Raw genomic sequence first — 54,557 nt, 5'->3', positions numbered from 1 at the left:
TTCAACCCGGCCGTCACCGTAGGCTTGGCCGCCGGCGGACGCTTCCCCGGCAGGGATGTGATCCCCTACATCCTGGCCCAGGTCATCGGGGCCATCGTGGCGGCCTTCGTGCTTTCCTTGATCGCCCGCGGACAGCCAGGCTTCGATCTGGTGGCCAGCGGCTTTGCCGCCAACGGCTACGGCGACCACTCGCCCGGCAAATACGCCATGGGCGCGGCCCTGGCGAGCGAAATCGTGCTGACAGCGGGCTTTCTCTTCGTGATCATGGGCGCGACCAGCGCGCGGGCCCCGGCCGGCTTCGCGCCCATCGCCATCGGCCTGGCGCTCACCCTCATCCACCTGATCAGCATTCCGGTCACCAACACCTCGGTCAATCCGGCGCGCTCCACCGGCCCCGCCCTTTTTGTCGGCGGCTGGGCCTTGCAGCAGCTATGGCTGTTCTGGGTGGCGCCGCTGATAGGCGGCGTGGTCGGCGCCCTGCTCTACCGCGCCGTGGACACGGAACGCTAGGTGCGCGCCAGCCAGGCCGGGTCCGGAGCGCCTGCATGCCGGCGCTCCCGGAGGCCGCGGCCTCCACCATGAGCGCGAACTTTCTTCTCTATGACGGCGATTGCCCTTTCTGCGCGAACTACGCGCGGATGCTGCGCTTGCGCAAGGCCGTGGGCCCCATCGAGATGCGCAACGCCCGCGAACATCCCGGTCTCGCCGCCCGGTGCCTGCAACGCGGCTACGATCTCGACCAGGGCATGCTGCTCCACCTGGACGGCCGGGACTACTGGGGCGCCGACTGCATCCATCGACTGGCGCTGCTGAGCTCGGACAACGATTGCTTCAACCGGCTCAATGCCCGCCTGTTTCGCCACCGGACGCTATCCCGCGTCCTCTATCCCTTGCTGCGCGCCGGGCGCAATCTCAGCCTGAAGCTGCGCGACCGCCCCAACATCCACGGCTGACACGCGCCGCCCCAAACAAAAACGCGCCGGCTCCGGGGCGGCCTGACAAGGCCGCGCCAGGACGGCGCGATGCTGTGGGATTACCGTCAGGCCACCGCGGCGGCCGACACCCCGGACCGTGCTTGGGAAGACAAACCCAAGCCCTTGATCCATAGAAAATATAGTGGTGCGAAGGGCGGGACTCGAACCCGCACACCTGTTACGGCGTCAGGACCTAAACCTGGTGCGTCTACCAATTTCGCCACCTTCGCAAAGCCAAGCCCGCTATTGTAGCTTGCTTGTTAAAATCTTGCTCTATGAATCCCAGACTCGATGCCCTGCATCCCTATCCCTTCGAGAAACTGCGCGCCTTGCTGGCCGAAGCCGGCACGCCGCCCGAGGGGCTGACCCCCATCAACCTGTCCATCGGCGAGCCCAAGCATGCCGCGCCCGCGCGAGTGGGCGAGGCGCTATGCGCCAATCTGCAGGGCTTGTCGGTCTATCCGGCCACCAAGGGCGAGCCGGCCTTGCGCCAGGCGATCGCGCAATGGCTGGCGCAGCGCTACAGCATCCCGGCGCCGGACGCCGATCGGGAGGTGCTGCCGGTGCTGGGTTCGCGCGAAGCGCTATTCGCCTTTGCGCAGGCCGTGGTGGACCCGGACGCCGGCGCGCTGGTGATCTGCCCCAATCCTTTCTATCAGATCTACGAAGGCGCGACCCTGCTGGCGGGCGCCACGCCCTATTACGTCAATGCCGACCCGGCGCGCAACTTCGCTTGCGACTGGGCGGCGGTGCCCGAGGCTGTCTGGCAGCGCGCGCAGCTGGTTTTCGTGTGCTCGCCGGGCAATCCGGCCGGCAATGTGATGTCGCTGGAAGACTGGCGCGCGCTGTTCGAGCTTTCGGACCGCCATGGTTTCGTGATCGCTTCCGACGAGTGCTATTCGGAGATCTATTTCGACCAGCCGCCGCTGGGCAGCCTGCAGGCGGCCCGCCGCCTGGGCCGCAACGATTACCGCAATGTGGTGGCCTTCTCCAGCCTGTCCAAGCGCTCGAACGTGCCGGGCATGCGCTCGGGCTTCGTGGCCGGCGATGCCCGCCTGATCGGCCGCTTCCTGCTGTATCGCACGTATCATGGCAGCGCCATGAGCCCGGTGATCGCCGCGGCCAGCGTGGCGGCCTGGACGGATGAGGCCCATGTGGCCGAGAACCGCCGCGAGTATCGCGCGAAGTTCGAGGCGGTAGTGCCTATACTTCAGCGCGTGATGGATGTGCGCATGCCCGATGCGGCCTTTTACCTGTGGGCGCCCACGCCAGGCTCGGACACCGCGTTTGCGCGCGATCTGTATGGCCGCACGGGCGTGACCGTGCTGCCAGGCAGCTTTCTGGCCCGCGAGGCGCATGGCGTCAATCCGGGCGCCGGCCGCGTGCGTATCGCGCTGGTGGCGCCCCTGGCGCAATGCGTGGAGGCGGCCGAGCGCATCGCCCATTTCATCAAGACTTCCGTTTGACCAACCCTTGAAAAGTAAAGCGTCATGACTCTCGATCTGCAAACCACTATCGAAAAAGCCTGGGACGACCGGGCCAACCTGTCGCCTTCCGATGCGAGCGCCGAAGTGCGTGAAGCGGTCGAGCACACCATCGACGCCCTGGACCACGGCCGCCTGCGCGTGGCCGACAAGTCCAGCGGCGAGTGGGTGGTGCATCAATGGATCAAGAAGGCGGTGCTGCTGTCTTTCCGCCTGCAGGACAATGAAGTCATGGGCCAGGCGCCCCTGACCTTCTACGACAAGGTGCCGACCAAGTTCGCCGAATACGGCGCCTCGGCCTTCAAGTCGGGCGGCTACCGCGTGGTACCGCCGGCCGTGGCCCGCCGCGGCTCTTTCATCGCCAAGAACGTGGTGCTGATGCCTTCCTATGTCAACATCGGCGCCTATGTCGATGAGGGCACGATGGTCGACACCTGGGCCACGGTCGGTTCCTGCGCCCAGATCGGCAAGAACGTCCATCTCTCGGGCGGCGTGGGCATCGGCGGCGTGCTCGAACCCTTGCAGGCCAATCCCACCATCATCGAGGACAACTGCTTCATCGGCGCGCGTTCCGAGGTGGTCGAAGGCGTGGTGGTCGAAGAGAACTCCGTGCTGGCCATGGGCGTGTTCCTGTCGCAAAGCACCAAGATCTACGATCGCGCCACGGGCAAGATCACCTATGGCCGCATCCCCTCTGGCTCGGTGGTGGTGCCGGGTTCCCTGCCCTCGGCCGACGGCTCGCACAGCCTGGCCTGCGCCGTGATCGTCAAGCGCGTGGACGCGCAGACGCGCGCCAAGACCAGCATCAATGATTTGCTGAGGGCTTGATGAGCACCGTACTGGATCTGGTTAAAGACCTGATCGCCCGTCCGTCGGTCACGCCGGACGACAAGGACTGCCAGCAGCTGCTGGCAGCCCGCCTGGCGCGCATCGGTTTTGAATGCGAGACCATTGCGCGCGGCGGCGTGACCAATCTGTGGGCCCGCCGCGGCACGCAGGCGCCGCTGGTGGTCTTTGCCGGGCACACCGATGTGGTGCCGCCCGGCCCGCGCGAAAAATGGGACAGCGATCCTTTCGTGCCCACGGAGCGCGATGGTTTCTTGTATGGCCGCGGCGCGGCCGACATGAAAAGCTCCATCGCCGCCTTTGTGGTGGCGGTGGAGGAATTCGTCGCGGCCCAACCCGCGCATGAGGGCTCCATCGCCTTTTTGCTGACCTCCGACGAAGAAGGCCCGGCCGTGGACGGCACCGTCATCGTCTGCGAGGCCCTGAAGGCACGCGGCGAGACGCCGGACTTCTGCATCGTGGGCGAGCCGACCTCGACCACCGATGTGGGCGATGTCTGCAAGAATGGCAGGCGCGGCTCCCTGTCGGGCGAATTGACCATCAAGGGCATCCAAGGGCATGTGGCCTATCCGCATCTGGCGCGCAACCCGGTGCACCAGGCCGCGCCGGCCTTGGCGGACCTGGTCGCCATCGAATGGGACCGGGGCAATGAGTACTTCCCGCCCACGACCTTCCAGATTTCCAATATGAAGGCCGGCACCGGCGCCACCAATGTGGTCCCGGGCGAGGCGGTCGTGTCCTTCAACTTCCGCTTCTCCACGGCCAGCACGCCCGAATCGCTGAAGGCGCGCGTGCACGAAGTCCTGGATCGCCACGGCCTGGAATACGACCTGGCGTGGGAGCTGGGCGGCGAGCCCTTTCTGACGGCCCGCGGTCCGCTGACCGATGCGCTGTCGGCGGCCATCCTGGCCGAGACCGGGCGCAGCACCGAACTGTCGACCACGGGCGGCACCTCGGATGGCCGGTTCATCGCCAAGATCTGTCCGCAGGTGATCGAGTTCGGCCCCTGCAACGCCACGATCCACAAGATCAACGAGCGTATCGCGCTGGACAGCCTGGTCCCCTTGAAGAACATCTACCGGCGCACGTTGGAAAACCTGCTGCCGGCACATTGAGGCGTTATGCCGTCTACCGACCGCCAAGAATTGCAGACCCTGCGCGACCTGATCCGCTACGCGGTGTCGCGCTTCCATGCCTGCCATGTCGCCCTGGGCCATGGCTCCGACAATGCCTGGGACGAGGCCGTCTACCTGGTGCTGCATGGCCTGCACCTGCCGCCCGACACGCTGGATCCTTTCCTGGACGCGCGCGTGCTGGGCAAGGAGCGCGAGCGCGTGCTGGACCTGATCGACCGGCGCGTGAACGAGCGCCTGCCGGCCGCCTACCTGACGCATGAGGCCTGGCTGCGCGGCCACCGCTTCTATGTCGACCAGCGGGTGATCGTGCCGCGCTCGCCCATCGCCGAGCTGCTGGACCATGGCCTGGCGCCCTGGGTGCGGGATCCGGCATCGGTGGCGCGCGCGCTGGACATGTGCACGGGTTCGGGCTGCCTGGCCATCCTGGCCGCCCTGGCGTTTCCCGAAGCCCAGGTCGACGCGGTCGATATTTCGCCGGACGCCCTGGAAGTGGCCCGCCGCAATGTGGACGACTACGGCCTGCAAGACCGCCTCTCGCTGCACCAGGGCAATCTCTTTGATGATCTGCCCGAGGCGGCCTACGACGTGATCGTCTGCAACCCCCCCTACGTCAACAGCCAGTCCATGGACGAACTGCCGGCCGAATACCGCGCGGAGCCGTCCCTGGCCCTGGCCGGCGGCACCGACGGCATGGACCTCGTGCGCCGCATCCTGCAAGCCGCGCCGCGCTACCTGGCGCCGCAGGGCGTGCTGGTGCTGGAGATCGGCCATGAGCGCGATCACTTCGAGGCCGCCTTCCCCGATCTCGAACCCATGTGGCTGGATACCGAGCAGGCTTCGGACCAGATTCTGCTGTTGACCCGCGAGCAGTTGTGATACGCGCTTCTGGATTGACCTTGCGCCGTGGCACCAAGGTGCTGCTGGATGGCGCGGAATTCGTTGTAAACCCCGGCGAGCGTGTCGGTTTCGTGGGCAAGAACGGCGCGGGCAAGTCCTCGCTGTTCGCGCTGCTGACCGGCGCGCTGGACCAGGATGCCGGCTCGCTGGACGTGCCGGCGGGCTGGCGCATCGCCAGCGTGCAACAGGAAATCGCCGCCGACGACAAGCCGGCGCGCGAGTTCGTCATCGACGGCGACACGCATCTGCGCGCCCTGCAGGCCGAACGCGCCGGCCTGGGCGATGATCAAGGCACGCGCATCGCCGAACTGGAAGCCGCGCTGGCCGAGGCCGGCGTCTGGAGCGCCAACTCGCGCGCCGAACAGTTGCTGGCGGGCCTGGGATTCGCTCCGGACGAATGGATGAAGCCGGTGGCCAGTTTCTCGGGCGGCTGGCGCATGCGCCTGGCCCTGGCGCGCGCCCTGATGGCGCCTTCCGAACTGCTGCTGCTGGACGAACCCACCAACCACCTGGACCTGGATGCCATGCTATGGCTGGAGAAGTGGCTGGCGGCCTATCCGGGCACGGTGCTGCTGATCTCCCACGACACGGAATTTCTCGACGCGGTGGCGCGCGTCATCCTGCATTTCGACCACGGCAAGCTGATTCGCTACCGGGGCGGCTACGAGGATTTCCTGACCCAGCGCGCCGAGAGGCTGCGCCAGGCCAGCATCGCCCACGAACGCCAAGCCCGGGAAACCACGCGCCTGCAAGGCTTCATCGACCGTTTCAAGGCCAAGGCCTCCAAGGCCAAGCAGGCGCAGAGCCGGGTCAAGGCCCTGGCACGCATGCAGACGCTGGCGCCCTTGCATGCCGAGGCGGGCATCGACATCCGCATCCCCTCGCCCGAGCACACGCCGGACCCGCTGCTGGTCCTGGACAAAATGGCGGCCGGCTATACCGATGCCAGCGGCCAGCCTGTCTCCATCCTGCGCAATGTGACTCTCATGGTCCGGGCGGGCGCACGGGTGGGCGTGCTGGGCGCCAACGGGGCGGGCAAAAGCACGCTCATCAAGACGCTGGCCGAGGAACTGCCCTTGCAGTCGGGCGAACGCCGTGCCTCGCGCGGGCTGGCGATCGGCTACTTCCACCAGCATCAGCTGGACATGCTGGACCTGGACGCCACGCCGCTGCAGCACCTGGCGCGCCTGGCGCCCGATACGCGCGAGCAAGAGCTGCGCAACTACCTGGGCGGTTTCGGTTTTTCGGGCGACACCGTCAACGGCAAGGTGGGCCCCATGTCCGGCGGAGAGAAGGCGCGCCTTGCCCTCTCCCTCATCGTCTGGCAGAAACCGAATCTGCTGCTGCTGGATGAACCGAGCAACCACCTCGATGTCGAGACCCGCGAGGCGCTGGCCGCCGCGCTGGCCGAGTTTTCGGGCAGCATGCTGCTGGTCTCGCACGACCGCCACCTGCTGCGCACCACGGTCGACAGTTTCTGGATCGTGTCGGACGGCCAGGTCAGGGAGTTCGATGGCGACCTGGAGGACTATCGCGACTGGCTCAATGCCCGCAATGCCGAAGCGCGCGCCGAAGCCGCGCCCCGGGACAGCGAGGGCGTCGACCGCAAGGCGCAGCGCCGCCAGGAGGCCGAGCAGCGCCAGAAACTGGCCGCCTTGCGCAAACCCCTGCAGGCCCGCTTGGGCAAGGTCGAAAGCGAGATGGACAAGCTGCGCGCGCGGCTACAGGCGCTCGACGCCCTGGTGGCCGACGCCGAGCTGTATTCCGATGCGCGCCGCGCCGAGCGCCAACAGGTCATGGCCGAACATGGCGAACTGGGCAAGCGCCTCAATACGCTCGAAGAAGAATGGTTGGAGATCCAGACCTCGCTCGAAGACATCGAGCACGGCGCGGGCAGCTAGGCGACCGGGCCGGGGCGGCTGGCGTCCCTCCCTGGCTCGATGGATTTCGCCGCCCCGCCGTATCGCGGCCCTGACGCCGCGCCTACGCTCACGGCCGCGCGCCCGGGCAACGATATCGCCGAACGCCGCTCTCGCACCGAATGCGGGATATGGCTGCGGCAGAGGGTTTGCCGGTATTGGGCGCCGCGCTCAGGCGATGATGTCCAATTTGGCGATGCCCAGCGCCAGGGTCTTGGTGCCCACGTCCCGGAACTGGATCTGCGCCTGGGCATCCTGGCCGCCTCCGCTCAGGCCGATGATGGTGCCTTCGCCAAAGCGCGCGTGCCGCACCCCCTGGCCCACCCGGTACTGGACCTCGCCCACGGTCACGCCGCTGGTGCCGGTGCGCGGCGCGCGCGGCGCGACGGTGCCGGTCTGGCGCCGGCCGTAGGCGTCGCCGCGCTCGGTCCAGGCGATGCCGCCGCCCGAGAAACCATTGCCCGAGCCCGCCCGCGGCGTGAGCCACTTGAGATGCGCCTCGGGGATTTCTTCCAGAAAGCGCGAACGCATGGCGTAGCGTGTCTGGCCATGCAGCATGCGGCTTTGCGCCAGCGTCAGGTAGAGCCGCTCGCGCGCGCGCGTGATGGCCACATACATGAGACGGCGTTCTTCTTCGAGCCCCGCGGGCTCGAGGATGCTGTTCTCGTGCGGGAACAGGCCTTCTTCCAGGCCTGTGATGAAGACCGCGTCAAACTCCAGGCCCTTGGCCGCATGCACTGTCATGAGCTGCACCGCGTCCTGGCCGGCTTGCGCCTGGTTGTCGCCCGCCTCGAGCGCCGCGTGCGACAGGAAGGCCGCCAGCGGCGTCATGCCCTGGGCGGCCACGGGCGCATCGATCACGTCCAGCCCGGCATCGCCCGGCGGCACCACCCCCGCGGGCAAGCCGTCGAAGTTCTCTTCAGCGGCGAAAACGGCCGCGGCGGTGATCAGTTCGTTGAGGTTCTCCAGGCGTTCGGCGCCTTCGCGCTCGGCCTGGTAATGCGCCTTCAGGCCGCTTTCTTCGAGCAGATGCTCGACCATCTCGGGCAAGGGCAAATCCCGCGTCTCGGCGGCCAGGCGGCCGATCAACTGGGCGAAACTGGCCAGATTGGCGCCGCCCTTGCCGGGCACGCGGGCCACGGCGCCGAACAGGCTGGTCTGGCCGCTCAGGGCGGCATCGGCCAGTTGTTCCAGGGTACGCGCGCCGATGCCGCGCGTCGGGAAATTGACGACCCGCATGAAGGAGGTATCGTCATCCGGATTGGCGATCAGCCGCAGATAGGCCAGCGCGTGCTTGACTTCCTGGCGTTCGAAAAAGCGCAGGCCGCCATAGACTTTGTAGGCCACGCCCGCGGAAAAGAGCGCATGCTCGAGCACGCGCGATTGCGCATTGCTGCGATAGAGCACGGCAATCTCGCTGCGCGAACGGCCCTCGTGGATAAGCGAGCGGATCTCATCGACCACCCACTGGGCCTCCATGCCATCCGAGGGTTGCTCGATCACACGTATCGGCTCCCCCTCGCCCTGGTCGGTCCAGAGGTTTTTGCCCAGGCGGCCCTGGTTGTGGCCGATCAGGGCATTGGCGGCATCCAGAATATGGCCGAAGGAGCGATAGTTCTGCTCCAGCCGGATGACCCGCCCATGGGCGTAATCGCGCTCGAAATCGGCCATATTGCCGACATTGGCGCCCCGGAAGGCGTAGATGGACTGGTCGTCGTCGCCCACGGCGAAGATGGCCGCGCCGCCGCCGGCCAGCAGCCTGAGCCATTTGTACTGCAGCGTATTGGTGTCCTGGAACTCATCGACCAGGATGTGGCGGAAACGCCGCTGGTAGTGCTCGCGCACGGGCGCGTTGCGCGACAAGAGCTCATAGGCGCGCAGCAGCAGTTCGGCGAAATCAACCACGCCTTCGCGCTGGCATTGCTCTTCGTAGAGCTGGTAGATCTCGATCAGCTTGCGGCGATGGGCGTCCCAGGCCTCGACCTCGGCGGGCCGCTGGCCCTCTTCCTTGGCCCCGGAGATAAAGCGCTGCACATCGCGCGGCGGATATTTCTCGTCGTCGATACCCTGGGCCTTGAGCAGACGCTTGATGGCGGCGAGCTGGTCGGCGGTATCGAGGATCTGGAAAGTCTGCGGCAGGCCGGCGTCACGATGGTGAGCGCGCAGCATGCGGTTGCACAGGCCGTGAAACGTCCCGATCCAAAGACCGCGGGTGTCGATAGGCAATATCGCCGCCATGCGAGTCAACATCTCGCGGGCGGCTTTATTGGTGAAGGTGACGGCCAGAATGCCAAAAGGACTGGCCTGGCCGGTTTGGATCAGCCAGGCCATGCGGGTCGTGAGGACCCGGGTCTTGCCGCTACCCGCCCCGGCCAGGACCAGGGCGTGTTGCGGTTCGAGGGTGACGGCGGCGCGTTGTTCGGGATTGAGCTTGTCGAGCATCATGCCGCGTAGCGGCGCAGATGGAGGGCAAACTGCTCGAGCCCGGCGATGCCGCTTTGCTGGGCGCGTTGGCACCAGGCCTGCAAGTCATGGAGCAATTGCTCGCTGCTGGCGCTGGAACTTTCCCACAGGCGACCCAGTTCGCGGCGCATCTGCACCAGCGTGGACAGGGAAGCATTCTTGGCGATGACCTGGTCCACTTCGGCCAGCTGGGCCGGCTGCAGGACGTCTTCGTTGCGGGTCAGCGTGCGGCGGGCGCGCTTGAGGACGGTCCAGCTGCAATCGGCGCTGCCCTTGCGGCGCGAGGACTTCAGCTTGGCGAGTTCTTCGCCAGCGGCCTTTTTGATCACGTCGGCGTAGCGGGCCATGACTTCGTAGCGGTGCGTGATCACGCCCTGCAGCGTGCGCAGGTCGATGTTCTTGGCGTCCGGATCCAGGGTCAGCTTGGGAGCGACCTTCTTGACCTTGGCCAGGCCCAGCCAGCGCAGGACAGTGATGTAGCCCCAGCCGATATCCAGCTCGTACCACTTGGCCGAGAACTTGGCCGACGTGCCATGGGCGTGGTGGTTGTTGTGCAGCTCTTCGCCGCCGATCACGATGCCCCAGGGGAACACATTGGTGCTGGTGTCCGGGCTGTTGTAGTTGCGGTAGCCCCAGTAGTGGCCGATGCCGTTGACCACGCCGGCGGCCCAGAACGGGATCCAGGCCATCTGCACGGCCCAGACCGTCAGGCCCATGGCGCCGAACAGGGCGATATCGATGGCCAGCATCGTGAGCACGCCCCAGAGGCTGTGCTTGGCATAGACGTTGCGCTCGAGCCAGTCATCGGGCGTGCCATGGCCGAACTTGGCCATGGTTTCCTTGTTGGCGGACTCCTGGCGATACAGTTCGGCGCCGCGGAACAGGACTTTCCAGATGCCGAACAGCATGGGCGAATGCGGATCGCCCTCTTTTTCGCACTTGGCGTGGTGCTTGCGGTGAATGGCGACCCATTCCTTGGTGACCATGCCGGTGGTCATCCACAGCCAGAAGCGGAAGAAATGCATGACCGCGGGATGCAGGTCGAGGCCCCGGTGAGCCTGGCTGCGGTGCAGGAAAATCGTCACCGACACGATCGTGACGTGCGTCATGATCAGGGTGTAGGCAAGAATCTGCCACCAGCTGGCCTGGGTCAAACCACCGGATACGAAAGAAAGGATGTAATCCATAAAACCGTTTTCTGAGCCTCATAGAAAGAGTGGGTGAAGTGTAGCCCACCTGAATTTCTTATGACAGCGCAGTTTCAAAATAGTTTTTGAGAGAAATCAAGCACTAAGCCCGAGTTGGCATGCCCGCGAGGGTCCATGCGCAAGCCTCGGCGAAAGCGCCTGCCCGGCTCTGTTATGGGGATGGCATGGCCGCATAACAGGGCACGCCTACATTTTGCTACAAGGAGACTGGCACAATATATTGTGTCTTACCCCAAGCCGGCCCCAAGCGGCCCCATCACCATGTTACGCCTTTTCGCCGCCCCGCTGCTCGCCCTGGCCGCCGTGCCAGTTTGGTCCGCCCCCATTTCTTTGAAACCGGGACAGACGGTTGTGCTGGCCAGCTACTACGAATTGCGCGGCTGCCAGGCGCTGGCCGCCCCGCGCCTGCGGCTTACACAGGACGCCAGCCTGGGCAAGGCCACGGTCGTCGGCGGCCAGGGCAATACCAGCGGCAGCGGCGGCTGCGGCTACCTGGCCGCGCCGGTCTCCCAGGTGATTTACCGCGCCGACAAGACCGGCCGCGACACCGTCAGCTGGGAGGTCCGCTACCAGGCACGCGACCGCGCTCCCGAAACCGGCAGCGTGGACATCGTGATCCTGCCCTGACCGGAGGCCTCAGTCGCTGGCGCCCGTGGCCTTGAGCATCTCTTCGGCCGGCGCCGCGGCCTCCTCGGCGGTTTCTTCAGCGGCGGCCTGGATCACGGCCTGGGCCTGCGCCTTGGCCTGGGCGGCGCGATCCGCCTTCCTGCGCTCGAAGACGGCGGCAAAAAAACCGTCGGTGCCGTGCAAATCGGGACGCAACTGGACATAGGGACCATCCAGCACCAGATTTTCGCAGCGGTTATGCAACAGCGCGGCCGCATCCAGGCGCTCGAAATCGGGGTGTTCGGCCAGGAAGCGGTCAGCCTGGTCGGCGTTTTCCTCGGGCAGCAGGCTGCAGGTGGCGTAGACCAGGCGGCCGCCCGGCGCCACGCAGCGGGCCGCGCTCTTGAGAATGCGGTATTGCAGCTCGCAGAGCTCGCCCAGCGCCTGCGGCTGCTGGCGCCATTTGAGGTCGGGATTGCGGCGCAGCGTGCCGATCCCGGTGCAGGGCGCATCGACCAGCACGCGCTGCGCCTTGCCCGCCAGGCGCTTGACCCGGGCGTCATTCTCGCTGTCGATGACGACCGGCACCACGTTGGACAGGCCGCTGCGCGCAAAGCGCGGCTTGGCCTTGGCCAGGCGGGCGGCCGAGACGTCAAACGCATACAGCCGGCCGGTCGAACGCATCAGCGCGCCCAACAGCAGCGACTTGCCGCCAGCACCGGCGCAGAAGTCGATGATCATTTCGCCACGGCGCGGGCCCACCAGCAAGGCCAGCAGCTGGCTGCCCTCGTCCTGCACCTCGACCAAGCCGCCCTCGAATTCCGGCCAGCGATTGATGGGCGGGTGGCCCTTGAAGCGGATGCCCCAGGGCGAATACGGCATGGGCTGCGGGTCGTAGCGCCCGGCCGGACCCTCGCGCAGCTTGGCCAGCAAGGCATCGCGCTCGATTTTCAGGGGATTGGAGCGGACATCCAGCTGGGCCGGCTGCTGCAGGGCCTCCATCAGCGCATCAGGCCCGGGCAGGCTGCCCAGGCGCTCTTCCAGCCAGTCCGGCAGGCTGAAGCGCACCGCGCGCGGCAAGGAGGCGGGATCGACATGATCGACCCGCGCCAGCCAATCGGCCTCGCCCGGATCCAGGGCGTCCTTCAGCCACTCCAGGCCGCGCGTGGCGGCCAGTCCCAGGATGGCGAGACGGCGGTTCGCGTTTCCGACCCCGCTTTCGGCCAGTTGGCGGTAGCGGCGCAGATTGCGCACCACATCGTAGACGCCCTCGGCCAGTTCGGCCCGGTCGCGGCCGCCCAGCGCGGGATTGGCGCGCAGCCAATGCGACAGCACGGCATCGGCGGGGCTGGCCCACTGAAGCACCTCGCCCAGCACGCGCTGGACTTGTTCGATGCGGAAAGCCGCCAGCGAGCGGCGCGGACGGCCGTCGCCGCGCTCGGCCGGCCGCGCCTGCGCCGGTCGCGCCTGGGCCTGTCGTTCCGGCCTGGTGTTGGTGGGCCGCGAGCTTGGGTTCTTCTTGTTCATCATGATTCCTGGGGACACTCCCCGATTGGACCGCCGCGCCTCACTGGGCGGCCGGCGGCCAGGTAAACAGTCGTGCCGGATCGCCTTCGACCTCGACACGGTGATCGGCGGTCAGGCTGACGCGCCGCTCGGCCAGCCAGCGCGCCGCGGCCGGATACGCCACATGCTCGACCTCGAGCACGCGCCCGGCCAGCGCCTCGGGCGTGTCGCCGGCCAGCACCGGCACACAGCCCTGGGCGATGATCGGCCCGTGGTCCAGCACGGGGGTGACGAAATGCACGGTGCAGCCGTGGACCCGCACCCCGGTGGCCAGGGCCTGCGCATGGGTATGCAGGCCCGGAAAGGCCGGCAGCAGCGAAGGATGGATATTGACCAGGCGGCCGGCATAATGATTCACGAAACCGGGCGTGAGCACGCGCATGAAGCCGGCCAGCAGCACATAATCGGGCTCGAACCGGTCGATGACCTCGGCCAGCGCGGCGTCGAAGGCCTCGCGGCTGGCAAAATCCTTGTGGAACAAGGCTGCCGTCGGGATGCCCCGGCCGGCCGCCCATTGCAGGCCGGCGGCGTCCGGGCGGCTGGCGATGACGGCGGCAACCTGTGCCGGCCAGCCCTGGTCTTCGCAGCTCTGCACCAGCGATTGCATATTGCTGCCCCGCCCTGAAATCAGGATGACGAAGCGGCACGGAGTCGATTGGGATTGAGGCAAGATAAGAAATTCCAAGGCGAGCCAACCCAAAATTGTAAACTCTTGCCCGTGAAACCATCGCTGCGCATCTACCACCACCTGCCGCCCGCCGGGCAGCGCTCCCCCTGTGCCCTGACCATCGGCAATTTCGATGGCGTGCACCGGGGCCATCAAGCCATCCTTGCCCGGGTGCGCGAAACCGCGCAAACGCGCGGGCTGACGCCCTCGGTCATGACGTTCGAGCCGCATCCGCGCGAATACTTCGCCCAGCTGCACCAGCGCCCCGAACTGGCCCCCACCCGCATCAGCGGCCTGCGCGACAAGGTCGCCTCGCTGGCCCGCGCCGGCATGGAGCAGGTCCTGATCGAGCCTTTCGATGCCCGCCTGGCCGAAATGTCGGCCAATGCCTTCATCGAAGACCTGCTGGTCACCGGGCTGCAGACCCGCTGGCTGCTGGTGGGCGAGGACTTCCGTTTCGGGCATAAACGCAGCGGCGATATCGACCTGTTGCGCGAGGCCGGCCTGGCCCATGGCTTCGAGGTCGCCACGCTGGCCGACGTCACCGACCGCCAGGGCCACCGGATATCCAGCTCCGAGGTGCGCACCGCCCTGGCCGTGGGCGACCTGGCCCGGGCCGAGCACCTCCTCGGGCGCCCCTTCCATCTCAGCGGCCATGTCGTCCATGGGCGCAAGCTGGGCCGGGAACTGGGCTTCCCGACCATGAACCTGCGCGTGGCGCCCCGCTGCGCGGCGCGCTCGGGCATTTATGTGGTGCGCGTCCAGGGTCTGGGCCCGCGGCCGATGGCCGGCGTGGCCAGCCTGGGCGTGCGGCCCAGCGTCGAGGACGCAGGCCGGGTCCTGCTGGAAGTCCACCTGCTCGACGAGAGCCTCGACGCTTACGGTAAACTCGTGTGCGTCGAATTCCTGCACAAACTGCGGGACGAAGAAAAGTTTCCCGATCTCCCTTCCCTGACTGCCGCCATCGCCGAAGACGCGCGAAACGCGCGCGCCTATTTTGCCGTTCATGGACTATAAAAAGACCCTCAACCTGCCCGATACCTCTTTCCCCATGCGGGGCGACCTTGCCAAGCGCGAGCCTGGCTGGGTGCAGCAGTGGGAGGAAACCCGCGTCTACCAGGCCGTGCGCGCCGCCAGCAAGGGCCGGCCGCGCTTCATCCTGCACGACGGCCCGCCGTATGCCAACGGCGACATCCACATCGGGCACGCGGTCAACAAGATCCTGAAGGACATCATCGTCAAAAGCCGCAACATGGCCGGCTTTGACGCGCCCTACGTGCCGGGCTGGGACTGCCACGGCATGCCGATCGAGATCCAGATCGAGAAAAAATACGGCAAGAACCTGCCCGTGACCGAAGTCCAGTCCAAGGCCCGCGCCTACGCGCTGGAGCAACTGGACCGGCAGCGCAAGGATTTCAAGCGCCTGGGCGTGCTCGGCGATTGGGACAACCCCTATCTCACGATGAACTTCAGCAATGAAGCCGATGAGATCCGGGTGTTGGCGCGCATCCTCGAAAAAGGCTATGTCTTCCGGGGCCTGAAACCCGTGAACTGGTGTTTCGACTGCGGCTCGGCGCTGGCCGAGGCCGAGGTCGAGTACGCCGACCGGGTGGATCCGGCCGTGGACGTGGCCTTTCCCTTCATCGACAAGCCGGGCCTGGCGCGCGCGTTCGGGCTGGACAGCGTCGAAGACGGCGCCATCGTGATCTGGACCACCACGCCCTGGACCATCCCGTCCAACCAGGCGCTCAACGTCCATCCCGAGATCGAATATGCGCTGGTGCACGTCTCGCCCACGCCGGTGCATGGGCCGCTCGTCCTGATCGCCAGGGAACGGGTCGAGGCCTGCCTGCAGAGCTGGAGCCTTGAAGGCGAAGTCATCGCCACGACCCAGGGCGAGGCGCTGTCCGGCCTGCGCTTCGCGCATCCGCTGGCCAAGGCGGCCGAAGGCTATGACCGCAGCTCGCCCATCTACCTGGGCGACTACGTCACCCTGGATGCCGGCACCGGCGTGGTGCACTCGGCGCCCGCCTACGGCATCGAGGACTTCGTGTCCTGCAAGGCGCACGGCCTGGCCGACGCCGATATCCTCAGCCCGGTGATGGGCGACGGCAGATACGCCTCCACCCTGCCGCTGTTCGGCGGCCTGTCGATCTGGGACGCCAATCCCAAGATCGTCGAGGCGCTCAAGCTGGCCGGCTCGCTCATGCATGTGCAGAAACTCTCGCACAGCTATATGCATTGCTGGCGCCACAAGACGCCGGTGATCTATCGCGCCACGAGCCAATGGTTCGCCGGCATGGATGTCACGCCCACCGACGGCGGCCCGACCCTGCGCGAGACCGCGCTGGCCGGCATCGAGGCCACGGCTTTCTACCCGGCCTGGGGCCGGGCCCGCCTGCACGCCATGATCGCCAACCGCCCTGACTGGACGCTGTCGCGCCAGCGCCAATGGGGCGTGCCCATGGCCTTCTTCGTGCACAAGGAGACCGGCGAACTGCATCCGCGCACGGTCGAACTGCTCGAAGAAGTCGCCAAGCGCGTCGAGAAAAACGGCATCGAGGCCTGGCAGTCGCTGGACCCGCGCGAACTGCTGGGCGACGAGGCCGACAACTACGAAAAGAACCGCGACACCCTGGATGTGTGGTTCGATTCGGGCAGCACCCACGCCACCGTGCTGGGCGGCAAGGATCACGCCCTGGCCGGTTCGCACGGCGAACAGCTGGCCTGGCCGGCCGACCTCTACCTCGAAGGCTCCGACCAGCACCGCGGCTGGTTCCACTCTTCGCTGCTCACCGGCTGCATGCTGTATGGGCAGCCGCCCTACAAGGGCCTGCTCACCCACGGTTTCGTGGTCGACGGCCAGGGCCGCAAGATGAGCAAATCAGTCGGCAATGTGATCGCACCGCAAAAGGTGTCGGACTCGCTGGGCGCTGAAATCCTCCGCCTGTGGGTCGCCTCCACCGATTACTCGGGCGAACTGTCCATCTCCGACGAGATCCTCAAGCGCGTGGTCGAGGGCTACCGCCGCATCCGCAATACGCTGCGTTTTCTGCTGGCCAACGTGGCGGACTTCGATGGCGTCGGCCAGGCCGTGCCCTTCGGCGATCTGCTCGAAATCGACCGCTATGCGCTGGTCATGACCGCCCAGATGCAGACCGAGGTGCTCGCCAACTACGAGCGCTATGACTTCCATCCGGCGGTCTCGCGCCTGCAGACGTTCTGTTCCGAAGACCTGGGCGCCTTCTATCTCGACATCCTGAAGGACCGGCTCTACACCAGCGCGCCGGACAGCCATGCCCGCCGCAGCGCACAGACGGCCCTGCTGGAAATCACGCAGACCCTGCTCAAGCTGATGGCCCCCATCCTTACCTTCACGGCCGAAGAGGCCTGGAAGGTGCTGGTGGACTCGGCCCTGAAGCACCAGGCCGACGCCGCGCGCCTGACCATCCTCACCGAGGTCTACCACCAGTTGCCGCCCTACGCCGACGCCGAGACGCTGGCCGGCCGCTGGAGCCGCCTGCGCGCCATCCGCGCCGATGTGCTGCGCAAGCTCGAGGACGTCCGCGGCGAAGGGCTGATCGGTTCCTCGCTGCAAGCCGAGGTCGACCTCTACGCCGAAGGCGATGACCACGCGCTCCTGTCCAGCCTGGGCGACGACCTGCGCTTCGTGCTCATCGTTTCGCGCGCCACCGTGCATGCCCGCGCCGGCGAACTCGCCATCGAGATCGCGCCGTCGGGTCACAAGAAATGCGAGCGCTGCTGGCACTGGCGCGCCGACGTCGGGCAAGACGCCGGCCATCCCGAGATCTGCGGCCGCTGCGTATCCAATCTGTTTGGCGCGGGCGAACCGCGCGAGAAGGCCTGAGCATGACGCAAGCCTCGCCCAAGGCCCGGGGAAAACTGGGCGGCGCCCTGGCGCTTGCCCTGTTGATCATCGTGGTGGACCAGCTCACCAAGGTCTATTTCAACACCGCGTTTTCCTTTGGCGAGCGCGTCAACGTGCTGCCTTTCTTTGACTTCACGCTGCTGTACAACCGCGGCGCGGCCTTCAGCTTCCTGGCGGCCGAAGAAGGCTGGCAGCGCTGGTTCTTCACCGGCCTGGGCCTGGTGGCGGCCGTCGTCATCCTATGGCTATTGCGCCGCACGCCCGGCCAGCCGCGCTTTCGCGCCGCCCTCATCCTCATCCTGGGCGGCGCGGTGGGCAATGTGATCGACCGCCTGGCCTACGGCCACGTGGTGGACTTCCTGTTGTTCTACTGGAAAGACTGGTATTACCCTGCCTTCAACATCGCCGACGTCGCCATCACCTGCGGCGCGGTGCTGCTGGTGCTCGATGAGCTGTTGCGCGGCCGCGCCAAGGCCAAGCAGTCTTCCGGCGCCTGAGCCGCCTACAATCCGTATTACCCGACACAACAGGAAAGCGGCGCCCGCGCCGCGCAGCCACCATGCTTGATCTCGCCCGCAAACGCATCGTCCTCGGAATGACCGGCGGCATTGCCTGCTACAAGATCGCCGAACTCGTGCGCCGCCTGACCGAGCAAGGGGCAACCGTCGATGTCGTGATGACCGAGGCGGCCACGCACTTCATCACGCCGGTGACCATGCAAGCCCTCTCGGGCCGGCCGGTCTTTGTCGACGCCTGGGATGCGCGGGTGCCGAACAACATGGCCCATATCGACCTGACGCGCGGCGCCGATGCCGTGCTGATCGCGCCGGCCAGCACCGACTTCATGGCCAAGCTGGCGCACGGCCTGGCCGACGACCTGCTCTCCACGCTGTGCGTGGCCCGCGCCTGCCCCCTGCTGGTGGCGCCGGCCATGAACCGCGAGATGTGGGCCAACCCGGCCACGCAGCGCAACGTCGCCCAGTTGCTGGCCGACGGCATCACCCTGCTCGGGCCGGCCTCCGGAGAACAGGCTTGTGGCGAAACCGGGTCGGGCCGCATGCTGGAGCCGCATGAGATCCTCGCCGACCTGATCGCTTTTTTCCAGCCCAAGCTGCTGGCCGGCCGCCACGTGCTGCTGACCGCGGGCCCCACCTCCGAGCCCGTGGATCCGGTGCGCGTGCTGACCAACCGGTCTTCGGGCAAGACGGGCTATGCGCTGGCGCGAGCCGCGCACGAAGCCGGCGCGCGCGTCACCCTGGTGACCGGGGCCACGGCCCTGAAAGTGCCGCGCGGCGTCACCGCCATCCCGGTCATGACCGCCCGGCAAATGTATGACGCCGTCATGGCCCACGCCATGGACGCGGATATCTTCGTGGCCGTGGCCGCCGTGGCCGATTGGCGCGTCAAGAACCCCGCCGGCCAAAAGCTCAAGAAAGACAGTGAAGGCGGCGGCCAGCCCAAGATGGAGTTCGAACCCAATCCGGACATCCTGGCCGAGGTGGCGCGCCTGCCCAAGGGCCCGTGGTGTGTTGGCTTCGCGGCCGAGACGGAAAAGCTCTCCGAACACGCCGAAGCCAAGCGCCAGCGCAAGGGCATCCCGCTCTTGGTGGGCAATCTGGCGCATAAAGTCATGGACGCGGATACGACCGAGCTGGTGCTCTTTGACGGCCAGGGCGTCCATCCCCTGCCGGCCGCGCCCAAGCTGGATGCCGCGCGCCGCCTGGTGGCCGAGATCGCGAGCCGCCTGCCCAAACAAGGCTGATCGGCCCCGGGGCCAGCCGACTGGGTCAGCAGCTGCCGGGCGCGGCGGCAACGCGCTCGGTCCACAGGCGGGCCAACGCCGCGACGACCAGCAGGGTCAGCGCCACCCGGCCCACCAGCACGATCCAGCCATTGGCGCCCACCGCCATCAAGAGCAGGGTGTCTTCGATCAATGAATGGGATAGCGACAGCCAGGCCAGGGCCAGAAAGCGCGTGCGCGCCGAAAACTGCCGGCGTTGCGCCTCCTCGATGATGAGCGCCCCGCCGTAGGACAGGCCCAGCAACACGCCCAGCATGGTCACCGGCGCGACCTGCGGGTCCAGGCCGGACCAGCGCAACACCGGCGTCAGGCCGCGCGTCAGCACAGCCGTGATGCCGCTGCGCTCCATGAGGTCCAGCACCACGAGCAGAGCCAGTATCACGGCCAGGGTCAGCGCCATCGACACCGCGGTGCCGTACAGCCAATCCTGCAAGCCCGGATCGCCGCCAGCCATCTCCGAGCCCTGCAGCCACTCGAAGGACATGGGCTGCGACAGCCAGCCCATCGCATGACAAGTCCAGGAGACGGCGCCGCCGTAGAGAATCGCCGCCCCCAGCCGCAGGCCCGTGGTCGCCCAGAAGCTGGCCCCGGCCCGGCGCACGATGGCCTGCTCGACCGGCAGGCCGTGGGCGAACAGAATCATGGACGCCAGCGCGCTGAACTGGGCCGCCGTCATGTCCAGGCCGCCGGCCAGGCCGGCCAGCGCCGCAAGGGCGCCATACACGCCGACAAATATGCTCGCCATCCAGATCAGGGCCGCCTGGGCCGGAAGGTTCAGCCAGGCCATGACGGGACCGAGGAAATGGCCCAGGGCATCGATCCAGCCCAGCCACTGCCCGATCTGCACCAGCAGCATGATGGGCAGCATGACCTTGGCCAGGGCGTAGAACAGACGCAAGCCGCGGCGCAGCAGGTGGTGGACGTAAGCAAGCATGGGGCTTTCTGGTTTGGCGGAAGTAAAGGCCGCAGCATATCCCGGAACCCCCGCAATGAGTACGCGATTCATTGCTGCGCGCGAGCAAACTACGCTATAAATCGGCCGTGATTCACAACAATATTGTGCCCATGCTGCTGGACCCCATCGACCACCGGATTCTCGCCCTATTGCAGCGCAACGCGGATCTCTCCAACGCCGCACTGGCCGACCAGGTCGGCCTGTCCGCCTCGGCCTGCCTGCGGCGGGTTGCCCGCCTGAAAGAAACCGGCGTCATCCAGCGCGTGGTGGCCCTGCTGGACCCGGCGCACACCGGCCGCCCGCTGACGGCCATCGTGACCATCGAGTTCACGCGGCATGGCTCGGATTACCGCCGCAAACTCATGCAGGCCCTGGTGGCCGAACCGGCGGTGACCCAATGCTATCTGGTGACCGGCCACGTCTCCTGCGTCATCGTCGTCCATATGAACAATATGGACGAATACCTGGCCTTCGCCGACCGCCATTTCGACCAGGACGAAAACGTCGAGGCCTTCTATACCCATGTGGTCATGCAGACGGTCAAGTACGAACCCGGCCCTCCCCTGCCCGATCTGCCCTGAACCCTGCCCGCGCGCGACACACCTATCGCACCCGGCCGTCCAGGCGCGGGGCCGGCCATGGGCCGATGAGCCGTCGCCGCTAGGCCAGCGACAGCTTGCCCGGCGCCAAGGCGCGGGGCGCCAGTTCTCCCTGGAACAGCACGGCATCGTGCGGGCCCAGCAAGGCCAGGCCGCGTGCATCCAGGCGCAAGGCGCAGCCCTCGGGCAGGGCCAGCACCATGCGCTGCGGATTCAGCGCGCAAAACTCGGCCAGGCGCTGGTCGCGCGTCTCGCCGCGGTGGCCCGGGGGATGGGCATTGGTGTAATGGGGATTGATCTGGAAGGGCACCAGATCCAGCGCATCGAAGCCGCCCGGGTCGACGATGGGCATGTCATTGGTGGTGCAGATGGTGGGCGAGGCCAGGTTGGCGCCGGCGCTCCAGCCCACATAACCTGCCTGCCCGGCGCGCACGCGCTCGGCGATGAGCGACAGCAGGCCTCGGCGGCGCAGCTCGCGCAAGAGCTGGAAGGTGTTGCCGCCGCCCACCACGATCAGGCGCGCCTCGGCCAGCGCGCAGGCGGGATCGGCCTCCTGGTGCAAGGCGCGCGTGGCAATGCCGGCGGGCATCAGTGCATCGGCGACCTGTTGAGCGTAGTCATCCCAGGAACGGGTCACGCCGGCAAAGGGCACGAACAGCGCCGGGCCGCTGCCGGTCAGCGTGGAGGCGAACTCGGCCAGCCAAGGCTGGGCGTGTGTCAGGTAGCCGGCGTCGCTGGCCGAGTTGCTCAGGAGAAGTGCATTCATGGTTGTCGTGTTTCAATCAAAATTGCGCTCGGCCCATTGGGCCAGCGGCAGCGGCGTGCCGGCGATGCGCGCCAGCAATTGGCGCAATTCCGTCCAGCCGCCCCGGTCGCTGGGCCAGCGCCGGGGCGTGATCGCCTGCCAGGCCAGGCCCTGGCGTTCGGCCATGGCGAAACGAAACGTATAGTAGCCGGGCAGGCCCATGCGCAGGTCCGTGACCACCAACGTGTCGCCCATGGCGTCATACCGCAGCCAGCCGTTGGTGAACCAGCGCAGGCGCGCCAGCAGGAAGTCATCGTCCAGGGCCCGGCCCAGGTCCGGGTTCAGCGGCTGGGCCAGGAGCTGGGGCGGGGCGCGGTCCAGCCAGCCGGTGATGGCCTCGTAATAGACCCCGCCCTCGGTCTTGGCCACCACGCGCCACAGCAGGATATTGAAAGGCGTGGGCGTGGCCAGCACCTGCGAGACGTGCCGGCCCTGTGCCTGCAGGGCGGCTGTGACCTCGCGCTCCGCATGGAACCGCCCCGCCAACCCGGCAAACAGATAGGCGGTACTGAAGACCAGGGCTGCGGCCAGGATGCGCTGCAGGCGCGCGGACACCCCGGCCAGGCCCGCGGCCAGCACCGCCAGCAACAGGGGCACGGTATAGACCGGATCGATGATGAAGATCGCCGACCAGCTCTCGGGCACCCAGTCCAGGGGCCAGAACAATTGCGTGCCGTAGACAGTGAAGGCGTCCAGCAAGGGATGGGTGACCAGCACCAGCCATAAGGCCAGGAACAAGCGCCACCCCGGGTAAGGCGCGGCGGGCCAGCGCTTGCGGATGAGCCATGCCAGGATGGCCGCCACGGCCGTCAGCACAAAAATCGAATGCGAGAACCCCCGATGGAAGGTCATGGCGGACACCGGGTCCGGATAGGGGATGACGACATCGAGATCCGGCAGGGTCGCCAGCACCGCGCCGTAGATAAGCGCGCGCCGGCCCTGCCAGCGTCCCATGAGCGTGGCCTGTATGCCGGCGCCCAATACCGCCTGTGTCACTGAATCCATATATCCGCCTGTCCTGGCCCCGATCGCTCGCGCCGTCCTGCATGGGACGGCATCTCCCCGGCTCGCAGGCGTTAAGATACAGGATTGATCTCATCGGTTTCCGCATGGATGCTTATATCGACAAAATCGGGACGTTCATAGAGGCCAACCAGGAATGGGCCGGTCCCATCACCTTTTTGCTCACGCTGGGCGAATCGCTGCTGGTCCTGGGCCTGCTGATCCCGGCCACCGCCCTCATGCTGCTGACTGGCGGACTGATCGGCGCGGGCACGCTGTCGGCCTGGAACATCCTGGCCTGGGGCGTGGCCGGCGCTGTCCTGGGCGATGCTTTGTCCTACCTGATCGGCCGCTGGCTGGGGCCCGGCGTCACCCGGCGCTGGCCGCTGTCCACCCAGCGCACGGCCGTGGCCCGCGCAAGGCTCTTCTTTTACCGCTACGGTTTTGCCTCGGTCTTTCTGGGACGATTTCTGGGTCCGATCCGCTCCACCATCCCCACGGTGGCGGGCATCATGGGCATGAATCATGCGCGCTTCCAGCTCGCCAATGTGCTCTCGGCCGTGGTCTGGCTGCCGGCCATGCTGGCCCCGGGCTACTTTGCCGCGCGCGGCCTGGCCGCCGCGCGCGACAGCCAGCAGTTCGGCCTGATCGCGGGCGCCCTGGCTTCCGTGCTCGTGGGCGTATGGCTGGCCGCCAGCATGCTGAAAAAACGCCGCCAGGCCGCGCACCGCGGCCCGGGCAACTCCTGACCAAGGGCCATCATGTCCATCTACGGCGAACCCAAGAACGGCGATTTTGCCCGCTACGTCGAGGAGCTCTCGCGCCGCGGCGCCGCGTCTTCGGCGCCATCGCCGAGCGAAATGCCGCGCCGGCGCGCCCGCCAGGATCCGGACGCCGCTCGCGCAGTCGCCGGGTCGCCCATGCCCGGGACGGCCCCATCCGCCGCCGGCATGCCCGCGGCTGAAGCACCCACGCTGGCCCAGCAGGCCAGCCTGCGCCAATCCAGTTCGCGCCAGGCTTTTCTGGGCTTTGTCGCGATCTGCCTGGCAGTCTGGAACCTGGCGGCCTATCTCGCCCATGAGCACCAAAGCCCGGCGCGTTTCGTCATCCCGGCGCTGGTGGGTTTCTGGCTGTTCCGCGGCGCGGCCCGCAAGCGCGCCCGCTCCCGGGGCGCCGCTCGCCTCCTGCCGCCCCTGAACCTGCCGCCCAAGCCCTGAGCGTCTGTTAGGCTTTACGCTTTTGCCGCCTTCTATCCTTCCTGCAATGAAATCCGTCGACCTCAAGATTCTCGACGCGCGCATGCGCGACTGCCTGCCCACCTACGCCACCCCCGGCTCCGCCGGCCTGGACCTGCGCGCCTGCATCGATCAGGCCATGGTGATCGAACCGGGCGCCACGGTGCTTATCCCCACCGGCCTGGCCATCCACGTGGCCGACCCCGGCTATGCGGCGGTCATCCTGCCGCGCTCCGGGCTGGGCCATAAGCACGGTATCGTACTGGGTAATCTGGTCGGCCTGATCGACTCCGACTACCAGGGCCAGCTCATGGTCTCGACCTGGAACCGCGGCCAGGCCGCCTTCACGCTGGAGCCCATGGAGCGGCTGGCGCAACTGGTCATCGTGCCGGTGATGCAGGTGAGCTTCAATGTGGTGGAAGAATTCGGCGCCTCCGAACGCGGCGCCGGCGGCTTCGGCAGCACGGGCCGGGGCTGATGCCGCCGGGCAGCGTCAGCGCTGCCCGTGGCGCGCCCCCACGAAGAGATCCTTCACGCCATGCGGGGGGCTGCGCCAGTATTGGGGCGGCGCCGCCACCTGCGCGCCCAGTTGCGCGGCTGCATGCCAAGGCCAGCGCGGGTCATAAAGCATGGCGCGCGCCAGGGCCACCATGTCGGCGTGGCCTTCCCGCAGAATTGATTCGGCCTGCACCGCCTCGGTGATCAGGCCCACGGCCATGGTGGGCAGCCCGGTACGCGCCTTGACGGCCTGGGCGAATGGCACTTGGTAGCCCGGGCCCACCGGTATCTGCTGGCGCGGCGTCACGCCGCCGCTGGAGACATCGATGAAATCGGCGCCGCGCGCCTTGGCCGCCTCGGCCAGGCGCAAGGTCTGGTCCAGATCCCAGCCGCCCTCGGCCCCGTCGGTGGCCGACACCCGCAAGCCCACCGCCAGGTCGGGCGCGGCCTCGCGCACCGCTTCAAACACCTCCAGCGGAAAGCGCATGCGATTCTCCGTCGAGCCGCCATAGGCGTCGTGGCGGATGTTGGCCAAGGGCGAGAGAAACTGATGCAAGAGGTAGCCGTGCGCGGCATGCAACTCGATGGCGTCGAAACCCAGGCGGGCCGCGCGCCGGGCCGCCTGGACAAAGGCCTGGCGCAGGGCCTGCAGGCCTTGCGCATCCAGGGCGGCCGGCGAGGCCTCGCCCTCGGCATGCGGTAACGCCGACGGCGCCACGCACTCCCAGCCGCCATCGGCCAGGCTCAGCTGGCGTCCGCCCTGCCAGGGCGCGCCGCTGGAACCCTTGCGCCCGGCATGGCTAAGCTGCACGCCCAGGCGGATAGGAGAATGGCGCCGCACGGCGTCGACCACACGCCCCAGCGCCAGTTCGCAGGCATCGTCATACAGGCCCAGATCGCTGGGCGAAATACGCCCCTGGGCCGTGACCGCCGTCGCCTCCGTGAACATCAGGCCGGCTCCCGAAAGTCCCAGGTGCCCCAGATGCATCATGTGCCAGTCTGTGGCCTGGCCCTCGGAGGCCGAGTACTGGCACATTGGCGCGATCACGATACGGTTGGCCAGGGTCAGGCGGCCCAGGGAATACGGCGAGAACAGCAGGCTCATGGCTCGGTCCGGAAAGGCAAAACCGCAGCATACCGCCAGCGCGGGGCGGCGGGCTACTCCGCTTCGATCACGCTCTGCAGGAATTGGCGCGTCCGGTCTTCCCGGGGATCGGCGAACAGTTCCGCCGAGGGCCGGTCCTCGACGATATTGCCTTCGTCGAAGAACAGGGTGCGATCGGAACTGCGCTCGGCGAATTTCATTTGGTGGGTGACGATGATCATGGTCATGGTCTTCCTGGCCGACAGGTCGCTCAGGATCTGCAGGATGCCGCCTACCAGCTCGGGATCCAGCGCCGAGGTCACTTCGTCAAAGAGCATCACCTCGGGGCACATCGCCAGGGCGCGCGCGATACCCACGCGCTGTTTCTGGCCGCCCGACAGGCGCGCCGGATGGGCGTCGAGCTTGTCGCCCAGCCCCACCAGCTCCAGGTATTCGCGCCCTCGTGCCTCGGCCTGCTCGCGCGACAGGCCCAAGACCCGCAGGGGCGCCTCGGTCACATTGCCCAGGGCCGTCATATGCGGAAAGAGATTGAAGTGCTGGAACACCATGCCGATCTTGCCGCGCACCTTGCGCACATGGGCCGAGTTGGGGCCGGCCTCCCTGCCCTGGGCATCGCGCCACATGGACTCGCCGTCGATCTCGATCTCTCCGCCGCTGGGTTTGTCCAGGGTCATCAACAGCCGCAGCAAAGTGGACTTGCCCGAACCGGAGGGCCCGATGATGGACAGCGTCTGTCCCGCCGGGATCTCCAGGTCGATGCCGCGCAGCACTTCGTGTTCTCCATAGCGTTTGCGCAGATTCTTCAGGCGTATGCTCGCGCTCATCGCGCACCTCCATAAATGACTTTCAGCCGCGCCTCCAGGCGGCGCACGCCCCAGGCGGCAATCAGGCTCAGGACCAGGAACAGCACACCCACCAGAGTCAAGGGCTCGGTATAGCGGAAGGTGCTGGAACCGATGATCTTGCTTTGCTGCAGGAGTTCGACCACCGTGATGGCCGACAGCAGCGGCGTGTCCTTGAACATGGCGATGAGGTAGTTGCCCAGGGCGGGCACCACCGGCGGGATGGCTTGCGGCAGGATGATGTCGACCGCCGCGCGCCAGGGCGACAGGTTCAAGGCCGTGGCCGCCTCGAACTGCCCGCGCGGCACCCCTTCGAGCCCGGCACGGTAGACCTCGGCGCAATACGCGGCGTAGTGCAGGCCCAGGGCCAGGATGCCGGTGGTCAAGGGTGACATGCTCATGCCCACCGTGGGAAGCACGTAGAACAGGAAGTACATCTGCACCAAGAGCGGCGTGCTGCGCACGAACTCCACGAACAGCCCCGCCGCCCAGGACACGGGCCGCCAGGGCGAACGGCGCAAAAGCGCCAGCGCCAGTCCGGCCACGATGGCGAACAGCATCCCCAGCACCGTGGCCTGCACGGTGACCCGCAGGGCCGAGCCCAGCGTGGGCAGGATTTCCCAGGCGAATTTCCAATCGAAGATAGGGGTCATTGGATACGCACCCTTCTCTCCAGCCAGCGCACCGCGGCCGTGATGCACAGCGCCACCGCGAAGTACATGAGCAGCATGATGCTGAAGATCTCCGTGGTCTGCAGGGTCTCGCTGCGCAGCAGCTGGCCGCGGAAGGTCAGGTCGGTGATCGTGATCAGTGACACCAGCGCCGTATTCTTGAGCAGCTCGATGAGCAGATTGCCCGCCGGCGGCAGCATGGCCGGCAAGGCCTGCGGCAGGATGATGCGCCGCATGATCTGGCGGCGCGTGAAATTCAAGGCCACGCCGGCCTCGCGCTGCCCCGAGGGCACCGCCTGGATCGCGCCGCGGACCACTTCGGCGCCATAGGCGCCGGCATTCAGGGCCAGCACCACGATGCCGACCAGGATGGCGGGCAGGCGCACGCCGAACATGGGCAGCACGAAATAGAACCAGAACAGCTGGACCAGCGCCGACGTCCCGCGGAAGACTTCCACATAGACGGTGGCGATCATCCGCAGCCAGAGCTGGCCGGACAGGCGGGCCAAGCCGGCCAGGACAGCCAGCGGAATGGCCAGCAGAGCCGCGCCCAGCGTGATGCGCAAAGTCACCTGCAAGCCCTGCCACAGTGGACCGATCAGGGGTGAGATGGCGTCCATGGCCCCCCCTTTACGGCGTGCCGCAAAGCTTGGCGGCGGTCATTTCGCCGGGCAATTCGGCCTTGGTAAACCCGAAGGGCGCCACCAGCTTGGCATGTTCCTCGGTGCCGATGAATTTGGCCAGTTCGGCGTTGAAGGCATCGGCAAAAGCCTTGTCCTCCTTGCGGAAGGCGAAAGCCCCATAGCCGCGCGTCTCCTTGCCGTCGATGACCGGGTTCTTGAACGGCTGGGCGCGCTCCATTCCGCCGCCGCCATCGGTCTTGTTCAGCAAATCGTTGATCGTCAGGGCCGTGGCGGCGTAGGCATCGGCCCGCCCGGCCTGCACGCCGGCAAAGGCGCTGACCGCATCCGGAAAGACCACCATCTGGCCCGCCCCGACCTTGGATTGGCGGGCGTAGTCCGCTTCGATCGCCCCCACGACCACGCCCAGCTTCACATCCTCTTTATTGGCCACGTCCTCGAAACTGTGCAGCTGCTTGGGGTTGCCCTTGGGCACCAGAAAGCCTTCGTCCACGCCGTAGGTGGGATTGGAAAAGGCGACCTGCTGGCAGCGCTCCGGCGTGACATACATACCGGCGGCAATGATGTCGAAGCGTTTGGCCTGCAAGCCCGGAATCAGCGAGCCGAATTCCGTCAGCACCCCTTCCACTTCATTGATGCCCATGCGCTTGAGCACCACCCGGGCGACCTCCACGGCCTCGCCGGTTACGCGCGCTTTCTGGCTGTCCATGAACGCATAGGGGGCCTCGTTGGCATAGCCGATGCGGATGCGGCCGGCTGCCTTGGCGGCCTGCAGGGTGTCCTGTGTACCGCTTTGTTTCTCGGGAACCGGCGGCGCGGCGCTATTGCTGCCGGAATCGCAGGCCGTCAGGGCGGCCAGGCCGAGCACGGCGGCCAAGTGCTTGGCCCAGGACCAGATCGTCGTCGTTGTCATCTTGATGCTCCCCGAAATGAATTCACCAAGAATGTTATGCGAATAAATAATTTGAGTGCGAATCAAAATTCAACAAAAAGGGGCAGGATCATGCCTGCCCCCCTTGTACGCCGCTATTTAACCCGGGTATATATCAGGGTTGTCCCGCATAGGAGAACTTGCCATCCTTGATCACGCCCATGACGCGGGCACGCTCGTCAAAGCCCTGGTGGTCCTGGGGCGTGATGTTGAGCACGCCGTTGGGCACGACCAGATCGCGGGTGTTTTCCAGCGCATCGCGCAAGGCGCGGCGGAACTCGGGCGTGCCGGGCTTGGCGCCGGTCTTCAGGGCGCGCCCCACCGCGGAATCCAGCAGCATCCAGGCGCCATAGGCATCGCCCGCGAACTGCGTCAAGCTGTGGGCCCCATGCTGGGCCTCGTATTTGTCGGCAAAGGCTACGGCCACTTTCTTGACCGGATTGCTGTCAGGCAGTTCACGGGCCACCACGCCGGGGCCGGTCGGAAACAGCGTGCCTTCCACATCGCGCCCGCCCACCTGCAGGAACTCCAGGGTCCCGATGCCATGGGTTTGATAGACGGCGCCTTTGTAGCCGCGCTCCAGCAGGGTCTTCTGCGGCAGGGCCGAAGGGGTGCCCGCCCCTGCGATCAGCACCGCGTCCGGCTTGGCCGCGATGATCTTCAGCGTCTGGCCCATCACCGAGGCGTCGGTGCGCTGGAAGCGTTCCTGCGCGACGATGTCCAGGCCGGCGGCCTGGGCGGCCGTGGAGAACTCCTTCCACCAGCTGTCGCCGTAGGAATCGGCAAAACCGATGAAGGCCACGCGCTTGAGGCCTTTCTTTTTCATGTCCTGCGCCAGCACCGAGGCCATGAGCGAGTCGTTCTGCGGCATCTTGAATGCCCAGGCGCGCTTGGGGTCGGACAGCGGCTCGACAATGACGGCCGAGGCGGCCAACGCCACCATGGGCGTGCCGGTTTCGGCCAGCACGTCCAGGCCGGCGAGGGCCGCGGCGGTGGTATTGGGGCCCACGATGGCGTCGACCTTGTCTTCCGAGGTCAGCTTGCGCATGTTCTTGACCGCGCGGCTGACGTCGGTGCCGTCGTCCAGCACGACATAGCGCGCGGGCTGGCCGCCCAGGGTGGCGGGCCAGAGGCGGATGGCGTTATTGGTCTGGATGCCGATGGCCGCGGCCGGGCCGGTGGTGGAAACATCCACGCCGATGACGACTTCGGCCTGGGCGCCGAAGGCGCAGCCCATGGCAAGCGCAAGCGCGGCACATCGCTGGAGAATCGAAGACATGATTGGAGTCCGAATAGAAGAAGAGAAGGGCCTGGCGGCCGGCCCGGGCCCGCCTTGGGGCGTATTTTGCCTCATGTCCGCGCCGTCCGTACCCGCCGGCGGCCGGCTGTCCGCGGCTTGGCCTGCTGGGCTTCATAGACGAGCGCGGCCAGCGCGAGATCCTCCAGGGCGCTGCCCACCGCCTTGAACACCGTGATCTGCTCCTCATCGCCCCGGCCCGCCACCTTGCCGGCGACCAGATCGAACAACGTGCCCCGGATGTCCGGCACTCTCAGCGTGCCGGCCTTGAAGGCCTCGAGCAGGTCGCCGGCCTTGGTCGGCGCCTCGTCGGTATCGACGTAGACGGCGTGGCCGGCGAAACAGGCAGGATCGGTTTCCTTCATTTCGGGCTTGAAACTGCCGATGAGGTCCAAGTGGGTCCCCGGCCTCAGCCAGGCGCCGCGCACCAACGGCACCGTGGAAAGCGTGGCGCAGCTGACGATGTCGGCCCGGCCCACGGCGGTCTCCAGGTCGGTGACGGCGGTCGCGGCAAAGCCCTGCTCGCCCAGACGCTGGGCCAAGGCCTGCGCGCCCTCCGGGCGTACGTTCCAGACCATGACCTCTTCGATGGGGCGCACGGCCTTCATCGCCGCCGGCACCAGCCCGGCAATGCGGCCCGACCCCAACACCAGCAGGCGGCGCGCATCGCGGCGCGCGAGGTAGTCCGCGCCCAGGGCTGCGGCGCCCGCCGTGCGGAAGGCCGTCACCACATCGCCATCGACCTGGGCCAGCGGCACCCCGTTGCGCGCGCTGTACAACGTATAGGTCGCGTGCAGGCCCGGCAGCCCGTCGCGGGTGTTCTCCGGAAAGATATTGATGACCTTCACGCCGAAATAGCCGGCCTCGCTCCAGGCCGGCATGATGAGGGATGTGCCGTGGCGATCGCCCGAGGCGAGGCTGTGCACATGGCGGGGCGGCACCGTATAGCCGCCGGCAAAGGCGGCGCGCAAGGTGGCGATGACGGGTTCGAACGCAAGGGCCCGGCGCGTGGCGTCGGTGTCGATGATCTGCATGGTTGGCCTCCTGCGCTGCATTATGACCGTATCCCGTCCCGGTTTTCCAGTCGATGGCGCGGCGATATGATGGACCGACAGGGAGCGCGTCTCCCCCCTTCATCACGCAACAGGAGTTCCCCCATGAAAAAGACGGCATCCGCGGTCTGGCAAGGCGACCTGAAGAACGGCAAGGGCAGCATCTCGACCCAGAGCGGCGCGCTCAAGAACCAACCCTACGGCTTCAAGACGCGCTTCGAGGGCGAGCCGGGCACCAATCCCGAGGAGCTGATCGGCGCGGCGCACGCGGGCTGCTTCTCGATGGCGCTGTCCAATGTGCTGGGCGAAGCGGGGCTGACCGCCGACCGTATCGACACGAAGGCCGAGGTCACGCTGGACAAGACCGACGATGGCTTTGCCATCACGGCGATCCACCTGACCGTGGTGGCGGCCATCCCCAACGCCAGCGACGCCGCCTTCCAGGAGGCCGCCGCCAAGGCCAAGGCCGGCTGCCCGGTCTCCAAGGTGCTCAACGCCAAGATCACCATGCAAGCCTCGCTGGCCTGATCCGCGGCGTGATTGCCGGCGGCTATCGCCCCGGATAATCGAAATCATTGGACAACGGGCCGCCAATAGCCAAAAATGAGAACCATTCTCATAAAGGTGCGCCATGACCCGTTTGATCCTCGCCCTCTCCGGCCCGGCCGCGCGCCACCCAGGCCTGCGCCGCCTCGTCGGTTCGGGCGTCCTGGTGGCGGTCGGCTACATCGATCCGGGCAACTGGGCCACCGACATCGCCGCGGGCGCGGGCTTTGGCTATGGCCTGCTGACAGTGGTGTTCGCCGCCGCCCTGCTGGCCATGGGCTTCCAGGTCCTGGTGGCCCGGCTGGCGCTGGCCACGGGCGAAGATCTCGCCACCCTGACCGCCCGCCATCTGCCCCGCCGCGCGGCCGGCGCCGCTTGGCTGGCCGGCGAAGCCGCCATTCTGGCCACGGCCCTGGCCGAACTGATCGGCGGCGCCATCGCGCTGCGCCTGCTGTTCGGCCTGCCCCTGCTGGCGGGTGTCGCCGTCACGGGCATCGCCACCTTTACCGTCTTCTATATCGCGCGCGGCCAAGTCGCGCGCCATGAGCAGGTCATCGCTGTCCTGCTGGGCATCGTCGCGCTCAGCTTCGTCGTCTTGCTGGCCGAGGCGCGCCCCGATCCCGCCGCTGTCATCCAGGGCGCGGCGCGCGGCGGCCGGGCCTTGGCCGACCCGCAGGGCTTCATGATTGCCCTAGGCATCCTGGGCGCGACCCTGATGCCGCACAATCTCTATCTGCATTCCGGCACGCTGGCCCAGCGCGCCCGCGGCCTGCCCGCTGAACTGCGCGGCACTGCCTTCCGCCTGGCTCGCCACGACATCATGATCTCGCTGGGCATCGCCATGCTCGTCAATGCCGCCATCCTGATCGTGGCCGCCGCCTCGCTGTCGGGACAGGGCCCGGCCGTGGCAAACCTGGACACCGCTCATGCCGCCATCGGGCAGACGCTGGGCACCGGCGCGGCCTTGCTGTTTGCACTGGCGCTGTACGCCGCGGGCCAGAGCTCCACCATCACTGGCGTCATGGCCGGCAAGATCCTGTCATCCGGCTTCGAGCGAGGCACACAGCTGTCCGCCTCGCGCCGCGCCCTCATCACGCGCATCGCCGCCGCGCTGGCCGCCGCGGGCATGTTGATGGCCGGCGGCGGCCAGGACCCGGATGGCATCCTGGTGCTCAGCCAGGTCATCCTGAGCCTGGCCCTGCCCTTTGCCCTCATCCCGCTGGTCCTGCTGGCTTGCCGCGGCGATGTCATGGGCCGCTGGAAGCTCCATGGCGGCTGGGCCTGGGCCGCCATGGCTTGCACCGCCGGCATCGTGCTGCTGGACGCCTATCTGCTGATCGACATGCTGGCCTGACAAGAAAAAAGCCAGCTGTGAGGCTGGCTTTTCCCGGGACAGCGGACTTCTCAGGCCTTGTCGAGGTGGTCCAGGTCCACCGGCAGCGCCCGGTTGAGCACCGAAGCCACCTTGACGCGCAAGGCATTGGAGTGGGCGCGCCGCACCTCGCGCTTGACATCCAGCAGCTGCTGCGGATGCATGGAAAACTCCGTCAGGCCCAACCCCAGCAGCAAGCGGGTCAGGCGCGCATCGCCCGCCATCTCGCCACAGACCGCCACCGGCTTGCCGGCCCGCTCGCCCGCATTGATGGTCGCGGCGATCAGGCGCAGGACCGCCGGATGCAGGGGGTCATACAGGCCCGCGACATCATGGTCGCCCCGGTCGATCGCCAGGGTGTACTGGATCAGGTCGTTGGTGCCGATGGACAGGAAATCCAGCGCCTGGGCAAACGGCTCGATGGCGATCGCCATGGCCGGCACCTCCACCATGGCCCCGACTTCCATCTTGGGCGCATAGGCCTGGCCGCGCAGGTCCAGCTCGCGGCGGGCGGCGTCCAGCGCCGCATACACCGCCTTGACTTCGTGCATATGGGCGATCATGGGCACCAGCATGCGCACCGGACCATGGGCCGAGGCGCGCAGGATGGCGCGCAGCTGGCTGGCGAACATATCCGGACGCGCCAGGCAGTAGCGGATGGCGCGCTGCCCCAGCGCCGGATTGGTCGCGACCGTGGCCTCGCCGTCCAGCGTCTTGTCCGAGCCGATGTCCAGGGTGCGTATCGTCACCGGCCGGCCGGCCATGGTCCGGACGACGGACGCATAGGCTTGGTACTGTTCTTCCTCGCCCGGCAGATCGGCCCGCCCCATGAACAGGAACTCGCTACGGAACAGGCCGATCGCATCGGCGCCGCAAGCCAGGGCCAGGGCGGCCTCCTCGGGCAATTCGATATTGGCCTCGAGCTTGACGTCGATCCCATCCAGCGTGATGGCGGGCACGTCGCGCAGCAGCGCCAGTTCGGCCCGCTCATCCGCATAGGCGCGCTGGCGGGCCCGGTACTCTTCCAGGATGGCGACCGAGGGATTGATGACCAGGGCGCCGGCCGCGCCGTCGACGATCAGCACATCGCCGTCGCGCACCAGCTCGCGGACATTGCCCATCGCCACGACAGCCGGCACGCCCATGCTGCGCGCCACGATGGCCGTGTGCGAGGTCGGCCCTCCGAGGTCGGTGACAAAGGCGGCGAAACGCCCGCCGCGCAGCCTGAGCATGTCGGCCGGCGAAATGTCGTGGGCCACCACCACCAGGGGTTCGTCGCCGTCGACGCTGGAGCCGTCGGGCAGCATCGTGGAGGTGCCCGAGAGCACCTGCAGCACGCGCTCGATGACCTGGCGGACGTCGCCACCGCGCTCGCGCAGGTACTCATCCTCCATGGCGTCGAACTGCTCGCTCAGGATCTGGCCCTGGGCGGTCAGCGCCCATTCGGCGTTGTAGAAACGCTCGGCAATCATGGCGCGCGCCTGCTCGGCCAGCAGCGGATCGCCGATCAGCAAGCGGTGCACGTTCAGCATGGCGCCCAGCTCGCGCGGGGCATCCTCGGGCAGGCTGTCGGCCAGCTGGAGCAAATCGGATTGCGCCTGCAGCAAAGCCTCGGTCAGGCGCTGGCACTCGGCGCCGACGTCTTCCGGGGCAATGCGGTAGTGGGCCACTTCAAGCGCGGCGGCGCCCATGACCACGGCGCGGCCGATGGCATAGCCGCGCGCCACCCCCTTGCCGAACAAAGACAAGACGGGGCTGGCAAAGCCAGCCCCGTCCTCGGAAACAGCCGCCGACCCCGGAGCCTCGAGGGCACCGGTATCAGCACTCAGCGCGGATCTATTCCTGCTCACCGAATTTGTTTTCGAACAAAGATTGAATTTCCGCCAAGGCCTGATCGGCATCGGCACCGGATGCATCGATCTTGACCGTGACCCCCAGCCCGGCCGCCAGCATCATCACACCCATGATGCTCTTGGCATTGACACGCTGCGCCCCGCGAGCAATGAAAATCTCGCTGTTGAACTTGCTGGCAAGCTGCGTGAGCTTGGCCGCCGCGCGGGCATGCAGGCCAAGTTTATTGCTGATGACAATATCTAACGTAGGCATATTCTGTTTCTGATCACGGCCCGCAAGCCGTGCTGGTTGGATCGTCAGGGCAAGCCCCGCATCAGTCTACACGCAAGCAGCCTTGCACCCCTCCCGCCAATGCCTTTTCCCGTGTTTCGGCCAATGACAAATTGCGGTATGTCAGGGCGCGCAGCAACATGGGCGTATTCAGGCCCGCCAGGACGCAGCACTGCACGCCGCTGGCCTGGGCGTCGGCCACCGCGCGCTTGGCGATATTGGCCGGCGTCGCCCCGATGAGGTCGGTCAGCACCAGCACGCCCTGGCCCTTGTTGACGCGCAGGATGTCCTGCAGCACCTGGGGCACAAGGTCATCCGGCAGATCCTCCGGCAGGATGTCATGCACCGCCAGCACGTCGGTGGTGTCACCCAGCACGTGCCGCACGCTTTCGCGCATGGCGGTGCCCAACGGGGCGTGGACGACGATAACAATCCCGGTCATGGCTTGCTCGCATTCAGCCCGCGGCGCGTTCGAGCGCCTGGGCGAACATATCCGCGACGTCGAAACCCGTCTGCTCGGTGATTTCCACGAAACAGGTGGGGCTGGTCACATTGATCTCGGTCACGTAGTCGCCGATCACGTCCAGGCCGATCAGCAACAGCCCGCGACCGGCGGTCTTGGCCGCCACGGCCAGGGCCAGCTCGCGGTCGCGCGGCGACAGCGGCTGGGCCACGCCCCGGCCGCCGGCCGCAAGGTTGCCGCGCGTCTCGCCCGCCTGCGGAATGCGCGCCAGCGCATACGGCACGGGCTCGCCGCCGATGATGAGCACGCGCTTGTCGCCCTTGACGATCTCGGGGATGTAGCGCTGCGCCATGATGGTGCGCGCACCGTTGTCGGTCAGCGTCTCCAGGATGGCGTTGCGATTGGCTTCGTTGGGCTGCAGGCGGAAAATGCCGGTGCCGCCCATGCCATCCAGGGGCTTGACGATCACGTCGCCGTGCAAGGCATGGAAGTCCTTGATACGGCTCATGTTGCGCGTGACCAGCGTTGGCGTGGTCAGTTCGGCCACCTCGGTGATGGCCAGCTTTTCGGGATGGTTGCGGATGGCCGCGCCGCCATTGAAAACCTTGGCGCCTTGGGCCTGCGCGTATTCCAGCAGATGCGTGGAATACACATACTCCATGTCGAAGGGCGGGTCCTTGCGCATCAGCACGGCGCCATAGACGGACAGCGCAAGATCGACCGCCGGGCCGGTCTCGCGCCACCACTCGTGCCCATGCAGATCGGCCCCCTCGACCAGCGCGATCGGCTGGCTGCGCGCGCAGACCTTGCCGGCGTCGATATAGAGGTCGCCCTGCAAGGCCACGCTAAGCGTATGGCCGCGGGCCACAAGGGCCCGCATCATGGCCACGGAGCTGTCCTTGTACGCCTTGAGCTGCGGCAAGGGATCGATGATGAACAAGACGTGCATTACGTTACCTGACACCTCTGCCCCGCCTCTTGGTCGACAAGAACGCGAAGCCGATAAACACATCGTAGCGCAGCCGGGCCGGCACGCCATGCCCGCACGGCGGCGGGGCGATAAACGCAAACCGGCCCGGCATCTTCCTGCGGGAAGAGCCGGGCCGGAAATGCGGAATCAACTGGCCGAATCGGCCTTGGTCGCACCCGCCTTTTTCTTGGGCGCGAGCACCATGACCATCTGGCGGCCTTCGAGCTTGGGCATCGCCTCGACCTGGGCCAATTCGGTCAGATCGTCGCGCACTCGCTCCAGCACCCGCATGCCGAGCTCCTGGTGGGCCATTTCACGACCACGGAAGCGCAGAGTCACCTTGGCCTTGTCGCCTTCTTCGAGGAAGCGGCGCAGGTTGCGCAGCTTGACCTGATAGTCGCCCTCGTCGGTCGCGGGACGGAATTTGACTTCCTTGACCTGGATGACCTTCTGCTTGGAACGCGCCTCGGCCTGGCGTTTCTGTTCCTGGTACTTGAACTTGCCGTAGTCCATCAAGCGGCAGACTGGCGGCTCGGCATTGGGCGCGATTTCGACCAGATCCACGTCAGCTTGCTCAGAAAGACGGAAAGCGTCGGCAATCTTGACGATACCAAGCTGCTCTCCGTCCAGACCTATCAGGCGCACCTCGGGGACGCGGATTTCACCGTTGATGCGAATGCTTTTTTCAGTGGCGATGTTGAAGACTCCTAGAAAGATTAAACAGCTTTGCTATCCGGCTGAACGACATTGCGCCGGCTGGCGACGTCCTCGCTCAGGCGGGCGACAAAGTCGTCGAAGGGGATGGCGCCCAGATCCAGGCCACCAAGCCCACGCACGGCGACTGTCCCGTTTTGCGCTTCCTTGTCGCCAACGACAAGGATGTACGGAACCTTTTGCAGGCTGTGTTCCCGAATTTTACGAGTGATTTTTTCACCACGCAAATCGGCCTGAACTCTAAAGCCTTGTTTTTTCAGGCTTTGTGTGATTTTGGCCGCATAGTCGGCCGACGGCTCGGAAATGCAGCACACCACGGCCTGCACCGGCGCCAACCAGGGAGGCATGGCGCCGGCATGGTTTTCGATCAACATGCCGATGAAACGCTCCAGCGAACCCAGGATCGCGCGATGCAGCATGACCGGCGCGCGGCGCTGGTCGTTCTGGTCGACATACTCCGCGCCCAGGCGTACCGGCATCGAGAAATCCACCTGGATGGTGCCGCATTGCCAATGACGGCCGATGGCGTCCTTCAGCGTGTACTCGACCTTGGGGCCGTAGAAGGCGCCCTCGCCCGGGGAGATCTCGAACTCGCAGCCCGTGCGGCGCAGGCTCTCCATCAGGGCCGTTTCGGCCTTGTCCCAGATCTCGTCGCTGCCGATGCGCTTTTCCGGCCGCGTGGCGACCTTGTACAGCACCTCGGTAAAGCCGAAATCACGGTACACCCGCTGCAGCAGCGCGGTGAAATCGGCGCATTCGTCCTGCAGCTGGTCTTCGGTACAGAAAATATGACCGTCGTCCTGCGTGAAACCCCGCACGCGCATCATGCCGTGCAGCGACCCGGAGGGCTCGTTGCGGTGGCACTGCCCAAACTCGCCATAGCGCAGCGGCAGCTCGCGATAGGAATGCAGGCCCGCATTGAAGATCTGCACATGGCCGGGGCAGTTCATGGGCTTGAGGCCATACACGCGGTTCTCCGACTCGGTCGTGAACATGTTTTCGCGGTAGTTGTCCCAGTGGCCCGTCTTTTTCCAGAGCGAGAGATCGAGGATCTGCGGCGCCTTGACCTCCTGGTAGCCGTTGTCGCGGTAGACGGCGCGCATGTACTGCTCCACCTGCTGCCACAGGGCCCAGCCCTTGGGATGCCAGAAAATCAGGCCAGGTGCCTCGTCCTGGAAATGGAACAGATCCAGATCGCGGCCGATCTTGCGATGATCGCGGCGCTCGGCCTCTTCGAGCATGTGCAGATAGGCGTCCTGGTCCTCCTTGGTGGCCCAGGCCGTGCCGTAGATACGCTGCAACATCTCATTGTTGCTGTCGCCGCGCCAATAGGCGCCCGCGACCTTCATCAGCTTGAAGACCTTGAGCTTGCCCGTGGACGGTACATGAGGACCGCGGCACAGGTCGATGAAATCGCCCTCGCGGTACAGGCTGATGTTCTCGTTGCTCGGGATGGAGGCAATGATCTCGGCCTTGTAGGTCTCGCCTATGCCCTTGAAAAACGCCACCGCCTCGTCGCGCGACCAGACTTCGCGCGTGACGATTTCGTCCTTGCGGGCGAGCTCGGTCATCTTCTTCTCGATGGCCTCGAGGTCTTCGGGCGTAAACGGACGCTTGTACGAGAAATCGTAGTAAAAGCCGTTGTCGATCACCGGGCCGATGGTGACCTGGGCATCCGGATACAGCGACTTCACCGCATAGGCCAGCAGGTGGGCCGTCGAATGCCGGATCAGATCCAGGCCATCGGCGTCCTTGGCGGTCACGATGGCCAGCTGCGCATCGCCTTCGATGCGGAAGCTGGTGTCGACGAGCTTGGGCTCGGCGCCATCGAACGTGACTCGGCCGGCCAAGGCCGCCTTGGCCAGGCCGGTTCCGATGGACTGCGCGACTTCCGCGACCGTGACCGGCCCGGGATACTGGCGCTGAGAACCATCCGGCAAAGTGATTTGTACCATCGACGGGTTTCCTGGATGAGAAACGAAAAACGCGGCTATCTAGCCGCGTTCTATCTGCCTATGTTTCGCTGTCTGACGACACCAAACACCTCTAACGACTTAACGCGACATGGGGCGATAGGTCGTAGTCGTAGTTCGTGCCGACGCGCAAAACATGTAAGGCCTTTTTGGGGAAATAGGGTCATAGCCGCCGCGCCCGGGCAAAAAACCGGCGCGTTTTGGCCACAGAAGCTGATTGTAGCACTTTTGCTGCGCTTGCCGGCGGTCATGCCCCCCTTGCGCCCCCAGGGCGTCGGAAAGGCGGAAGGCGTATTTAGGACTATTTGCGGTAGATATGTAGGACTTTTCCTGATTTTTCGGCATCCCGATTTTTACCTCGAATTGCCTTTAACCTCCGCTCTGAAGCTCTGCTCCGATCGGACGAACGCACTTTGCCAAAGCGTACTTTCCAGAAATAAAACCATGTCGAACAATATCTCCTCCCTTCCCGGCCAAGACAGATCCGAAGACTCCTCCGACCCCGGTTACGGCGTGCGGCGCTACATGCTGCTGTCCCGCCCCAGCCATAAGATCCGGGTCGCCATCCTCGATGACCACCCCGCCATCACGCTGGGGCTGGCCGCCTATCTGCGCAACCAGACGGACCTCGAGGTCAAGTGTGTCGAAACCCGGGCCGAATCCCTGTCCAAGACCCTCAAACAGCATCCCTGCGATGTCGCGGTGGTGGATTTCTACCTGCCCCGCCAGCCTTGGGACGGCATGGACTTCATCCGCCGCCTGCGGCGCCAGCATCCGGAAATGGCGATCATCACCTTCTCGGCCGGCAAGAACAGCGAAACCGAATTCGCCGCCTACCGGGCCGGGGCCAACGCCTATCTTCCCAAGGAAGCCTCGGTGGAAACGCTGGTCGAAGTGATACGCCAGACCGCCGCCGACCGGCGCCAGTTCCTCGGCTGGAAGGACGGCCGCTCCCAGATCACCGAACCCGCCCACCCGGATTCCCAGCTCACCACGGCCGAGCTCGAAGTGCTGCGCCAGATCTCCCAGGGCCTGTCGGTCACGCAGGTCGCTTCGCGGCTGCTGCGCAGCAAGAAGACGATCAGCACGCACAAGCGGCGCGCCATGAAAAAGCTGGGCCTGGCCGATGACCTGGCGCTGGCGCTCTACCTGAACGAAAAATTCGAGCAGAACATCTGCGGCTGATCAGGCAATGCGCGAATAGCGCTCTACCGTGGCCGACGCGCGCAGATGGGCGTCGAAGACCATGGCAATAGCGCGCACAAAGAACCATCCCTGTTCGGTCACGGAGAGACAGCCGTCCGCCAGTTGCAGCAGGCCCATGGCCTGCAACTGGCGCAGCTGGGGCAGCTCGGCGGCGAACACCTGCTCGGGATCGGCGCCGCCACCGGCGGCGCGCAGGTCCAGGCGTCCGCGGCACATGATGTCCATGATGAGCCGCCGGCGCCATAAATCCTCCTCGGTACAGGCCAGGCCGCGCTCCACCGGAAAGTCCCCCGCCTCCACCGCCCGGTAATAGGCGTCCAGGTCCTTGTGGTTCTGGCTGTACACCGGCCCGACCTGGCTGATGGCCGAGACCCCCAGGGCCAGCAGATCGTGGTCCGGTTCGGTGCTATACCCCTGGAAATTACGATGCAAGCGCCCCTCGGCGCGGGCCCGCGCGAGGCTGTCTTCGGCGAGGGCGAAATGATCCATGCCTATATAGGCATAGCCCTGGTCCAGGAAGCTGTCGATGGCCGAGCCCAGCAAGGCCACGCGCGTGGCCGGATCGGGCAGTTCTTCGGCAAGAATGCGCCGCTGCGGCTTGAAGCGCGCCGGCAGGTGCGCGTAGGCATACAGGGCGATGCGGTCCGGGCGCAGCTCGCCCACCTGGGCGAGGGTGCGCGCAAACGAGGCCACCGTCTGCCTGGGCAGGCCATAGATCAGATCGACATTGATGGATGGAAAGCCCACCGCCCTTGCGGCCTGCATCAGCCCGCGCACAATCTCATAGGGCTGGACGCGATGCACCGCCTGCTGCACGGCGGGATCGAAATCCTGCACGCCATAGCTGATGCGGTTAAAGCCCATCTGCGCCAGGTTCAACAGGCGCGCGGCGTCCACGGTGCGGGGGTCGATCTCGATGGATACTTCGGCTCCGGGCAGGAGATGGAAATGGCGCCGGATATCATCCATCAGGCGAGCCAGCTCGGCGTCGGACAGGAAAGTGGGCGTGCCGCCGCCGAAGTGCAGCTGCATGACGGCTGTCTTGCGCCCGAGCAAGGCCGCCTGCATGGCCATCTCGCGCGACAGCGCGGCGAGATAGCGCGCGGCGCGCTCGTGATGCCGGGTCACGATTTTGTTGCAGGCGCAGTAATAGCACACCGAATCGCAGAAGGGGATATGCACATACAGCGATAGCGGCTCGCCGCCGCTCCTGGCCGCCAGGGCATCGGCCCATTGCGCGGGCCCGAAACCCTGATGCAGGCGGTCGGCCGTGGGATAAGAGGTGTAGCGGGGCCCGTTCTTGGCCAGACGGGCCAAGAGATCGGGCGACAAACGGGTGCGCGATGGCGCGTGCACGGAAGACATGGCGCGAATTATGCGGGCCAGCGGCCAGCCCGCCTTTGATCTGGCGCAAGCCGCCCCCGTAGAATGGCGGGGTCCCCAACCCCGGAAATCCCATGGAAACCGAACTCGACGGCCGCCTGCTGGCCCTGCGCCAGGCCCTGGCCATTTCTATCGCCCTGTCCACGCGCGGGCACCCCCAGGCAACCGGCATGGCCCTGGAGCTGCTCGACGATCTGCGCAACCACGCCGACAGCACGCCGGCCGGCGCGCCTTTCGATCCTCCCGTGTGGGTGCGAGGCGCACAGGATGAACTCGAACAGATCTCGCGATTGGTGCGGGCCTTTACGCAAGCCGACGACGAGCCGGCCTAGACCATCAAGGCCAGGCTGACGATCTGCGCCAGCCGCGAGACGTCCATTTTCATCTGTAGCATCTTGATCTGGGCCCGTATCGTGCCCACCGACACGCCGCGCCTGTCCGCGCATTCGGCGGGCGTGAGCTCTTCGCAGGCCAGCATCACCGCCACTTCCGCCTCGGCCTGCGTCAGGCCATACAGCTGCCGCAGGCGGCGCGCGCGCGCCGCCGCGCTCTTGTTGCTAGGCAGGGACATCAGGACCAGCGGTCGCGGCCAGCTCCTGGCCAGGGTGGAGCCGGGCGGCACGGGGATCAGGGACAGCGCCATGGGCGCTCCCGACGCGGCGCGCAGTACACAGCCGCCGGCCCGGCAGGCCGCGCGCCAAGTCGCGCTGTCCGACAGCACGCCGGGCGCCACCCGGTCGCCGCGGAAAGCCAGCACCGGCTCGGCCTGCATCAGGCGCCGGGCCGCCGCATTGGCCAACAGCAGCCGCCCGGTTTCCTCTTCCAGCAGCAAGACCGGCGTCTCCAGCTGATCCAGCGTCGATTCGGCGACCACCGCGCGGCGCTGGACGTCGCCCAGGCGGGAAGCGACACGCAAGGCGCGCGCCAGGTGGGCCGTCAAGCCGTCGCTCAAGCGCAGGTCAGGATCCTCGCTCCGTTTGTCATCGGCCAGGCACTGCAAGCTGATAAACGCTTGGGAATGCGGCTCGTTGAACAGATAAGTGCCCGACCAGCTCCCCAGCCCCTGCGGGCGCAGGAACTCCTGGTAGTAAAGGCTGTGGGCGCGCTCATGCTCGGAAAACGCGCGCCGGTCATTGAACCAGCGCCCGGCTTGCCAACCCTGCACCGCGGCGGGCGTGGGATCGTGCAGAAAGAATTCGCGCTGATAGCTGCCCATGGCCTGCTCGGCCCAGGCATCGTCATGCGTGGCCACGGCATTGAGCAAGGGCAGATCCGTCCGGGGATCCTGCGACAGCAAGGCCACCAGGGCCACGCCGGTGGCCTGGCGCAGGAAGGTGAGCACTTCCGTCCAGTCGTTCTCTCCGAGAGCGGCCCCATACATCGCCTCCAGCAAGCGACTCTCATCGCCTGCGCTGGTGTATGCCTTGACCACGCCCGCCTCCGTCCCATGTGCTCTTGGGGCGAGTTATAGCCAAAGCCCGGACGCCCGCCTATTAGCGAAAAGCCCCGCTGTCGCGACTGCGCAACCGGCGACCACGCCGCTCGTGGCATGACCACGCCGCCTGGAGAGGCAGCTTTGCAAAGCTTGACTTTCAATACTGAAAGCTAGGGCTGTAAGCTCTCGTCACGTTGCCGCACGATTGTTTAATTATTTGCATGCCCATGAGCAAGTACCAGCAAGAATTCTCCCAACTGAACCTGCTTTCCGAGGCCGAACGCCGCGCCCAGCGCACCCTGGCGGCGGCCGATAAACTCCTGAACCGCAATCCGCCGGCACAGACGGCAGCGGCCAGCTCCGCCGAGGCCGAACTGACGCGCTACATGGACGAACTGCGCGCCCGGCAAACCGGATACGGCCACGCCAGCGCCGTGCTGCGCCCGCCTGGCAAACCGGCCTGAGTCCCCGGCCTGCTCCGCGCAAGGGCCAGGCTGCCGCCTTCCCGGCCGGGTCGGCGGCACACAAAAAAGCCAGTCGCTCATGCGACTGGCTTGGAAAACAGGCGGCCCCGACTCTGCTCAGTTGGGGCCGCGCCTGGCACCAAAAGCGATCAGAAGCGGTGGCGCAGTCCCACCCCCACCGTCGTCATCTTGTCGCCCTTGATAAAGGCCGCGCCATCGGCGTAGGAGGCGAAGGCATACAGATTGGTCCGCTTGGACAGATCGTAGGTGTAGCCCAGGCTGTAGACGTCCATGGCGTACAGGTTCTTGTTCGGATCGGCGCGCTGCCACGAGCCGAATACCGAACTCGCCGCGCCGATGGGCGCGCTCAAGCCGACCAGATAGGAATTGATGCGCAGGCCATCCCAGGTAAAGCGGTCAGCGGTGTAACCGATGCCGTGAGCCGGCCCGGCGGTCTGTTGCCGGCCGCCCATCAGGTCGAACCCTTGTCCGGCGAACACGCCATCTTCCGTGCGGCCATAGGCCAGGGCCAGCTTGACCACTTCAAAGTCGTAGGAGGCGCCCAGAATGAATTGCTGCGGCTGCGGTTGGTTGGGCTTGCGGAACTGCCGGTCATAGGTGAGCGCCACATTCAGGGGGCCATTCACGTAGCGCAGGCCGGTGGTGATGGCGCGGTTGTTTTCCTTGGTACGGAAATCCGTCGGGCCTTCCACATCGTCCGTGGAAAAGGAATAACCGACGCCTGCCTGCAGTCCCGACCAGCTCGGGGTCTGGTACATGACCATGTTGTCGTAGCGCACGGTATTGGCGGCACTGAAAGACGTGCCCATCGTCGCGGTCAGGAAATCCGTGCCGAACGGATCGATGTCGCCGAAGTACTTTGACGCGATATTGGTCTGGCGGCCCAGGTCGAGCTGGCCCCATTGCGCATGGGCCAGGCCGATCGTGGCCTGGCGGCCAAACAGGCGATCACCCTGGGCGCGCGAACCGTTGCGGGCGTTGAAGCCGTTTTCCAGCACGAACACCGCCTGCAGGCCGTCGCCCAAGTCCTCGACGCCGCGCAGACCGAAGCGCGAGCCGTTCTGCACCCCGTCGGTCATGCCGAAACGCGATTGAGCGCTGCCGCCATACAGGCCGCGATTGGAATCCGTCGGCCCGACTTTCCCGCGCTGGAAGGTCAAACCAACGTCCACAAGGCCGTACAGCGTCACCGATGTTTCGGCGGCGGCCACACCCCCGGTCATCACGAGAATCGCGCTGGCCAGCAAAGTCTTCCTGAGCATGTCTTTATCTTCCGTTCTAAAGCAGAGGTTCAGCCCGAACGCTCGGGCCAGCCCACACCCTAGATAAGCATCGCGTCAGCAAGACCACAAAATATGTCTTTTAACTACATAAAAACAACTCCCGCCCCATTGTCTAACTCTCTGCCCTCTCGGGGTGTGCCCGCATCAAGTTACTTTTGAAATATTAAGAAACCACGTTAAGTATGGCGATTCCACAACATTTCCCTCTCATCTTTCAGATTTCTTCCGTGACTCTCTAGCAACACTCGGCAAAACCCTCTAGACGAATTGTTATTAACAGTTTCATATATAGACATTCTTATCACTATTGCGAAATATCTGGCCACTCCGTCACCGCTGTTTTCCTTCGAGGGGAGAACCTCATGCGAATGAATTTGCCGATTACTGATCAAGAATTTGTCTTACATGAAGATCAGTACCTCATCTCCAAGACCGACCTCAAGGGCCGCATCACCTACTGCAATCCCGCCTTTGTGGAGATCAGCGGCTTCTCGCGCGATGAACTGCTGGGCAAGGCGCACAACATCGTGCGCCACCCGGATATGCCGCCGGCCGTGTTCGAGGACATGTGGCATACCCTGAAAGCCGGGCGCCCCTGGCTGGCCGTCGTCAAGAACCGCCACAAATCCGGCGGGTTCTACTGGGTGCTGGCCAATGCCATGCCCGTCATCGAAGACGGCGAAGTGACGGGTTACGCATCGGTGCGGGTCAAGGCCACGGCACAGCAGATCCAGCAAGCCGAGCAGTTCTACCAGGATGTGGCCGCCAATCGCCTGAGAGGCTATGCGCTCAAGGGCGGCCGGCGCGTGCCGGCCGGATGGCGGCAGGCCCTTGCCCGCGCCTGTTATCCCCTGCGCAGCGGCCTCGTGCCCGCGACCATCCGGTCTTCCATCGCCGTCTGTGCGCTGGCGGCGATCCCGACCTACTTCGCCCTGGACAATCCGGCCGTCGCCAACCCGCAGGCCTGGTGGGCGGCCTACGGCCTGGGCTGCGCGGGCGTGATCACTGCCCTCTCGTGGCGGGCCAGGCGCTTTGCCGGCCAGTTCACCAAGGCCGAAGAAGTCGCGCGCCAGATCGCCGCCGGCAACTTGGTCAATGAAGTCAATATCGACGTCAAGGGAGAGGCCCGCAACCTCTATTTCTACCTCGACATCATGCGCAAAAGCCTGACGGGCATCTCGACCGAGGTCATCTCCCAGACCTCGCACCACGTCCAGACCATCGCCCAGCTGCGCGAAGGCAGCCAGGCCCTCGCACAGCGCACGGAGGAACAACGCGATGCGCTGCAGGACACCGCATCCAGCGTCGAGCAGCTGGCCGCGGCCGTGGCCCGCAACACCGAAAACGCCACGACCGCCAGCTCGCTGACCCAGGAAAGCCAGTCCACGGCGGCGCGAGGCGGCAACCTCGTCGGCGAACTGGTCTCGACCATGCAATCCATCAACGACGGCGCCAAGAAAATCTCCGAGATCGTATCCGTGATCGAAGGCATCGCCTTCCAGACCAACATCCTCGCCCTGAACGCCGCGGTCGAGGCGGCCAGGGCCGGCGAACAAGGCAAGGGCTTTGCCGTCGTGGCCGGCGAAGTCCGCAGCCTGGCGCAGCGCACCACCCAGGCCGCCAAGGAAATCAAGACGCTCATCGATGAGTCCGTTGCCCGGATGTCGGCCGGCTCCACACAGGCCGGCACCGCGGGCACGGCCATGCAGGAGATCCTGCAGTCCGTCGATCGTGTCACGGAGCTGATGGGCGAGATTGCCGTCGCCACGCATGAGCAGTCCGCCGGCGTAGACGCCATCAGCAATGCCATCACGCGCATGGAGCACATCGTGCAGCAGAACAGCTCGCTCGTGGGTGACCTGACGGCGGTTGCGCAAGACCTCGGGCAAGAATCCGGCTCGATGGCCGACACCATCGGGGTCTTCCGCACCCCCGAGAAACGCGCCGCCGCCCTGCCCGTCCGGCGGCTCGTTCCCAACGGCAATTTGCTGGCCGCGCCTGTCGCCCAGCTCCAGTGATTGCCCCGGGGGCCATCCGCCACGACCGGGCGGCCCCGGACCGGGCGGCGCGAAGACCGGCGGACGCGGCGGGTCCGATGCGCATCGCGCCTGTCCGGTATTAGAATCAGGACACCTCTCGCCTCATCGGAGCCGACCATGCGCCGCAAATCTTCTAAGGCCCTGCCCCTGCTGCTGGCCTCCTGTGCCCTGGCGATCGGCCAGGCCGTCGCCGCCCCGCCCGAAGGCAAGGGCAACCCCAACAAAGGCAACCAGGGCAACGGCCAAGCCCAAGGCCAGGACAAAGGCCAGGACAAAGGTCAGGGCAAAGGCCGGGGCAAGCCGGACAAAGACAGCCACGATGCGGGCGCCAACGGCGCCAGCCTCCGATATGCGGGCATTACCGTCACCACGGCCCGGAGCTATGCGCATGAATACGGCCTGTCCGGCTACAGCCAGCTCCCCCCCGGCATACGCAAGAACCTCGCGCGCGGCAAACCCCTGCCTCCGGGCATCGCCAAGAAAATGGTCCCCGGCCCCATGCTGGCGCGCCTGCCCGCCTATCCCGGCTACGAATGGCGGATAGCAGGATCCGACCTGGTGCTCGTCGCCATCGCCACGGCGGTGGTCGCCGACGTCCTGCTCAATGTCTTTGATTGAGCCGAAATGACGAGCTCGGCAGCGGTCGTCGCCATCCACCAGCCTCGGCCGCGAACTTGAACTGACGGTGCAATGATGGCTGGTGGCCTGCGAGGTGTTCAGCGTCAGCAAGACTTGTTGTCGACAAGAAGGACGGTGAAAAAACCAAAAAGCCCTAGACCGTTTATGTCTAAGGCTTTTCTGTGTCTCAAGACGTTTTGAACTGTCTTGCCGACCTAGTGTATTGGCAGGAGGTATTGGAACGGGATTCGTAACGCAAGTTGTTGAATTCGCTACCTCTCCTTGCGGGAAGACCACAGCCATACCCGTTAGCATACCTACCGCTTAAATAGTCTGCGTATCGAGGTAATTGAGTGACGAAATCGTATGGTTGTCGCCGGTAGTCACCGGCGCGCCGTTAACGGATGAGTCAGCAAATACAAACCCACGGAACTTCCCTACCTGGTCTATCACCTGCAAGCCAGAATAAGTGTGCCCCATATCGTCAGCGATATGCCCATTGTTATTGAAATCATGACTCACCTGATAGCACACTCGCCCGGCCGTCATCCCAGCATTCCCTAAAGGCTGAGCCAAATAGTAGAACACCTGATGTTGCGCCCCTGGTGTATTGTCCCATCCAACGTAGCGCAGTGCTTGAGCCGTGGTCACGAGGAACATTCCCAGGCGTGACGGCACAGGCCGGCCCCGCCTACCCAGGTCTTGCCGCTGCCGAAGCCGGCGACGAACGCGCGGAACTTGTGCGGCAGCGCCAGGAACCGGGCCTGGGGCTGGTTAAACGTCGACATCAGGGACGCTTGCGTTTACCACCTCGATCACGACCTTCACCGGCGGCGGCGCGTTGTCGTCGTTGGTCGGGTCCGGCTTGTCGCGCCAGAGATCCGGGCGTCGGTTCTTCAGCCAGAAGATACAGGCTGTGGTGTCCGGCGGGTAGTGCCTGGTGGTGGGCGTCGTGACGATCACGCCGTCGCAAACCCGGATGTCGTCCTCGGCATGCGTGTAGCCCAGGGCGCGCTGGTAGAGCCTGTCGGCCACCTCGGCATCGGCCAGGGTCTTGCCCGCATTTAGGGCCTGAAGAAACTCGGCGTGCTGCTTCTTCCAGGTGTTGAGCGTGCGCTCCGTCACAGCGAAGAAATCGGCCAGGTCTTTGTCGGTGGCGCCGAGGCGGCAGAGCTTCGCCGCCTGCTCGGCGAACGCCGGCTGGTACTTGGATGGTCGCGCCATGGTGCGCGGTCCCTCTGGGAGCGATGCCGCAGGCATCGATCCCGCGTGGTAAATGCGGTATCCGAAAACAATGAGAAACCAGAATGGCTTCGTTAATCCGGGATATCCAATCTAAAGCCCTTGATAGCACTGAATCAGTGTCGAGCCTTCTACGGCTGGCCAAGGTGGCAGCCACCAAGCTCGACTTGTCGAGTGAGCTTGTGTGGATCGAGAATAAGCTTAGCAGTTACAGGGGGCTGGTTTCAGAGTTACCGATGCCCCATCGCTGGACACCTCGAGCCCACTCGTAGAGACGGCGCCAACCAGGCCGGCAAGCACCTGCGGCAAATTGGCGGTCGGACCGGTGGAGTATGTGTACGGCACGCCGTTGATTGACACCTCGTAGGTGGTGTTTACCAACACGCGAGGCTGCAGCACCAGATCAGCCGCCCGGCCCGCGATAATTTGGACCGGACCGGCTAAGGACCACAGATTCTGGCTGACGCGGTGGCGAATCTGCGCGCCTGCTCGGACCTCCGTCCCGAGGAACCATAGAGCACAACGTATGCCCGCGACTTTTCGTCACGGTAGCGCTGCACTCCCGTGAAAGACACGGCGCGGTCCAGCGACACGCCGGTGGCCGAGCCGGGATACATGGACAGGTATGCTCCCGCCTGTTCGTGAATGCGCCGCCCACTTCCTTGGCGGCCTGCTCCAAAACGCCAGCCGCGCCGATGACGTTTCCGCGGCTGATGTGCCGCTCGTAGATCTTGCCGAGCTGCCGCAGCCGGAAGGTCTGGTCAGCAATGGGGATCTCGGCCACCTCCTCGCGCAAGCGCTTGCGCGTGGCGTCGAACAGGTCCCGCCATTTCTTGGCGAGGTCCTTCCCCGCTACCTTGGTGGGGTCGTACTGTGCCACCTGCATGCGCGGCACGTCGATGCCGAACTGGTCGCGCAAGGCCTCCGAAACCTCAGTAGGAGTATCCCAGCAGGCCAGCGCCTGCACGATGAAAGTCTTGTGCGCGTCGGTGAGTTTTGCCATATTGCAAATACCTACGGGAAGCGCTAAACCGCTAATAAGTCCAACGATGGAGAAAACAATGGCAAAGGCACGCAACCCGCTGAAGAACTTAAAGATCGAGACCGCCGCCGGAGTTCGGAAATGCCACGCAAATTCGAAGCACACAATCGCGCCAGGCGACATACATCTGGCGCAGTACGATGACACCGGAATGGTCAGAGAGAATATTTGCGCAGAATGTGCGCCTCGCGTTCTAGCTCAAATCGAGCTGCATTTGAGTGAGCTACGTGCGCACTTTTGAGGATCGGGCCCGGAGCTCGTTGACGCACAACCGAACTATCACGGACGATAGCCTATACGCTTCGCCTGCGGTTGCGCCTTGTGCGCAAGATCGACGTGCGGCTCGCCTTACCCGCACGTTCCTTTTCAGGTACGTCCTCGCGCTTGCGCTGCGGCTGTTCACTGTCGGACGCATGTCTCAAGTACATGGAATACCATCGGCTAAGGCGATAAATGCGTAGAGCGGCCCTCAAAGACAAGATAAGGCCATAAAGAAACGCGAAGTAACCCGTGCCGGCCACAATTGCCGAACCGATCATGAGGTATCGCTCGTAGGGCACAAGAAAATCAGGCGTCGGAAATTGAAAGCCCTTCACGACCATTGCAAAGATAAGCGCTGCCAGCTGAACGATCACGAAGAGAACAAACGCAGCGCCGACGCTCAAATATTGGTTCTCCGTCTCCGAGCTCCCCATCGCCAAAAAGCGCTTGAAGTTGTCGCTTCCAAACCCAAGAAAAATGGCGAACCCAGTGAGCGTGAATCCAAGCAGCGTCGGCACGGTTGCGATCACCTGATCCCACCAAGGCTCTCTAATCCAATACGCCCCAGTTAAGACCCAGGCGACGATACAAATCCGAAATTCCGGACCGTGCACAAGACCTCTGCAGCCTCTTGTAATGGTCCACACCTCCCTGAGTAGGCGTGCGTTTCCGTGTTCGGATTTGCGATTCTTCGTCATAGCCTCATTTAGCCAATGTGCTCAGTACAAATGTCTTGAAGGCGTCTGTAAGAGTCATCTTAGAAGGTTCGTAAGTGGTCGTCTCGTGCAGAGGGAACTGCTTAGATGACGCCGTGTCCTTAATCCCCTGTTTATTCCGACCAACAACCTTGACCTCGCCATTATCGGCAGCGGCCATCGCGAGTGTTTTGAGACGCCGATCAGGGACTAATGTCTTAGCACCGCTGGCCTTCTTGTAGACAACCTGTTGCGACTCCGCCCGCATTCCTTCGAGCCTGTCCAGTATCGCCTGCTCGTCTTCGTCCTCCAGGGCGTTGGGGCGTTCTATGTAGATCTCCAACCGCTTGATCACCTGCCACTCAAGCAGGTCCTCCACAGCCTTCTTGTTCTTGAGGACGTTAATTTCGACCCTACCAAATCGCTTTACGATCCGCTCCCGTTCAGACAATTTCTCAAGCATTCGACCCGCGGTGGACGCGGCCATTGAGTCTGACACGTTCGCCCCCGCTTTGGTGATCAGGTACAAGCGGTGCTTCTTGGGCAAGAACAGGTACGGCACGAAACGTAGATTCGGCTTAAGAAAATCTGGAATCGAGACTTGGGAAACGTCCTCATCCGTCGCGGGCTTCCTCTTTTGAATGTCGAACCAGGGATCACTAGGATCGATATTCAAAAATTTGTAGATGTGCCCGAAAATCGGTGACTCGGAGTCATCGGGGTCCAGGCGTTGAGCCTCCCCAATCATCATTGCCTGCGGCCCCCAAAGGACGGTTCCTCGCATCCTATAGAGCGTTTGCCATAGCTCGACATACTCGCTCGGAGTATGTCGGGTGTGAACCTTCAGGTTTACTCCCCCTACGTCAAAGGTACGAGTTCGCGCCATTACCGAGTCCTCCAATAAGACCCGTTAGCCTCGCGCAAATCCCGTAAAAATGCAACAAAATAAATCAATTATATTGAGGGCGCGCGCATGCATTCGAAAGAGCCTTGCGCATGTTGGGCGCCCCATTCTTAATGGTGCCTTCAAAACAGCCCTGCCGGAGCCGCAGCCACGTCCCAACTGAAAATCAAGATTTCACCGCGCTCACCGCCGCGTCCGCCGCCGACGGTGTGGCGCAGCTCCGTGCCCTCGATGTGGAAACCGTCGAAAGCCCGCCGGATGAGAGAGAGCGACCATATGGGAAACCTGAAACTCTTCTACGACACCGAGACGACTGGCCTGCCCCTTTTCAAGGAGCCGTCCGAGCACCCTGACCAGCCGCACATCGTTCAGCTGGCGGCGGCCCTGGTGAACATGGACAGCCGCGAGACGATCGCCAGCCTGGATCTGGTCGTCCGGCCGGACGGCTGGACCATCCCCGATGAGGTCACCGGGGTTCACGGCATCACCACCGAATACGCCATGGAGGTGGGCGTGCCCGAGACGCTGGCCCTGTCCCTCTTCCTTGAGCTGTGGGCCGGGCGCCCGCGTGTCGCGCACAACGAGCAATTTGATGCCCGCATCATCCGCATCGCCCAGCACCGCGCCGGCGAACTGGAAGCCGACCACGAGCGCTGGAGGGCCAGCGCGGCGGAATGCACAGCGCGTCTGGCCACACCCATTCTGAAGCTGCCGCCTACGGCCAAGATGGTGGCCGCCAACCGCCACCACTTCAAGACGGCCAACCTGGGCGAGGCAGTGCAGTACTTCACCGGCAAACCACTGGAGAACGCACACAGCGCCCTGGCCGACGTGCGCGGGTGCATGGACGTCTATTTCCGCATCCAGGATCTGGTGCATGGCCAGATGGAGGCCGCCTGAAATGAAAATCCATGTTTCCCCGCAGACGCGGGCAGCTGGACGCCTGGCCGCCGGTAAGCTGCGCGCGATGGGCGCCAGCGTGCCGGCGAATACTCCTTTCGATTCGATCCTGGCAATTGTCGCAGACAGAATGAGCTGGCCAGCTCCCCGCCCCTCCAGCTATCTGTCGTTCCTCGAGCGCTTCATAGCGGCCGACAGCGTGCCCAGCCCGCGGCGAGCTCGCGGGCCTGCGGCTCGGCCCCCGCTTCGCTACCCGCTGGCCATGCGCCATGCCGCGGCCCGGGCGGCCGGTGACCAGCCGCGACTTATCCACGCTGTCAGCAACATTCAAACGTGGCGGGAGCTGGGTGCATGACTTTCCAACAACACATTGATGCCCTTCAAAGTGCCTTGGCGCAGACCCGGACCGATTTCGGCGGGCCGGCCACATGCTCTGTCGCGGCCGAGGACCTGCGGGTGGCGCTCCACCTGATTGGCCAGGCAGCGCTGATTCCTTATGCCGCAAGCGCGGAGCCGATCCGACAGGATCATCTGTCCGTGGCCTGGGAAATCCGGTCGCCCGCCATGCCCGCGTTCGTAGAACTGACGCCGCTCATAGCTCGGGCGCAGGAAGCGTGGCAATTAGGATTCGAGGTCCATGATCTCGTGCGCCGTGTCGCCGCCCCCGTTGCCGCCCAGACCGCCGCCCGCGCAGAGGAGTGACATGGAGGCCTCACCCTACGCCAGTGGATCAGCCGTAAATACTTTCGAGCACGCCCAGCTTGATCATGCGCCGCACGTCCAACACTGCCAACTCGATGGCTTGATTCGGAGTGCTACCCGCGGGCATAGGGCCCTCATGGATGATCCCCAACGAGCCGTCTGTGACTGTTGGTTCTCTACCCCATACCGCACGCCCGCTGAAGAGGCTGCCGTCGCCCTCCTTTTGAGCCCAGGCTGTCACCTTAATCCCCGGAATGACTTCGACCGTTCGCATCCCAATTTTCTCTGCCATATGGCCTCCCAGCTTTGTCGGCCCATCGTACCCCACCCCTATCGGAGTGTCAGCATGATCAACCAGAACAACACCGCCCGGGCGGCAATCCGGCCCGTCCTGACCGACGCGCGGCGCGTGCAGGCCGTCCAGGACCTCAACGTATCGAACCTGGCCCAACGCTGGCGCCACATGCCGGCGTGGCGGGCGGCAATGAAGACTGCGGCCCAGGAGGCCGCACCCATTTCCAACCGCGGAGAGAAAAACGCATGAATGTCACCCACACTGCGGCTGCAGGCCGCTCGATCACCGGACGCGGCCCGGTTGACGCTATTCGCCCGGAGGGGCTGTATCGCTGGAAGGAGTTCGCCGACCGTATCCCCTACTCGCGCGAGACCTGGCGCCAGCGCGTAAATGCCGGCACGGCACCGAAGCCGGCCCAGCAGACGGGAGCGTGCACGGCATGGCGCGGCCAGGATCTGCTGGACTGGCTGGCCGACCCCATGGGCTACAAGGCCCCGTCCCCTGAAACTGCCTGACCTGGAACGTAGAAATGCCCATCCAAGTTGTGCCGCTAACCGACGCACGCTGTCGCCGCGCCGCGTTCAAGCTGGGCGGCAAGAACAAGCTGCCGGACGGCGGAGGCCTGTACCTCGAACTGAAGCCGAACGGGTCGAAGACCTGGCGCATGCGTTATGTTCGGCCTTCGACCGGGAAGGAATCGACATTGACTTTCGGCAACTACCCGGCGGTGTCCCTAGCCGCGGCACGCGAGAAGCGCGCAGAGGCGGAAAGAAAGATCGCCGCCGGCCAAGATCCGGACCTAAAGGCGGCCGCCCC

The 54,557-nt window shown here is 65.5% G+C and carries 58 protein-coding genes, 1 tRNA gene and 1 pseudogene (1 of these 60 running past the window's edge); 29 read left to right on the top strand and 31 right to left on the bottom strand.

Annotated features, from left to right (window positions below; all coding sequences use genetic code 11):
- On the top strand, positions 1-510 hold the 3' portion of the coding sequence (gene aqpZ, locus AXA74_RS07480) for an aquaporin Z (RefSeq protein ID WP_029580512.1). The gene continues 192 nt to the left of window position 1, outside the view; 510 of the gene's 702 nt are visible here — the last part of the coding sequence; its start codon lies off the left edge, out of view; it ends in the stop codon at positions 508-510.
- A 35-nt stretch (positions 511-545) separates the two neighbouring features.
- A complete protein-coding gene (locus AXA74_RS07475) occupies positions 546-953 on the top strand; it encodes a DCC1-like thiol-disulfide oxidoreductase family protein (RefSeq protein ID WP_223850524.1) in 408 nt (135 codons plus the stop codon).
- A gap of 164 nt (positions 954-1,117) precedes the next feature.
- Here AXA74_RS07475 and AXA74_RS07470 read toward each other — a convergent pair.
- A tRNA-Leu gene (locus AXA74_RS07470) sits at positions 1,118-1,204 on the bottom strand.
- Between the two features lie 45 nt (positions 1,205-1,249).
- On the opposite strand from AXA74_RS07470, the gene dapC reads away from it, so the two are divergent.
- From dapC to AXA74_RS07445, 5 genes are read left to right on the top strand one after another with little or no spacing between them, the layout of a single operon-like run.
- Complete coding sequence (gene dapC / locus AXA74_RS07465; RefSeq protein ID WP_029580510.1) at positions 1,250-2,440, top strand: succinyldiaminopimelate transaminase; 1,191 nt, start codon at positions 1,250-1,252, stop codon at positions 2,438-2,440.
- A gap of 24 nt (positions 2,441-2,464) precedes the next feature.
- The gene (gene dapD / locus AXA74_RS07460; protein WP_029580509.1) at positions 2,465-3,286 is read left to right on the top strand and encodes a 2,3,4,5-tetrahydropyridine-2,6-dicarboxylate N-succinyltransferase; all 822 of its coding nucleotides are present in this window, start codon (positions 2,465-2,467) and stop codon (positions 3,284-3,286) included.
- Positions 3,286-4,419: a succinyl-diaminopimelate desuccinylase gene (gene dapE / locus AXA74_RS07455; RefSeq protein WP_029580508.1), complete on the top strand. Its 1,134-nt coding sequence runs from the start codon at positions 3,286-3,288 to the stop codon at positions 4,417-4,419. The genes dapD and dapE overlap by 1 nt, the downstream gene beginning before the upstream one ends.
- Before the next feature lie 6 nt (positions 4,420-4,425).
- Positions 4,426-5,316 carry a 50S ribosomal protein L3 N(5)-glutamine methyltransferase gene (gene prmB / locus AXA74_RS07450; protein WP_029580507.1) on the top strand — a complete coding sequence of 297 codons (891 nt, stop codon included), beginning with the start codon at positions 4,426-4,428 and terminating at the stop codon, positions 5,314-5,316.
- Entirely contained in the window at positions 5,313-7,238 is a 1,926-nt protein-coding gene (locus AXA74_RS07445) for an ABC-F family ATP-binding cassette domain-containing protein (RefSeq protein ID WP_126623566.1), read from the top strand. Before prmB ends, AXA74_RS07445 begins: the two co-directional genes overlap by 4 nt.
- Before the next feature lie 189 nt (positions 7,239-7,427).
- On the opposite strand, the gene AXA74_RS07440 is transcribed toward AXA74_RS07445, so the two are convergent.
- Both AXA74_RS07440 and AXA74_RS07435 read right to left on the bottom strand, forming a co-directional pair.
- Positions 7,428-9,701 (bottom strand): UvrD-helicase domain-containing protein, encoded by a 2,274-nt coding sequence (locus tag AXA74_RS07440; protein WP_032978667.1) that lies wholly within the window; start codon positions 9,699-9,701, stop codon positions 7,428-7,430.
- Entirely contained in the window at positions 9,698-10,906 is a 1,209-nt protein-coding gene (locus tag AXA74_RS07435; RefSeq protein WP_029580504.1) for a DesA family fatty acid desaturase, read from the bottom strand. The genes AXA74_RS07440 and AXA74_RS07435 overlap by 4 nt, the downstream gene beginning before the upstream one ends.
- Before the next feature lie 372 nt (positions 10,907-11,278).
- Between AXA74_RS07435 and AXA74_RS07430 the strand changes: the two genes are divergently transcribed.
- Positions 11,279-11,554: a hypothetical protein gene (locus AXA74_RS07430; protein WP_032955664.1), complete on the top strand. Its 276-nt coding sequence runs from the start codon at positions 11,279-11,281 to the stop codon at positions 11,552-11,554.
- A 9-nt stretch (positions 11,555-11,563) separates the two neighbouring features.
- Here AXA74_RS07430 and AXA74_RS07425 read toward each other — a convergent pair whose 3' ends face one another.
- Entirely contained in the window at positions 11,564-12,910 is a 1,347-nt protein-coding gene (locus tag AXA74_RS07425; protein ID WP_051593935.1) for an RsmB/NOP family class I SAM-dependent RNA methyltransferase, read from the bottom strand.
- A gap of 190 nt (positions 12,911-13,100) precedes the next feature.
- Positions 13,101-13,706, bottom strand: coding sequence for a phosphoribosylglycinamide formyltransferase (gene purN, locus AXA74_RS07420; RefSeq protein WP_230584662.1), 606 nt, complete (start codon positions 13,704-13,706; stop codon positions 13,101-13,103).
- 111 nt (positions 13,707-13,817) lie between these two features.
- Here purN and AXA74_RS07415 point away from each other — a divergent pair, with 111 nt between their 5' ends.
- From AXA74_RS07415 to coaBC, 4 genes are all read left to right on the top strand, one after another.
- Complete coding sequence (locus AXA74_RS07415) at positions 13,818-14,783, top strand: bifunctional riboflavin kinase/FAD synthetase (RefSeq protein ID WP_029580500.1); 966 nt, start codon at positions 13,818-13,820, stop codon at positions 14,781-14,783.
- Positions 14,773-17,634, top strand: a complete 2,862-nt coding sequence (ileS, locus tag AXA74_RS07410) for an isoleucine--tRNA ligase (protein ID WP_032978664.1) — start codon at positions 14,773-14,775, stop codon at positions 17,632-17,634. The genes AXA74_RS07415 and ileS overlap by 11 nt, the downstream gene beginning before the upstream one ends.
- 2 nt (positions 17,635-17,636) lie before the next feature.
- Positions 17,637-18,152 carry a signal peptidase II gene (lspA, locus tag AXA74_RS07405; protein WP_029580498.1) on the top strand — a complete coding sequence of 172 codons (516 nt, stop codon included), beginning with the start codon at positions 17,637-17,639 and terminating at the stop codon, positions 18,150-18,152.
- Positions 18,153-18,214: 62 nt separating this feature from the next.
- Positions 18,215-19,417 (top strand): bifunctional phosphopantothenoylcysteine decarboxylase/phosphopantothenate--cysteine ligase CoaBC, encoded by a 1,203-nt coding sequence (coaBC, locus tag AXA74_RS07400; protein WP_029580497.1) that lies wholly within the window; start codon positions 18,215-18,217, stop codon positions 19,415-19,417.
- A 25-nt stretch (positions 19,418-19,442) separates the two neighbouring features.
- On the opposite strand, the gene AXA74_RS07395 is transcribed toward coaBC, so the two are convergent.
- Positions 19,443-20,390, bottom strand: coding sequence for a nucleoside recognition domain-containing protein (locus AXA74_RS07395; RefSeq protein WP_032955660.1), 948 nt, complete (start codon positions 20,388-20,390; stop codon positions 19,443-19,445).
- Positions 20,391-20,521: 131 nt separating this feature from the next.
- Here AXA74_RS07395 and AXA74_RS07390 point away from each other — a divergent pair, with 131 nt between their 5' ends.
- Positions 20,522-20,992, top strand: a complete 471-nt coding sequence (locus tag AXA74_RS07390) for an Lrp/AsnC family transcriptional regulator (RefSeq protein WP_029580495.1) — start codon at positions 20,522-20,524, stop codon at positions 20,990-20,992.
- Between the two features lie 79 nt (positions 20,993-21,071).
- Here AXA74_RS07390 and pepE read toward each other — a convergent pair whose 3' ends face one another.
- Positions 21,072-21,776: a dipeptidase PepE gene (pepE, locus tag AXA74_RS07385; RefSeq protein WP_029580494.1), complete on the bottom strand. Its 705-nt coding sequence runs from the start codon at positions 21,774-21,776 to the stop codon at positions 21,072-21,074.
- 12 nt (positions 21,777-21,788) lie between these two features.
- Positions 21,789-22,820: a metal-dependent hydrolase gene (locus AXA74_RS07380; RefSeq protein ID WP_029580493.1), complete on the bottom strand. Its 1,032-nt coding sequence runs from the start codon at positions 22,818-22,820 to the stop codon at positions 21,789-21,791.
- Positions 22,821-22,924: 104 nt separating this feature from the next.
- Between AXA74_RS07380 and AXA74_RS07375 the strand changes: the two genes are divergently transcribed.
- From AXA74_RS07375 to dut, 3 genes are read left to right on the top strand one after another with little or no spacing between them, the layout of a single operon-like run.
- Positions 22,925-23,566, top strand: a complete 642-nt coding sequence (locus AXA74_RS07375) for a DedA family protein (RefSeq protein ID WP_029580492.1) — start codon at positions 22,925-22,927, stop codon at positions 23,564-23,566.
- A 12-nt stretch (positions 23,567-23,578) separates the two neighbouring features.
- On the top strand, positions 23,579-24,034 hold the full coding sequence (locus AXA74_RS07370) for a hypothetical protein (RefSeq protein ID WP_032978662.1): 456 nt from the start codon (positions 23,579-23,581) through the stop codon (positions 24,032-24,034).
- 46 nt (positions 24,035-24,080) lie between these two features.
- Positions 24,081-24,530: a dUTP diphosphatase gene (gene dut, locus AXA74_RS07365; protein ID WP_029580490.1), complete on the top strand. Its 450-nt coding sequence runs from the start codon at positions 24,081-24,083 to the stop codon at positions 24,528-24,530.
- A gap of 15 nt (positions 24,531-24,545) precedes the next feature.
- On the opposite strand, the gene AXA74_RS07360 is transcribed toward dut, so the two are convergent.
- The 7 genes from AXA74_RS07360 to lhpI all read right to left on the bottom strand — a co-directional run bounded on the left by AXA74_RS07360 (position 24,546) and on the right by lhpI (position 31,071).
- Positions 24,546-25,655 (bottom strand): NADH:flavin oxidoreductase/NADH oxidase, encoded by a 1,110-nt coding sequence (locus AXA74_RS07360; protein WP_032978660.1) that lies wholly within the window; start codon positions 25,653-25,655, stop codon positions 24,546-24,548.
- A gap of 53 nt (positions 25,656-25,708) precedes the next feature.
- On the bottom strand, positions 25,709-26,479 hold the full coding sequence (locus AXA74_RS07355; protein WP_029580488.1) for an amino acid ABC transporter ATP-binding protein: 771 nt from the start codon (positions 26,477-26,479) through the stop codon (positions 25,709-25,711).
- Entirely contained in the window at positions 26,476-27,150 is a 675-nt protein-coding gene (gene ehuD / locus AXA74_RS07350) for an ectoine/hydroxyectoine ABC transporter permease subunit EhuD (RefSeq protein WP_032955655.1), read from the bottom strand. Before ehuD ends, AXA74_RS07355 begins: the two co-directional genes overlap by 4 nt.
- Positions 27,147-27,788, bottom strand: coding sequence for an ectoine/hydroxyectoine ABC transporter permease subunit EhuC (ehuC, locus tag AXA74_RS07345; protein WP_029580486.1), 642 nt, complete (start codon positions 27,786-27,788; stop codon positions 27,147-27,149). The genes ehuD and ehuC overlap by 4 nt, the downstream gene beginning before the upstream one ends.
- A gap of 10 nt (positions 27,789-27,798) precedes the next feature.
- Entirely contained in the window at positions 27,799-28,722 is a 924-nt protein-coding gene (gene ehuB / locus AXA74_RS07340) for an ectoine/hydroxyectoine ABC transporter substrate-binding protein EhuB (RefSeq protein WP_048939989.1), read from the bottom strand.
- A 133-nt stretch (positions 28,723-28,855) separates the two neighbouring features.
- Positions 28,856-30,019, bottom strand: a complete 1,164-nt coding sequence (locus AXA74_RS07335; RefSeq protein WP_029580484.1) for an ABC transporter substrate-binding protein — start codon at positions 30,017-30,019, stop codon at positions 28,856-28,858.
- A gap of 71 nt (positions 30,020-30,090) precedes the next feature.
- Positions 30,091-31,071: a bifunctional Delta(1)-pyrroline-2-carboxylate/Delta(1)-piperideine-2-carboxylate reductase gene (gene lhpI, locus AXA74_RS07330; RefSeq protein ID WP_029580483.1), complete on the bottom strand. Its 981-nt coding sequence runs from the start codon at positions 31,069-31,071 to the stop codon at positions 30,091-30,093.
- Between the two features lie 123 nt (positions 31,072-31,194).
- Between lhpI and AXA74_RS07325 the strand changes: the two genes are divergently transcribed.
- Both AXA74_RS07325 and AXA74_RS07320 read left to right on the top strand, forming a co-directional pair.
- A complete protein-coding gene (locus tag AXA74_RS07325; protein WP_029580482.1) occupies positions 31,195-31,617 on the top strand; it encodes an OsmC family protein in 423 nt (140 codons plus the stop codon).
- A gap of 103 nt (positions 31,618-31,720) precedes the next feature.
- Positions 31,721-32,989: an Nramp family divalent metal transporter gene (locus AXA74_RS07320; RefSeq protein WP_032955652.1), complete on the top strand. Its 1,269-nt coding sequence runs from the start codon at positions 31,721-31,723 to the stop codon at positions 32,987-32,989.
- A 50-nt stretch (positions 32,990-33,039) separates the two neighbouring features.
- Here AXA74_RS07320 and ptsP read toward each other — a convergent pair whose 3' ends face one another.
- The 6 genes from ptsP to thrS form a co-directional block, all read right to left on the bottom strand.
- Positions 33,040-34,734 carry a phosphoenolpyruvate--protein phosphotransferase gene (gene ptsP, locus AXA74_RS07315; RefSeq protein ID WP_029580480.1) on the bottom strand — a complete coding sequence of 565 codons (1,695 nt, stop codon included), beginning with the start codon at positions 34,732-34,734 and terminating at the stop codon, positions 33,040-33,042.
- Positions 34,735-34,843: 109 nt separating this feature from the next.
- Entirely contained in the window at positions 34,844-35,113 is a 270-nt protein-coding gene (locus AXA74_RS07310) for an HPr family phosphocarrier protein (protein ID WP_029580479.1), read from the bottom strand.
- Between the two features lie 61 nt (positions 35,114-35,174).
- Entirely contained in the window at positions 35,175-35,573 is a 399-nt protein-coding gene (locus AXA74_RS07305) for a PTS sugar transporter subunit IIA (protein ID WP_029580478.1), read from the bottom strand.
- Positions 35,574-35,586: 13 nt separating this feature from the next.
- The gene (gene gshB, locus AXA74_RS07300; RefSeq protein WP_029580477.1) at positions 35,587-36,543 is read right to left on the bottom strand and encodes a glutathione synthase; all 957 of its coding nucleotides are present in this window, start codon (positions 36,541-36,543) and stop codon (positions 35,587-35,589) included.
- 168 nt (positions 36,544-36,711) lie between these two features.
- A complete protein-coding gene (gene infC, locus AXA74_RS07295) occupies positions 36,712-37,281 on the bottom strand; it encodes a translation initiation factor IF-3 (RefSeq protein WP_223850591.1) in 570 nt (189 codons plus the stop codon).
- Positions 37,281-39,233, bottom strand: a complete 1,953-nt coding sequence (gene thrS, locus AXA74_RS07290) for a threonine--tRNA ligase (protein ID WP_029580475.1) — start codon at positions 39,231-39,233, stop codon at positions 37,281-37,283. The genes infC and thrS overlap by 1 nt, the downstream gene beginning before the upstream one ends.
- Positions 39,234-39,695: 462 nt before the next feature.
- On the opposite strand from thrS, the gene AXA74_RS07285 reads away from it, so the two are divergent.
- The gene (locus tag AXA74_RS07285; RefSeq protein WP_029580474.1) at positions 39,696-40,436 is read left to right on the top strand and encodes a response regulator transcription factor; all 741 of its coding nucleotides are present in this window, start codon (positions 39,696-39,698) and stop codon (positions 40,434-40,436) included.
- Here AXA74_RS07285 and hemN read toward each other — a convergent pair whose 3' ends face one another.
- Positions 40,437-41,822 (bottom strand): oxygen-independent coproporphyrinogen III oxidase, encoded by a 1,386-nt coding sequence (hemN, locus tag AXA74_RS07280; protein WP_029580473.1) that lies wholly within the window; start codon positions 41,820-41,822, stop codon positions 40,437-40,439. It abuts the gene before it with no gap.
- Between the two features lie 92 nt (positions 41,823-41,914).
- Between hemN and AXA74_RS07275 the strand changes: the two genes are divergently transcribed.
- Positions 41,915-42,172, top strand: a complete 258-nt coding sequence (locus AXA74_RS07275; RefSeq protein WP_029580472.1) for a hypothetical protein — start codon at positions 41,915-41,917, stop codon at positions 42,170-42,172.
- Here the strand turns inward: AXA74_RS07275 and AXA74_RS07270 are convergent.
- The gene (locus AXA74_RS07270) at positions 42,169-43,272 is read right to left on the bottom strand and encodes a helix-turn-helix transcriptional regulator (protein ID WP_126623565.1); all 1,104 of its coding nucleotides are present in this window, start codon (positions 43,270-43,272) and stop codon (positions 42,169-42,171) included. The two genes, AXA74_RS07275 and AXA74_RS07270, sit on opposite strands and share 4 nt — an antisense overlap.
- 230 nt (positions 43,273-43,502) lie before the next feature.
- On the opposite strand from AXA74_RS07270, the gene AXA74_RS07265 reads away from it, so the two are divergent.
- Positions 43,503-43,739, top strand: coding sequence for a hypothetical protein (locus tag AXA74_RS07265; RefSeq protein WP_029580470.1), 237 nt, complete (start codon positions 43,503-43,505; stop codon positions 43,737-43,739).
- 149 nt (positions 43,740-43,888) lie between these two features.
- Here the strand turns inward: AXA74_RS07265 and AXA74_RS07260 are convergent, their stop codons facing one another.
- A complete protein-coding gene (locus AXA74_RS07260; RefSeq protein WP_029580469.1) occupies positions 43,889-45,022 on the bottom strand; it encodes a porin in 1,134 nt (377 codons plus the stop codon).
- A 389-nt stretch (positions 45,023-45,411) separates the two neighbouring features.
- On the opposite strand from AXA74_RS07260, the gene AXA74_RS07255 reads away from it, so the two are divergent.
- Positions 45,412-47,061 carry a methyl-accepting chemotaxis protein gene (locus AXA74_RS07255; RefSeq protein ID WP_407026527.1) on the top strand — a complete coding sequence of 550 codons (1,650 nt, stop codon included), beginning with the start codon at positions 45,412-45,414 and terminating at the stop codon, positions 47,059-47,061.
- 138 nt (positions 47,062-47,199) lie between these two features.
- A complete protein-coding gene (locus AXA74_RS07250; RefSeq protein WP_032978656.1) occupies positions 47,200-47,700 on the top strand; it encodes an anti-virulence regulator CigR family protein in 501 nt (166 codons plus the stop codon).
- A gap of 324 nt (positions 47,701-48,024) precedes the next feature.
- On the opposite strand, the gene AXA74_RS24140 is transcribed toward AXA74_RS07250, so the two are convergent.
- The 3 genes and pseudogenes from AXA74_RS24140 to AXA74_RS07245 form a co-directional block, all read right to left on the bottom strand.
- The gene (locus AXA74_RS24140; RefSeq protein WP_126623564.1) at positions 48,025-48,351 is read right to left on the bottom strand and encodes a hypothetical protein; all 327 of its coding nucleotides are present in this window, start codon (positions 48,349-48,351) and stop codon (positions 48,025-48,027) included.
- 8 nt (positions 48,352-48,359) lie between these two features.
- A pseudogene (locus tag AXA74_RS24135) lies at positions 48,360-48,488 on the bottom strand (terminase); the annotation flags it as partial.
- Positions 48,475-48,960 carry a terminase gene (locus AXA74_RS07245; protein WP_032978653.1) on the bottom strand — a complete coding sequence of 162 codons (486 nt, stop codon included), beginning with the start codon at positions 48,958-48,960 and terminating at the stop codon, positions 48,475-48,477. The pseudogene AXA74_RS24135 and the gene AXA74_RS07245, both read right to left, overlap by 14 nt.
- A gap of 47 nt (positions 48,961-49,007) precedes the next feature.
- Here AXA74_RS07245 and AXA74_RS24855 point away from each other — a divergent pair, with 47 nt between their 5' ends.
- Positions 49,008-49,214 (top strand): AbiTii domain-containing protein, encoded by a 207-nt coding sequence (locus tag AXA74_RS24855; RefSeq protein WP_162266981.1) that lies wholly within the window; start codon positions 49,008-49,010, stop codon positions 49,212-49,214.
- A gap of 131 nt (positions 49,215-49,345) precedes the next feature.
- Here the strand turns inward: AXA74_RS24855 and AXA74_RS24635 are convergent, their stop codons facing one another.
- From AXA74_RS24635 to AXA74_RS07230, 3 genes are all read right to left on the bottom strand, one after another.
- Positions 49,346-49,945: a DUF2280 domain-containing protein gene (locus tag AXA74_RS24635; protein WP_230588820.1), complete on the bottom strand. Its 600-nt coding sequence runs from the start codon at positions 49,943-49,945 to the stop codon at positions 49,346-49,348.
- Between the two features lie 332 nt (positions 49,946-50,277).
- Positions 50,278-50,775, bottom strand: a complete 498-nt coding sequence (locus AXA74_RS07235) for a hypothetical protein (protein ID WP_032978651.1) — start codon at positions 50,773-50,775, stop codon at positions 50,278-50,280.
- A 172-nt stretch (positions 50,776-50,947) separates the two neighbouring features.
- A complete protein-coding gene (locus AXA74_RS07230) occupies positions 50,948-51,826 on the bottom strand; it encodes a DUF4747 family protein (protein WP_080700933.1) in 879 nt (292 codons plus the stop codon).
- Between the two features lie 294 nt (positions 51,827-52,120).
- Here AXA74_RS07230 and AXA74_RS07225 point away from each other — a divergent pair, with 294 nt between their 5' ends.
- Both AXA74_RS07225 and AXA74_RS07220 read left to right on the top strand, forming a co-directional pair.
- The gene (locus tag AXA74_RS07225; RefSeq protein ID WP_032978647.1) at positions 52,121-52,744 is read left to right on the top strand and encodes a 3'-5' exonuclease; all 624 of its coding nucleotides are present in this window, start codon (positions 52,121-52,123) and stop codon (positions 52,742-52,744) included.
- Between the two features lie 351 nt (positions 52,745-53,095).
- Entirely contained in the window at positions 53,096-53,446 is a 351-nt protein-coding gene (locus AXA74_RS07220) for a hypothetical protein (protein ID WP_032978644.1), read from the top strand.
- 28 nt (positions 53,447-53,474) lie between these two features.
- Here AXA74_RS07220 and AXA74_RS07215 read toward each other — a convergent pair whose 3' ends face one another.
- Entirely contained in the window at positions 53,475-53,738 is a 264-nt protein-coding gene (locus tag AXA74_RS07215; RefSeq protein WP_060833146.1) for a hypothetical protein, read from the bottom strand.
- Between the two features lie 54 nt (positions 53,739-53,792).
- On the opposite strand from AXA74_RS07215, the gene AXA74_RS07210 reads away from it, so the two are divergent.
- From AXA74_RS07210 to AXA74_RS07200, 3 genes are all read left to right on the top strand, one after another.
- Complete coding sequence (locus AXA74_RS07210) at positions 53,793-53,990, top strand: hypothetical protein (protein ID WP_032978637.1); 198 nt, start codon at positions 53,793-53,795, stop codon at positions 53,988-53,990.
- Positions 53,987-54,256 carry a helix-turn-helix transcriptional regulator gene (locus tag AXA74_RS07205; RefSeq protein WP_051593933.1) on the top strand — a complete coding sequence of 90 codons (270 nt, stop codon included), beginning with the start codon at positions 53,987-53,989 and terminating at the stop codon, positions 54,254-54,256. Before AXA74_RS07210 ends, AXA74_RS07205 begins: the two co-directional genes overlap by 4 nt.
- 14 nt (positions 54,257-54,270) lie before the next feature.
- On the top strand, positions 54,271-54,557 hold a 287-nt coding region (locus tag AXA74_RS07200), incomplete at its 3' end, for an Arm DNA-binding domain-containing protein (protein WP_155680859.1).

Origin of the sequence: Bordetella hinzii LMG 13501, from assembly GCF_001548475.1 — a bacterium.
GTDB classification, from domain to species: domain Bacteria; phylum Pseudomonadota; class Gammaproteobacteria; order Burkholderiales; family Burkholderiaceae_B; genus Bordetella; species Bordetella hinzii.
The sequence above is the reverse complement of the archived record's forward strand: the minus strand, read 5'-3'. Positions and strand labels throughout refer to the sequence as shown.

What these genes read in the sequence shown, in the direction of transcription:
- AXA74_RS07320 (WP_032955652.1), top strand. Translation starts at nt 31,721, where the DNA reads ATGACCCGTTTGATCCTCGCCCTCTCCGGCCCGGCCGCGCGCCACCCA.
- AXA74_RS07380 (WP_029580493.1), bottom strand. Translation starts at nt 22,820, where the DNA reads ATGGATTCAGTGACACAGGCGGTATTGGGCGCCGGCATACAGGCCACG.
- ileS (WP_032978664.1), top strand. Translation starts at nt 14,773, where the DNA reads ATGGACTATAAAAAGACCCTCAACCTGCCCGATACCTCTTTCCCCATG.
- AXA74_RS07255 (WP_407026527.1), top strand. Translation starts at nt 45,412, where the DNA reads ATGAATTTGCCGATTACTGATCAAGAATTTGTCTTACATGAAGATCAG.
- AXA74_RS07475 (WP_223850524.1), top strand. Translation starts at nt 546, where the DNA reads ATGCCGGCGCTCCCGGAGGCCGCGGCCTCCACCATGAGCGCGAACTTT.
- ehuD (WP_032955655.1), bottom strand. Translation starts at nt 27,150, where the DNA reads ATGACCCCTATCTTCGATTGGAAATTCGCCTGGGAAATCCTGCCCACG.
- pepE (WP_029580494.1), bottom strand. Translation starts at nt 21,776, where the DNA reads ATGAATGCACTTCTCCTGAGCAACTCGGCCAGCGACGCCGGCTACCTG.
- AXA74_RS07285 (WP_029580474.1), top strand. Translation starts at nt 39,696, where the DNA reads ATGTCGAACAATATCTCCTCCCTTCCCGGCCAAGACAGATCCGAAGAC.
- dapE (WP_029580508.1), top strand. Translation starts at nt 3,286, where the DNA reads ATGAGCACCGTACTGGATCTGGTTAAAGACCTGATCGCCCGTCCGTCG.
- prmB (WP_029580507.1), top strand. Translation starts at nt 4,426, where the DNA reads ATGCCGTCTACCGACCGCCAAGAATTGCAGACCCTGCGCGACCTGATC.
- AXA74_RS07395 (WP_032955660.1), bottom strand. Translation starts at nt 20,390, where the DNA reads ATGCTTGCTTACGTCCACCACCTGCTGCGCCGCGGCTTGCGTCTGTTC.
- AXA74_RS07250 (WP_032978656.1), top strand. Translation starts at nt 47,200, where the DNA reads ATGCGCCGCAAATCTTCTAAGGCCCTGCCCCTGCTGCTGGCCTCCTGT.
- coaBC (WP_029580497.1), top strand. Translation starts at nt 18,215, where the DNA reads ATGCTTGATCTCGCCCGCAAACGCATCGTCCTCGGAATGACCGGCGGC.
- AXA74_RS24855 (WP_162266981.1), top strand. Translation starts at nt 49,008, where the DNA reads ATGGCTTCGTTAATCCGGGATATCCAATCTAAAGCCCTTGATAGCACT.
- purN (WP_230584662.1), bottom strand. Translation starts at nt 13,706, where the DNA reads ATGCAATCGCTGGTGCAGAGCTGCGAAGACCAGGGCTGGCCGGCACAG.
- AXA74_RS07260 (WP_029580469.1), bottom strand. Translation starts at nt 45,022, where the DNA reads ATGCTCAGGAAGACTTTGCTGGCCAGCGCGATTCTCGTGATGACCGGG.
- gshB (WP_029580477.1), bottom strand. Translation starts at nt 36,543, where the DNA reads ATGCACGTCTTGTTCATCATCGATCCCTTGCCGCAGCTCAAGGCGTAC.
- hemN (WP_029580473.1), bottom strand. Translation starts at nt 41,822, where the DNA reads ATGTCTTCCGTGCACGCGCCATCGCGCACCCGTTTGTCGCCCGATCTC.
- AXA74_RS24635 (WP_230588820.1), bottom strand. Translation starts at nt 49,945, where the DNA reads ATGGCAAAACTCACCGACGCGCACAAGACTTTCATCGTGCAGGCGCTG.
- AXA74_RS07220 (WP_032978644.1), top strand. Translation starts at nt 53,096, where the DNA reads ATGACTTTCCAACAACACATTGATGCCCTTCAAAGTGCCTTGGCGCAG.
- AXA74_RS07390 (WP_029580495.1), top strand. Translation starts at nt 20,522, where the DNA reads ATGCTGCTGGACCCCATCGACCACCGGATTCTCGCCCTATTGCAGCGC.
- AXA74_RS07310 (WP_029580479.1), bottom strand. Translation starts at nt 35,113, where the DNA reads ATGCCTACGTTAGATATTGTCATCAGCAATAAACTTGGCCTGCATGCC.
- AXA74_RS07325 (WP_029580482.1), top strand. Translation starts at nt 31,195, where the DNA reads ATGAAAAAGACGGCATCCGCGGTCTGGCAAGGCGACCTGAAGAACGGC.
- AXA74_RS07210 (WP_032978637.1), top strand. Translation starts at nt 53,793, where the DNA reads ATGATCAACCAGAACAACACCGCCCGGGCGGCAATCCGGCCCGTCCTG.
- AXA74_RS07305 (WP_029580478.1), bottom strand. Translation starts at nt 35,573, where the DNA reads ATGACCGGGATTGTTATCGTCGTCCACGCCCCGTTGGGCACCGCCATG.
- AXA74_RS07265 (WP_029580470.1), top strand. Translation starts at nt 43,503, where the DNA reads ATGAGCAAGTACCAGCAAGAATTCTCCCAACTGAACCTGCTTTCCGAG.
- AXA74_RS07225 (WP_032978647.1), top strand. Translation starts at nt 52,121, where the DNA reads ATGGGAAACCTGAAACTCTTCTACGACACCGAGACGACTGGCCTGCCC.
- dapD (WP_029580509.1), top strand. Translation starts at nt 2,465, where the DNA reads ATGACTCTCGATCTGCAAACCACTATCGAAAAAGCCTGGGACGACCGG.
- AXA74_RS07245 (WP_032978653.1), bottom strand. Translation starts at nt 48,960, where the DNA reads ATGCCTGCGGCATCGCTCCCAGAGGGACCGCGCACCATGGCGCGACCA.
- AXA74_RS07370 (WP_032978662.1), top strand. Translation starts at nt 23,579, where the DNA reads ATGTCCATCTACGGCGAACCCAAGAACGGCGATTTTGCCCGCTACGTC.
- AXA74_RS07360 (WP_032978660.1), bottom strand. Translation starts at nt 25,655, where the DNA reads ATGAGCCTGCTGTTCTCGCCGTATTCCCTGGGCCGCCTGACCCTGGCC.
- thrS (WP_029580475.1), bottom strand. Translation starts at nt 39,233, where the DNA reads ATGGTACAAATCACTTTGCCGGATGGTTCTCAGCGCCAGTATCCCGGG.
- AXA74_RS07275 (WP_029580472.1), top strand. Translation starts at nt 41,915, where the DNA reads ATGGAAACCGAACTCGACGGCCGCCTGCTGGCCCTGCGCCAGGCCCTG.
- AXA74_RS07335 (WP_029580484.1), bottom strand. Translation starts at nt 30,019, where the DNA reads ATGTCTTCGATTCTCCAGCGATGTGCCGCGCTTGCGCTTGCCATGGGC.
- AXA74_RS07435 (WP_029580504.1), bottom strand. Translation starts at nt 10,906, where the DNA reads ATGGATTACATCCTTTCTTTCGTATCCGGTGGTTTGACCCAGGCCAGC.
- lhpI (WP_029580483.1), bottom strand. Translation starts at nt 31,071, where the DNA reads ATGCAGATCATCGACACCGACGCCACGCGCCGGGCCCTTGCGTTCGAA.
- ehuB (WP_048939989.1), bottom strand. Translation starts at nt 28,722, where the DNA reads ATGACAACGACGACGATCTGGTCCTGGGCCAAGCACTTGGCCGCCGTG.
- dut (WP_029580490.1), top strand. Translation starts at nt 24,081, where the DNA reads ATGAAATCCGTCGACCTCAAGATTCTCGACGCGCGCATGCGCGACTGC.
- AXA74_RS07215 (WP_060833146.1), bottom strand. Translation starts at nt 53,738, where the DNA reads ATGGCAGAGAAAATTGGGATGCGAACGGTCGAAGTCATTCCGGGGATT.
- lspA (WP_029580498.1), top strand. Translation starts at nt 17,637, where the DNA reads ATGACGCAAGCCTCGCCCAAGGCCCGGGGAAAACTGGGCGGCGCCCTG.
- AXA74_RS07205 (WP_051593933.1), top strand. Translation starts at nt 53,987, where the DNA reads ATGAATGTCACCCACACTGCGGCTGCAGGCCGCTCGATCACCGGACGC.
- dapC (WP_029580510.1), top strand. Translation starts at nt 1,250, where the DNA reads ATGAATCCCAGACTCGATGCCCTGCATCCCTATCCCTTCGAGAAACTG.
- ehuC (WP_029580486.1), bottom strand. Translation starts at nt 27,788, where the DNA reads ATGGACGCCATCTCACCCCTGATCGGTCCACTGTGGCAGGGCTTGCAG.
- AXA74_RS07375 (WP_029580492.1), top strand. Translation starts at nt 22,925, where the DNA reads ATGGATGCTTATATCGACAAAATCGGGACGTTCATAGAGGCCAACCAG.
- AXA74_RS07355 (WP_029580488.1), bottom strand. Translation starts at nt 26,479, where the DNA reads ATGAGCGCGAGCATACGCCTGAAGAATCTGCGCAAACGCTATGGAGAA.
- AXA74_RS07440 (WP_032978667.1), bottom strand. Translation starts at nt 9,701, where the DNA reads ATGATGCTCGACAAGCTCAATCCCGAACAACGCGCCGCCGTCACCCTC.
- AXA74_RS07230 (WP_080700933.1), bottom strand. Translation starts at nt 51,826, where the DNA reads ATGGCGCGAACTCGTACCTTTGACGTAGGGGGAGTAAACCTGAAGGTT.